This window comes from Pseudoclavibacter sp. AY1F1 (assembly GCF_002931075.1).
Classification (GTDB): Bacteria; Actinomycetota; Actinomycetes; order Actinomycetales; family Microbacteriaceae; genus Pseudoclavibacter.
On the sequence record NZ_PSTQ01000008.1, the window covers coordinates 57,672 to 115,342 of the forward strand.

At 64.2% G+C, this 57,671-nt stretch carries 49 protein-coding genes (2 of these 49 cut by a window edge); 12 read left to right on the forward strand and 37 right to left on the reverse strand.

The genetic code is table 11. The features are described from left to right. The 3 genes from C5B85_RS12735 to C5B85_RS12745 all read right to left on the reverse strand — a co-directional run. On the reverse strand, positions 1–116 hold the start of the coding sequence (locus C5B85_RS12735; RefSeq protein WP_104286390.1) for a hypothetical protein. It extends 1,129 nt beyond the left edge of the window; the window shows 116 of its 1,245 coding nt (coding positions 1–116); its start codon is at positions 114–116; its stop codon lies beyond the left edge, outside the window. A 128-nt stretch (positions 117–244) separates the two neighbouring features. Beyond that, the gene (locus C5B85_RS12740) at positions 245–1,525 is read right to left on the reverse strand and encodes an MFS transporter (protein WP_104286391.1); all 1,281 of its coding nucleotides are present in this window, start codon (positions 1,523–1,525) and stop codon (positions 245–247) included. Positions 1,526–1,601: 76 nt separating this feature from the next. Continuing rightward, the gene (locus C5B85_RS12745; RefSeq protein ID WP_068477200.1) at positions 1,602–1,781 is read right to left on the reverse strand and encodes a hypothetical protein; all 180 of its coding nucleotides are present in this window, start codon (positions 1,779–1,781) and stop codon (positions 1,602–1,604) included. Positions 1,782–1,881: 100 nt separating this feature from the next. On the opposite strand from C5B85_RS12745, the gene C5B85_RS12750 reads away from it, so the two are divergent. The 5 genes from C5B85_RS12750 to C5B85_RS19220 all read left to right on the forward strand — a co-directional run bounded on the left by C5B85_RS12750 (position 1,882) and on the right by C5B85_RS19220 (position 8,458). Beyond that, positions 1,882–2,670 carry an HAD-IIA family hydrolase gene (locus tag C5B85_RS12750; RefSeq protein WP_068477198.1) on the forward strand — a complete coding sequence of 263 codons (789 nt, stop codon included), beginning with the start codon at positions 1,882–1,884 and terminating at the stop codon, positions 2,668–2,670. A 72-nt stretch (positions 2,671–2,742) separates the two neighbouring features. Then, the gene (locus C5B85_RS12755) at positions 2,743–4,521 is read left to right on the forward strand and encodes a BCCT family transporter (RefSeq protein WP_104286392.1); all 1,779 of its coding nucleotides are present in this window, start codon (positions 2,743–2,745) and stop codon (positions 4,519–4,521) included. Positions 4,522–4,819: 298 nt separating this feature from the next. Next, a complete protein-coding gene (locus tag C5B85_RS12760) occupies positions 4,820–6,421 on the forward strand; it encodes a hypothetical protein (protein WP_104286393.1) in 1,602 nt (533 codons plus the stop codon). Positions 6,422–6,601: 180 nt separating this feature from the next. Further along, positions 6,602–7,684 carry a hypothetical protein gene (locus C5B85_RS12765; RefSeq protein WP_104286394.1) on the forward strand — a complete coding sequence of 361 codons (1,083 nt, stop codon included), beginning with the start codon at positions 6,602–6,604 and terminating at the stop codon, positions 7,682–7,684. Between the two features lie 135 nt (positions 7,685–7,819). Beyond that, positions 7,820–8,458 (forward strand): hypothetical protein, encoded by a 639-nt coding sequence (locus C5B85_RS19220; protein WP_181064421.1) that lies wholly within the window; start codon positions 7,820–7,822, stop codon positions 8,456–8,458. Positions 8,459–8,538: 80 nt separating this feature from the next. On the opposite strand, the gene lysS is transcribed toward C5B85_RS19220, so the two are convergent. The 11 genes from lysS to C5B85_RS19225 form a co-directional block, all read right to left on the reverse strand. Further along, positions 8,539–10,038 (reverse strand): lysine--tRNA ligase, encoded by a 1,500-nt coding sequence (lysS, locus tag C5B85_RS12775; protein WP_104286395.1) that lies wholly within the window; start codon positions 10,036–10,038, stop codon positions 8,539–8,541. 173 nt (positions 10,039–10,211) lie between these two features. Continuing rightward, positions 10,212–10,793 (reverse strand): hypothetical protein, encoded by a 582-nt coding sequence (locus C5B85_RS12780; RefSeq protein WP_104286396.1) that lies wholly within the window; start codon positions 10,791–10,793, stop codon positions 10,212–10,214. A gap of 366 nt (positions 10,794–11,159) precedes the next feature. Beyond that, entirely contained in the window at positions 11,160–11,855 is a 696-nt protein-coding gene (locus tag C5B85_RS12785; protein WP_104286397.1) for a low molecular weight phosphatase family protein, read from the reverse strand. 62 nt (positions 11,856–11,917) lie between these two features. Beyond that, positions 11,918–12,706: a hypothetical protein gene (locus C5B85_RS12790; RefSeq protein WP_146077955.1), complete on the reverse strand. Its 789-nt coding sequence runs from the start codon at positions 12,704–12,706 to the stop codon at positions 11,918–11,920. Between the two features lie 265 nt (positions 12,707–12,971). Continuing rightward, positions 12,972–13,817: a helix-turn-helix domain-containing protein gene (locus C5B85_RS12795; protein ID WP_104286399.1), complete on the reverse strand. Its 846-nt coding sequence runs from the start codon at positions 13,815–13,817 to the stop codon at positions 12,972–12,974. Positions 13,818–13,825: 8 nt separating this feature from the next. Continuing rightward, positions 13,826–14,680, reverse strand: coding sequence for a pantoate--beta-alanine ligase (gene panC / locus C5B85_RS12800; protein ID WP_104286400.1), 855 nt, complete (start codon positions 14,678–14,680; stop codon positions 13,826–13,828). 28 nt (positions 14,681–14,708) lie between these two features. After that, the gene (locus tag C5B85_RS12805) at positions 14,709–15,446 is read right to left on the reverse strand and encodes a DUF2520 domain-containing protein (protein ID WP_104286401.1); all 738 of its coding nucleotides are present in this window, start codon (positions 15,444–15,446) and stop codon (positions 14,709–14,711) included. Next, complete coding sequence (locus tag C5B85_RS19710) at positions 15,443–18,064, reverse strand: PH domain-containing protein (RefSeq protein WP_104286402.1); 2,622 nt, start codon at positions 18,062–18,064, stop codon at positions 15,443–15,445. The genes C5B85_RS12805 and C5B85_RS19710 overlap by 4 nt, the downstream gene beginning before the upstream one ends. Continuing rightward, on the reverse strand, positions 18,064–18,549 hold the full coding sequence (locus C5B85_RS12815; RefSeq protein ID WP_068483143.1) for a PH domain-containing protein: 486 nt from the start codon (positions 18,547–18,549) through the stop codon (positions 18,064–18,066). The genes C5B85_RS19710 and C5B85_RS12815 overlap by 1 nt, the downstream gene beginning before the upstream one ends. A gap of 106 nt (positions 18,550–18,655) precedes the next feature. Then, on the reverse strand, positions 18,656–19,234 hold the full coding sequence (locus C5B85_RS12820; protein WP_181064422.1) for a YdcF family protein: 579 nt from the start codon (positions 19,232–19,234) through the stop codon (positions 18,656–18,658). A gap of 65 nt (positions 19,235–19,299) precedes the next feature. Then, on the reverse strand, positions 19,300–19,443 hold the full coding sequence (locus tag C5B85_RS19225; protein WP_181064423.1) for a hypothetical protein: 144 nt from the start codon (positions 19,441–19,443) through the stop codon (positions 19,300–19,302). A gap of 346 nt (positions 19,444–19,789) precedes the next feature. On the opposite strand from C5B85_RS19225, the gene C5B85_RS12825 reads away from it, so the two are divergent. Further along, positions 19,790–20,482, forward strand: a complete 693-nt coding sequence (locus tag C5B85_RS12825) for a hypothetical protein (protein WP_104286404.1) — start codon at positions 19,790–19,792, stop codon at positions 20,480–20,482. A 31-nt stretch (positions 20,483–20,513) separates the two neighbouring features. Here the strand turns inward: C5B85_RS12825 and C5B85_RS12830 are convergent, their stop codons facing one another. After that, on the reverse strand, positions 20,514–21,587 hold the full coding sequence (locus C5B85_RS12830; protein ID WP_181064424.1) for an acyltransferase: 1,074 nt from the start codon (positions 21,585–21,587) through the stop codon (positions 20,514–20,516). 45 nt (positions 21,588–21,632) lie between these two features. On the opposite strand from C5B85_RS12830, the gene C5B85_RS12835 reads away from it, so the two are divergent. Continuing rightward, positions 21,633–23,762, forward strand: coding sequence for an acyltransferase family protein (locus C5B85_RS12835; protein ID WP_104286406.1), 2,130 nt, complete (start codon positions 21,633–21,635; stop codon positions 23,760–23,762). On the opposite strand, the gene C5B85_RS12840 is transcribed toward C5B85_RS12835, so the two are convergent. The 5 genes from C5B85_RS12840 to C5B85_RS12860 are packed head-to-tail and all read right to left on the reverse strand — an operon-like array spanning position 23,735 to position 29,636. Next, positions 23,735–24,862: an acyltransferase gene (locus tag C5B85_RS12840; RefSeq protein ID WP_104286407.1), complete on the reverse strand. Its 1,128-nt coding sequence runs from the start codon at positions 24,860–24,862 to the stop codon at positions 23,735–23,737. The genes C5B85_RS12835 and C5B85_RS12840 overlap by 28 nt on opposite strands. Beyond that, a complete protein-coding gene (locus C5B85_RS12845; protein WP_104286408.1) occupies positions 24,859–25,953 on the reverse strand; it encodes a glycosyltransferase family 4 protein in 1,095 nt (364 codons plus the stop codon). The genes C5B85_RS12840 and C5B85_RS12845 overlap by 4 nt, the downstream gene beginning before the upstream one ends. 36 nt (positions 25,954–25,989) lie before the next feature. After that, a complete protein-coding gene (locus C5B85_RS12850) occupies positions 25,990–26,847 on the reverse strand; it encodes a glycosyltransferase family 2 protein (protein ID WP_104286409.1) in 858 nt (285 codons plus the stop codon). After that, on the reverse strand, positions 26,844–28,655 hold the full coding sequence (locus C5B85_RS12855; RefSeq protein WP_104286410.1) for an ABC transporter ATP-binding protein: 1,812 nt from the start codon (positions 28,653–28,655) through the stop codon (positions 26,844–26,846). The genes C5B85_RS12850 and C5B85_RS12855 overlap by 4 nt, the downstream gene beginning before the upstream one ends. Beyond that, positions 28,656–29,636 (reverse strand): glycosyltransferase, encoded by a 981-nt coding sequence (locus C5B85_RS12860; protein ID WP_104286411.1) that lies wholly within the window; start codon positions 29,634–29,636, stop codon positions 28,656–28,658. Between the two features lie 215 nt (positions 29,637–29,851). Between C5B85_RS12860 and C5B85_RS12865 the strand changes: the two genes are divergently transcribed. Together C5B85_RS12865 and C5B85_RS12870 are read left to right on the forward strand one after the other, a co-directional pair. Next, a complete protein-coding gene (locus C5B85_RS12865; protein ID WP_181064425.1) occupies positions 29,852–31,096 on the forward strand; it encodes a glycosyltransferase family 4 protein in 1,245 nt (414 codons plus the stop codon). Further along, positions 31,086–32,255, forward strand: a complete 1,170-nt coding sequence (locus tag C5B85_RS12870; RefSeq protein WP_181064426.1) for a glycosyltransferase — start codon at positions 31,086–31,088, stop codon at positions 32,253–32,255. The genes C5B85_RS12865 and C5B85_RS12870 overlap by 11 nt, the downstream gene beginning before the upstream one ends. Positions 32,256–32,268: 13 nt before the next feature. Here C5B85_RS12870 and C5B85_RS12875 read toward each other — a convergent pair whose 3' ends face one another. Beyond that, positions 32,269–33,204: a glycosyltransferase family 2 protein gene (locus tag C5B85_RS12875; RefSeq protein ID WP_104286414.1), complete on the reverse strand. Its 936-nt coding sequence runs from the start codon at positions 33,202–33,204 to the stop codon at positions 32,269–32,271. A 227-nt stretch (positions 33,205–33,431) separates the two neighbouring features. Here C5B85_RS12875 and C5B85_RS12880 point away from each other — a divergent pair, with 227 nt between their 5' ends. Beyond that, positions 33,432–34,343 carry a glycosyltransferase family 2 protein gene (locus C5B85_RS12880; protein ID WP_104286415.1) on the forward strand — a complete coding sequence of 304 codons (912 nt, stop codon included), beginning with the start codon at positions 33,432–33,434 and terminating at the stop codon, positions 34,341–34,343. Here C5B85_RS12880 and C5B85_RS12885 read toward each other — a convergent pair. From C5B85_RS12885 to C5B85_RS12925, 9 genes are all read right to left on the reverse strand, one after another. After that, on the reverse strand, positions 34,340–35,482 hold the full coding sequence (locus C5B85_RS12885) for a glycosyltransferase family 4 protein (protein ID WP_181064427.1): 1,143 nt from the start codon (positions 35,480–35,482) through the stop codon (positions 34,340–34,342). The two genes, C5B85_RS12880 and C5B85_RS12885, sit on opposite strands and share 4 nt — an antisense overlap. Positions 35,483–35,552: 70 nt before the next feature. Beyond that, positions 35,553–37,679 carry a glycosyltransferase family 4 protein gene (locus C5B85_RS12890; RefSeq protein ID WP_104286417.1) on the reverse strand — a complete coding sequence of 709 codons (2,127 nt, stop codon included), beginning with the start codon at positions 37,677–37,679 and terminating at the stop codon, positions 35,553–35,555. Further along, positions 37,670–39,916: an N-acetylneuraminate synthase family protein gene (locus C5B85_RS12895; protein ID WP_104286418.1), complete on the reverse strand. Its 2,247-nt coding sequence runs from the start codon at positions 39,914–39,916 to the stop codon at positions 37,670–37,672. The genes C5B85_RS12890 and C5B85_RS12895 overlap by 10 nt, the downstream gene beginning before the upstream one ends. Further along, the gene (locus tag C5B85_RS12900; RefSeq protein WP_104286419.1) at positions 39,913–40,668 is read right to left on the reverse strand and encodes a cytidylyltransferase domain-containing protein; all 756 of its coding nucleotides are present in this window, start codon (positions 40,666–40,668) and stop codon (positions 39,913–39,915) included. Before C5B85_RS12900 ends, C5B85_RS12895 begins: the two co-directional genes overlap by 4 nt. Beyond that, a complete protein-coding gene (locus C5B85_RS12905; protein WP_104286420.1) occupies positions 40,665–41,696 on the reverse strand; it encodes a hypothetical protein in 1,032 nt (343 codons plus the stop codon). The genes C5B85_RS12900 and C5B85_RS12905 overlap by 4 nt, the downstream gene beginning before the upstream one ends. After that, complete coding sequence (locus tag C5B85_RS12910; protein ID WP_258070773.1) at positions 41,687–42,715, reverse strand: glycosyltransferase; 1,029 nt, start codon at positions 42,713–42,715, stop codon at positions 41,687–41,689. Before C5B85_RS12910 ends, C5B85_RS12905 begins: the two co-directional genes overlap by 10 nt. Next, positions 42,708–43,259, reverse strand: a complete 552-nt coding sequence (locus C5B85_RS12915; protein ID WP_104286422.1) for a hypothetical protein — start codon at positions 43,257–43,259, stop codon at positions 42,708–42,710. The genes C5B85_RS12910 and C5B85_RS12915 overlap by 8 nt, the downstream gene beginning before the upstream one ends. Beyond that, positions 43,259–44,860: a polysaccharide biosynthesis tyrosine autokinase gene (locus C5B85_RS12920; protein WP_104286423.1), complete on the reverse strand. Its 1,602-nt coding sequence runs from the start codon at positions 44,858–44,860 to the stop codon at positions 43,259–43,261. The genes C5B85_RS12915 and C5B85_RS12920 overlap by 1 nt, the downstream gene beginning before the upstream one ends. Positions 44,861–44,962: 102 nt before the next feature. After that, entirely contained in the window at positions 44,963–46,132 is a 1,170-nt protein-coding gene (locus C5B85_RS12925) for a glycosyltransferase (protein ID WP_104286424.1), read from the reverse strand. A 190-nt stretch (positions 46,133–46,322) separates the two neighbouring features. Between C5B85_RS12925 and C5B85_RS12930 the strand changes: the two genes are divergently transcribed. Further along, positions 46,323–47,558 (forward strand): O-antigen ligase, encoded by a 1,236-nt coding sequence (locus C5B85_RS12930; protein ID WP_104286425.1) that lies wholly within the window; start codon positions 46,323–46,325, stop codon positions 47,556–47,558. A gap of 98 nt (positions 47,559–47,656) precedes the next feature. Here C5B85_RS12930 and C5B85_RS12935 read toward each other — a convergent pair whose 3' ends face one another. The 3 genes from C5B85_RS12935 to C5B85_RS12950 form a co-directional block, all read right to left on the reverse strand. Then, the gene (locus C5B85_RS12935; RefSeq protein ID WP_146077956.1) at positions 47,657–48,097 is read right to left on the reverse strand and encodes a hypothetical protein; all 441 of its coding nucleotides are present in this window, start codon (positions 48,095–48,097) and stop codon (positions 47,657–47,659) included. 2,761 nt (positions 48,098–50,858) lie between these two features. Continuing rightward, positions 50,859–51,068, reverse strand: coding sequence for a hypothetical protein (locus C5B85_RS19585; protein WP_258070774.1), 210 nt, complete (start codon positions 51,066–51,068; stop codon positions 50,859–50,861). Between the two features lie 1,002 nt (positions 51,069–52,070). Continuing rightward, positions 52,071–52,982 (reverse strand): helix-turn-helix domain-containing protein, encoded by a 912-nt coding sequence (locus C5B85_RS12950; protein WP_104286429.1) that lies wholly within the window; start codon positions 52,980–52,982, stop codon positions 52,071–52,073. A 1,157-nt stretch (positions 52,983–54,139) separates the two neighbouring features. On the opposite strand from C5B85_RS12950, the gene C5B85_RS12955 reads away from it, so the two are divergent. Then, positions 54,140–54,778, forward strand: coding sequence for a helix-turn-helix domain-containing protein (locus C5B85_RS12955; RefSeq protein WP_146077957.1), 639 nt, complete (start codon positions 54,140–54,142; stop codon positions 54,776–54,778). On the opposite strand, the gene C5B85_RS12960 is transcribed toward C5B85_RS12955, so the two are convergent. The 4 genes from C5B85_RS12960 to C5B85_RS12975 form a co-directional block, all read right to left on the reverse strand. Further along, positions 54,775–55,407, reverse strand: coding sequence for a hypothetical protein (locus tag C5B85_RS12960; protein ID WP_104286431.1), 633 nt, complete (start codon positions 55,405–55,407; stop codon positions 54,775–54,777). The genes C5B85_RS12955 and C5B85_RS12960 overlap by 4 nt on opposite strands. A gap of 180 nt (positions 55,408–55,587) precedes the next feature. Beyond that, positions 55,588–56,322, reverse strand: coding sequence for a signal peptidase I (gene lepB / locus C5B85_RS12965; protein WP_104286432.1), 735 nt, complete (start codon positions 56,320–56,322; stop codon positions 55,588–55,590). Next, positions 56,319–57,467: a hypothetical protein gene (locus C5B85_RS12970; RefSeq protein ID WP_104286433.1), complete on the reverse strand. Its 1,149-nt coding sequence runs from the start codon at positions 57,465–57,467 to the stop codon at positions 56,319–56,321. Before C5B85_RS12970 ends, lepB begins: the two co-directional genes overlap by 4 nt. Before the next feature lie 62 nt (positions 57,468–57,529). Continuing rightward, on the reverse strand, positions 57,530–57,671 hold the 3' portion of the coding sequence (locus C5B85_RS12975) for a hypothetical protein (protein ID WP_146077958.1). It continues 506 nt past the right edge of the window; the window shows 142 of its 648 coding nt (coding positions 507–648); the start codon falls outside the window, past its right edge — the gene reads right to left on this strand; its stop codon occupies positions 57,530–57,532.

Sequence of the window (57,671 nt, forward strand, 5' to 3'; positions counted from 1 at the left end):
GTCTGGTTGAAGGAGTCGAGAGCTGACTGCACCGAAGGGAAGGGGCCGGATGCGCATCCCGCGAGCATGGTCATCATGACGGCCGCAATGAGGACGGGCATGGCAGAACGCGGCATGTCAGCACCCTCCTCCGCGTCCTTGATCCAGCACGATGCCGATCAGGTTACGCCGCGCTCCCCGGAGCAATCTGGGTGCCCCCTCCGAGCGCCGCGTGATGTGAACCGATCGGGCCGTCGGCAGGCCATCAGCTGGCGGCCGCAGACCCCGATTCTTCAACGATCTCGCCAGCGCGCCCCACGTTGACGAGGGAACGCCAGACGAGGGCCAGGATGAGGACGCTCAGGCCGAACGCCACCCAGATCGTCGTGACGATGCCGAACCCCTGACCTATGAGGCCGCCGATGAACGACCCCATGGCCATGCCGCCGATCATCCCGAGGAAGTAGACGCTCGAGACTCGACCGCGCATCCGGCTCGGCACGGCCCGACCGCGGATCGTGCTCGCGAGTGTGGCCCAGATGACCGTGTACATGCCGAAGACGAACATCGTGATGCCAGCGACAATGACGTTCGCCGTGGCGGCGAGCACGAGGTGCAGCACTGTTTCGAGCGCGAGGCAGGCGCGCATGAGGCTCGTGTACGAGAAGCGACGCTCGAGGCGTGCGTAGAGCGCCGTCCCGACGAGCCCTCCGAGCGCGGACACCGCGAGCAGGAGCCCATAGCCGACGTCGTCCAGCCCCAACCGCTGCTTGGCGTAGAGGACAAGCACGCCGTAGGTCATGCCATACGTGATGTTGAAGGCGAAGAGGATGATCGCGAGCGTGCGCACTGGAGGGTTCTGCCAAAGCCAGGCGAACCCCTTGGCGATGTCTCGGCGAACGCGCGCGATCGATCGCACCGTCTCGATCGGGCCCGTCGTCGCGGTTGAGACGGGTGGGGACGTGATGCGCGACACCAGCACGACGGCGAACAGCAGCGAGACGACGGTCACGCCGTACGGCAGTGCGTGCCCGATGGCGAAGATCGCGCCGCCGATCGCGGGGCCGGCGAGCTGGTTCATGACGGTCTGGCTCGCGATCAGGCGAGAGTTGCCGATGCCGAGTTCCTTCGACGGCACGAGGTCGGGAACAATCGACGTCCACGCGTTGTCCGTGAAGACCTCAGCAGACCCCACGAGAAACAGGGCGACGTAGAGGATGGGCAGGTTGATGGTGTCGGTCAGCACCAGCGCACCGATGACGGCGAGCATCAGCACACGACTGAGCGCACCCGTCACGATGATCGCAACGCGCGGGAGCCGGTCAGCGACGACCCCGGCGAAGAGGCCGAACACGAGCCAAGGCAGCTGCTGGACCACAAGCGCGAGCGAGACGAGCAGCGGGTCCTGCGTGAGGCTTGCCACGAGCAGGGGCCCGGCCGCGATGAGGATGCCGTCCGCGAGGTTCGAGAAGAGGGAGGACGAGAGGAGGAAGCGGAACGGCGTGCCGAGCGGCTTTGGCGATGCCCAGTTGAGCAGGAATGACATGAGTCGAGTCCAGACGACGAGAAGTGACCCCCTCTGCGGCGAGGAGGTCGAGTTGGAGCGGGGAAGAAGAGGAGTGCTAGCTGTTCGCGTCGAGCTGCGGAAGGCCGAGGCGAGCGCGTTCTTCGCGCTCGATCTTGTCGGCCATGGCACGCTCGCGGCGATCGCCGGAGAGGATCGACGTGAGGATCCAGAAGAACGCGGCCCCGATGATCACAGTCGGGATGAGCGACCAGAGTGCATTGAGGAAGAAGTCCATGATGGAGGGAGTCTACGCGATGCCCACCATCCTCCGGCGAGTCTGCGCGCATCCTTTCCTGAAGCGGCGAAGTGTCGGTGCATCCGCCTAGGCTGGGGCCATGGTCGATCGCTCGAACGTCGAATGCTGGCTCACTGACATGGACGGCGTGCTGGTGCACGAGCAGGCGGCGCTCCCCGGCGCCGTCGAACTGCTCGCGCAGTGGCAGCGCGACGACACCCCCTACCTGGTGCTCACGAACAACTCCATCTTCACGGCCCGAGACCTCGCGGCACGCCTGCGTGCTGGCGGTATCAACGTGCCGGAGGACCGCCTCTGGACCTCGGCGCTCGCGACGGCCGACTTCCTCAAGCAGCAGCTGCCAGGCGGCTCGGCCTTTGTCATCGGCGAGGCGGGGCTTCTCACGGCCCTCCACGAGGCCGGTTACATCATGACCGAGACCGACCCGGACTTCGTTGTCGTCGGGGAGACCCGCAACTACTCGTTCGACGCCATCACGAAAGCCATTCGCCTCATCGGCAACGGCGCACGATTCATCGTCACGAACCCCGACGCCACCGGCCCGAGCGCCGACGGCCCGTTGCCCGCGACCGGCGCGATCGCGGCGCTCATCACGAAGGCAACCGGACGAGAGCCGTATGTCGTCGGCAAGCCGAACCCCATGATGTTCCGCTCTGCGCTCAACAAGATCGGCGCACACTCGCACAACACGGCCATGATCGGCGACCGGATGGACACCGACATCGTCGCGGGTATGGAGGCGGGCCTGCACACCGTACTTGTGCTCACGGGCATCAGCGACCAGCGGGAGATCGAGCGCTATCCGTTCCGCCCCGACGAGATTATTTCTGGAGTGCACGAGCTCGTGCGCAGCGGCGACGAAGGCTGACCCAAGCCGCTCACATCCGCGAGATTGCTAGGCCAACTAGCGATTATTCGGCTCTCGCGTACCATTGGCTCAGTGACTTCCAGCTCCCTCAGACCCGATTCCCCTGGCCAAACAGCTGAATCCACCCCCGCGAAGCAGACGCCGCCCGCGATCAAGCGCTGGGTATTCTGGCCGGCCGCGATCATCATTCTCGCCTTTGCCGGATTCTCGATTCTCGCGCCAAGCGCCGCCGACACCGCCTTCAGCGCGGTCCAGTCCTGGATTGTCCGCAACTTCAGCTGGTACTACGTTCTGATCGCCGCGTTCTTCGTTGTCTTCAGCCTCTGGATGGGCTTCGGCAAGTACGGCGACATCAAGCTCGGCAAGGACGACGACCGACCAGAGTTCTCGAATCTCAGCTGGCTTTCGTTGCTCTTCGCCGCCGGGATGGGCATCGGGCTCGTTTTCTACGGCGTGAGCGAGCCGCTCAGCCACTTCATCGACCCGAAGCCGGGCGTCACCGGCACGGACAATCAGCTCGCACAGCAGGCGCTGTCGCAGACGTACCTCCACTGGGGAGTGCACGCCTGGTCGATCTACATCGTGCTCGGCCTTGCACTGGCGTACGCCATCCACCGCCGCGGCCGCCCTGTCAGCGTGCGCTGGGCGCTCGAGCCACTGCTCGGCCGTCGAGTTCGTGGCGGCTGGGGCAACCTCATCGACATCGTCGCGCTCGTCGGAACGGTGTTCGGCGTGGCCACCTCCCTCGGCCTCGGGGTGCTGCAGATCGGCTCCGGTCTGCAGGCCGCGGGGATTCTCGAGCCCTCGACCACCGCATCCATCGGCATCATCGTGGTCATCACAGGGTTCGTACTGTTCTCAGTGCTGTCGGGCGTCGGCAAGGGCATGAAGTGGCTTTCGAACACCAACCTCATCCTGGCGGCCGGCCTCCTGCTCTTCATTCTCATTGTTGGCCCGAGCCAGTTCCTCCTGCGCGACTTCGTGCAGTCGCTCGGCAATTACCTGCAAAACTTCGTCAGCCTCACGTTCTCGACCAGCGCGTTCGCTGGCGAAGACGGCATCGACTGGCAGTCGTCGTGGAGCACTTTCTACTGGGGCTGGTGGATGTCGTGGGCGCCGTTCGTCGGCGTCTTCATCGCCCGTATCTCTCGTGGCCGCACAGTCCGCGAGTTTGTGACGGGCGTCATGCTCGTGCCGACGCTTGTGACGTTCCTCTGGTTCGCGGTTCTCGGTGGCACAGCCCTGTGGATGCAGTTGAATGGAGTCACCGACTTCGTGCAATCTGATGGTTCTGTCGATGTCGAAGGGGCGCTGTTCCAGATGCTCGCGCAGCTCCCCGGCGGTGCGGTGCTCACGATCGGTGCGATCATCCTGATCGCGATCTTCTTCATCACGTCCGCGGACTCCGGTGCGCTTGTGATGGGCATGCTCGCATCCGGTGGGCAGGCGGAGCCGAAGAACTGGGTACGCGCGTTCTTCGCCGTCATCACATCGATCCTCGCGACTGCGCTGCTCCTTGCGGGCGGTCTCAACGCCTTGCAGACGGCGGCGATCAGCATCGCGCTGCCGTTCTCGATCGTGCTTCTGCTCACCTGCTGGGCGACGGCGGTCGCGTTCGGTCGCGAGAAGCGGGCATACGAGCGCGCCCGGCGCGCGGCATTCGTCGATCACATCGGCGACTTCTACGGTCTCGAGGTCGACGAGCCCGTCGAGCGGGTGCCCGGGAAGATGTTCCCCTGGCTGCGCAAGACGAACGTCATGAACGTTCCTGTTGCCGGTCCGCAGACGAACCAGGTCCCGGTTGTCGGTTCTGATGCGGCGGAGACTGACGGCGAGCGTCCGGAGCGGTAGCCGGAGCTCGAGACTGCACGAAGAGGCGGGGCGGATGCACGTGCATCCACCCCGCCTCTTCGTCGTACCTGCGTCGTGTAGGCCACTGATTTAGTCCGTCTGAAAATTGTGGACGGCGTTCACTTCTGGCAGTCTGGAGCCACACCCAACCAAGTGGTAGGTGCCCCTTCCCTGGGCGCCAGTTCTCGCACGGTCGTTGCGTCCGCCCTCACCTTCAGAAGCTCTCTTCCTAGCGCAGAGGCATGCGGACCCGCCGTCGCGCGCACCCGCTTTGGACACCATCCACCCCAGGAGCCCCGTGACGAACGCAGCATCCAATCCCAAAAACCACCTCTCGCGCCGCACGGTCATCGCCACCGCCGCCTGGACCACGCCCGTCCTCGCCGCGGTCGCCAGCGCGCCGCTCGCCGCCGCGTCCAACGAGCCCCTCATCGTGGGGCTCACCGGTTTCGGTGCAACGCGCTGCGGCATCATCGACGCCGGCGCCGTCCGTTTCGAGGCCACTGTCGGCGAGAAGCCTGCACCGACGACTGGAACGGTCGCCATCCAGCTCCCCGTGGGGCTCGAGTTCACGACTGGCGGGCGCACAGCAACCGTCAACATCGGTCAGGGTGGCGTCGCCCAGGTCCCCGCCTTCACAGCGACTGGAGCGGCGGGCGCCTACACGATCACCGCCACCTACCAGGGCGTCGTCGCGTACGCCTTCGGGAATATCACTGCCTCACCCGGCCAGGTGGTGCAGATCACGCGCACCGTCGGAACCACCTCCAGCAACGCTCCGACGATCAACTGGTCGACAGTGCCCGGACTCACGACGGCGACAGTCGGAGCGATCTCAGGCGACCAAGCAAATGGCAGCGCCGGTTCGAACGCTGCCGTGCTCGTCGCAGGTGGGCTTGTCCGCTACTGGGGTCTCAACGTCGGATCGACGCAGAGCGCCCCCGGCACGCTGCAGCACGGCGGTGCCAACGTCGCGAACATGAAGTTCGTGGACGCCTGGACCTCACTTCAGGTGAACAACAACTCGACCGGCGGCGTCGCAGCTGGCAGCACCGGCGGCGAGGTCTACCAGTGGTACCGGACAGGGACAGGCACGGGGTCGCCGATTGTCGTGAAGGTCAACGGGATCACCGGCACCCTCGTCGCTGCCGAGTCGAACGACGGCTTCAGCTACGCCCTCACGTCCACGGGCCTCTACTACTGGGGCAACGCGACCAGCGGCACGACCGTCGACGCCACACTCATCCCGGGCACCGCTGGTGCCTCGGCCATCAGCACTTTCGGCGTACGCGAAACCAGCTTCGTGCACGGCGGGGCGGTTCTCTTCGCGAACGGCACCATCCGTCAGTGGAACAACGGGCACACACTTTCCACTGTCGCGGGGGCGCCAGCCGGCATCGCGCAGGTCGAGGCGAACTCCGGTGCCATCATCGTGCGCACCGCGAGCGGCGACCTGTGGACAAGCGGCGCCGCGTTGGGCTTCTCCTCGGGTGGGACTGCGTGGACGAGGCGCGCCCGAAACGTCGCCGCGTTCGCCTCATGGGCGATCCGCAACTACGTCGGCGGCCTGTACATCACATCGACGGGAACGATGATGCAGTTCCACGCTTCGACGCGCATCCCGGGCATCAGCGTCGACTACGCGTTCAGGGCTGAGGCCAAGACCGGGGACGCCACTGGCAAGGCCATCACGAAGGTCTTCGCGTCCGACGGCACCTACCTCGCCCTCGCCTCCGACGGCAGCGTGTACGCGTGGGGCGGCAACCTCGACAACGGAACCCGCGGCAACCCGAAGCTGGTTCCGAGCGACAATGTCATCGACCTCAACGTGTGGGGCTACCACCCCACCGCCGGTAGCTACTACGGGGGCGGCTACGTCATCGAGGGCACCGTCTGCTGACCAGCTCCAACGAGCGGACGGGGGTCGGATGCACGTGCTTCCGGCCCCTGGCCGTCTTGGCGTCTCCTGAGGACAGATCCGGGAGTGATCGGGAAGATCCGCGTTGCATCCCTCCTCATCACGGACGACCGGCTGTCAAGTCCCAGCACAAGGTGAGCACGAGGCATCATCCTGAGATGGATGCATAGAATCGCGAGCGCACTCGTCCCCGCCGTCACGCCTCCCCGCCTGCTGCACGTCGCCAAGACGGCTGCCGCAGCGACGCTTGCCTGGTACGCCGGACACCTCGTCCCCGGCGAGGCGAATGCGTACGCCTACTACGCGCCCCTCGGTGCGTTGGTCGCCAGTGTGCCGACCGTGGCCGGATCCGTGCGGTCGAGTGTGCAGGTCGTGGTTGGTGTTCTCCTCGGCGTACTCGCATCCGGTGCGCTTGTCACCATCGGAATCCCAGTGGCGCTCGCTGTTCCCGTGGCGGTCGGAGTCGGAACGCTGCTGGCGGGCATCCCCGCCTTCGGGGCAGGGCGCGACTACATCCCGATCGCGGCGCTGTTCGTGTTCGTCGTCGGCGGTGCGAACCCGGATGGCTTCTCCATCGGCTACGTCGTCCAGATGGCTGTCGGGGCGGCCATCGGCGTCGGGCTGAACCTGCTGGTCCCGCCCTCGACCGGGACCAAGCACGCGTTGGAGGCCCTCAGCACGGTCAAGAAATCGGCCGCTGACGCTATCAAACGCGCTACCGAGCTGCCCGGCGAAGAGCACCCTCGGGATGCACTCGATGAGTGGCGGGCCTCGCTTCGTCGCCTCGAGGCTCACCTCGCCGACACCAAGACGCTCGTCGGCGAGGCGCAAGACAATTTGCGAGGCAACGCGCGGCGCCTTCGGTCGAAGTTCGACACCAATTCGGCGCAGGGCGAGCTCGACAGCATCAGCCGCATCGTCCGGCATACCGAGGAGCTGCAGGAACCGTTCCTCGAGAGCTCGTGGAGCGAGGCGCGAACGGAGTCGCGCCGCGCTCTCGCTGCGGCCGGCGAGCAGATCGCGCAGCTCCTCCAAGCGTGGGATGAGTCCTACGACGAGCTGTCCCCGAGACTCGGCGCCGCATCCACCGCTCTCGAAGATCTGCAGCAACTCGAGTTCGAGCACCACACGGGATGGGACCCGGCCGCTCAACGCCGATCAGTCACGATCTACGCACTCCGGAAGGTCGTCGCCGAAATCGAGTACCGCGTCGATGGGGAGAAGCACGCAAGTTCCGAGAGTTGACTCGATCCGATGACGCTGGCCCCGCCGCATTGACGCCCGAGGGAGCATATTATGCGGAGACATAGCCAAAGGCTAGGCTCGTTCTGAGATTCGTGAGGCGCCCCACCCACGAACCGACCACAGAAGAGGAACCCTTTGCTGGAACGCACGTCCCCCTCGTCCGAGCCTCGTCTCTCCCGCCGCCACCTGGTTGCGGGAGCTGCGTGGGCAGCACCAGTCGTCGCCATCGCTGTGGCGGCACCCGCCCGCGCCGCCTCGACAGAGTGCACTCCGCAGGCAGCAGCACAGATCACCACCGCGTGGCGCTTCAACGGCAACATCACCAACTGGACCCTCGCACGCTCCCCGGCCAACGCCCCCAACGTCGGCTACTCCGCGAGCTACCAGGGGCAGGGCCCCAACAGCGTGAGCAATGCGGCCGTCCTGGATGCAGACCCGCTCGCGGTTGCATCCACGACGAGCCTTTCCAACACGGCCTGCTTCGGCCCCGGCACGTACACGTTCACGTACACGGGCCGCGCCTGGACCACGAACACCCGCACCCTCACCTTGACCGGCCGCGTCGTCAGCGATGCAGCTCCGGGAACAACCTTGGCGACCGACACCTTCACGACGGCGACGAACACGACGACGTTCACACGAACCCTCACCGTGACCATCCCAGTGCGCACTCGTCTTCGCTTCACGTACGCATGGGGGTTCACTGCCGGTTCGGCGAGCCAGACCGGTGACGACATCGGTGTGGGCGCCCCGGCAGTCGCGAAAACGGCGTAACGGGCGCGCCCCACACGCTTCGCGAGCCGCAAGAAGCCGCCGCCCGGTTCGGGCGGCGGCTTCTTGCGTGTGGCTGCGCGCTACTTCACGAGCGGGAACAGTACCGTCTCGCGGATGCCCAGGCCCGTGATGGCCATGAGGAGACGGTCGATGCCCATCCCCATGCCTCCTGACGGTGGCATGGCGTGCTCGAGTGCGGCGAGGAACTCCTCGTCGACGCGCATGGCCTCGACGTCACCCTTGGCGCCGAGTGCCGCTTGTTCGACGAAGCGGGCACGCTGCTCGACGGGGTCGATGAGCTCGGAGTAGCCCGTGGCGAGCTCGAAGCCGCGAACGTAGAGGTCCCACTTCTCGACGACACCCGGGATGGAGCGGTGGGATGCGGTGAGCGGGGACGTCTCGACGGGGAAGTCCATGACGAACGTGGGGCGCGTGAGGCCGTCCTTCACGAAGTGCTCCCAGAGCTCTTCAACGAGCTTGCCGTGCGTGGGGTGGCTGACCTCGACTTCGACCTTCTCGGCGAGCGCGAGGAGCTCGGCAAGCGGAGTCTCTGGCGTGATCTCAACGCCGGCTGCTTCGGAAAGCGACGGGTACATCGACAGGCGGTCCCAGTCGCCGCCGAGGTCGAACTCGGTGCCGTCTGTCCAGGTGACGACGTGCGAGCCGGACACGGCAAGCGCCGCGTTCTGCACGAGCTCCTGCGTGAGGTCGGCGATCGAGTTGTAGTCGCCGTACGCCTGGTAGGCCTCGAGCATCGCGAACTCGGGACTGTGCGTCGAGTCTGCGCCCTCGTTGCGGAAGTTGCGGTTGATCTCGAAGACCCGGTCGAGGCCGCCGACGACGGCTCGCTTCAGGTACAGCTCTGGCGCGATGCGCAGGAACAGTTCGGTGTCGAACGCGTTCGAGTGCGTGACGAACGGGCGGGCCGCGGCGCCGCCGTGCATCGTCTGCAGCATGGGCGTCTCGACCTCGAGGAACTCGTGGTTCGCGAACGTCTGGCGCAGCGACGCGTTAGTCTTCGCGCGTGCCACCACAACCTCGCGGGCGACGGGGCGCTGGATGAGGTCGAGGTACCGCTGACGAACGCGCGTCTCCTCGCTGAGCTCCGAGTGCAGGTTCGGCAGCGGACGGACAGCTTTGGAGGCCATCTTCCATTCGTCGGCCATGATGCTCAGCTCACCGCGGCGCGAGGAGATGATCTCGCCGGCGGCGAAGACGTGGTCGCCGAGGTCGACGAACTCCTTCCACAGGTCAAGCTGCTCTTGGCCGACAACGGCGAGCGAGAGCATGATCTGGATGCGCGCACCGTCGCCGGCCTGCAAGCTCGCGAAGCAGAGCTTGCCGGTGTTGCGGAGGTGCACGATGCGGCCTGCGACGCCGGCGCGCTCACCGGTCGAGGCGCCGTCTTCGAGCTCGACGTGCGCGGCACGCACTTCGGAGATCGTGTGCGTAATGGGGAGCGTCAGTGGGTAGGGCGCGATACCCGACTCGAGCATCCGCGCACGCTTGTCGAGACGCACCTGCTTCTGCTCGGAGGCTTCCGCCTCGGAGAGTGCATCTTGGATGGGCGCGTCGGCCATTCGGGCTCCTTGCGTGTCGTGCGTTCGGGCGTGGATGCGCATCCTGGGCACGACGAAGGCCGCGCAGAATCGCACTCCCCCAGTTTGAGGCACATCGCGCCCGCGCGCGAACTGGCGGCGCCCTACGGACTACCCCTCTGGGATTCGATGTGCGCTTCCGCGCGTCCGCCGCGTCACCAGGTTGGGTTCGCTCCGGAGTGAGTGAGCACGGTCGACGCTTGCGGTGAGGTGACGGAGGCTGTGAAGTTCACGGCTTGCGCCGTGGGGACGCCGGGCTTTGCCGTGGCAATCCAGGTGAGGTTCGATGACGAGGCTGAGTTCCCTATGGACTCCGTGAGGCGGATCGTGAACGTGATGGTCCCGCCTGAGACGACTCTGCTGAGTTCGGTGAGCCCGCTGCTGAGGCTCGTGAGTGGAACGTCTGCGATATAGGCGGCCGGGTAGGAAATGACGATGTCGGTGGTGATGATGGTCACCGCGTTGAGCTGGTAGATGTTCTCGAACTTCGTCTCGAAGCGGTATCCCTGGGCAACGTTTGCGTTGATCGCCGGGTTCCAGGTTGAGCCTTGAATGAACATCTGCGGGGGCGTGTTGAAGCGGGTTGTGGTTTTCATGCCCGATGCGGCAGCTGCGGGGGCGGCGACGGCGAGCGCGATAGTGGGTGCCGCCCACAGCCCGCCGCGGAGGAGTTCTCGTCGATGCAGGTTTCGGTGCTCGCCGGAAAGCGGGGTTGGTGTGTGAGGTGATGACGTCATGGGTCCTTCACGGGGGGTGATGCGAGCGCAGAACGAAAGAATGGAGCGGTTCGAAACTCTTCAAGACCAGTTTCGGCGTTAACCATAGAGTCCGATATGCAGGAAATAGCAGTTAAGTGACCATTTGGTTGGCCGGAATGCGCGATTCGTCGCGAAACAGTCGCTTCATGTCGCCAAACGTTTCGTCAGACCCCGAACATCTGGCTCGAGGACACCGCGCAGAACAGCGCAGGACAACGCAGAACGCCGCGCGCGCGCGAAAAAACCGCACCGCGCAGAGTGCGCGTTGCGGTCAGTTCAGTTGGACGAGTGCCAGATCGTCAGGACGATCGCAGCCCCGTCATGAGCGTCGTGGGCTGATGTTCGTCACGCGCTGCGCGCCTTCGCCCAGTCGACGACCCCTTCGAGGTAGGCGACGATCGTCTCGGCGGCGGGCACGAGCTCGCGGCCAGAGCGCTGGTAGGTCTCTTCTGAGCGTCGGAACGGGTCGACGACGTCGTAGTCGCTGGCGTTCTCGAGCGGGGCGATAACGCCTCGAAGTGGGGCCGCCGCGCTGACGGCGGCGGCGAGTGCCGCGGCGACGATGTCCTGTTCGGATGCTCCCGACGCGGGTGCGTCGGCTCCACCGTCAAGCGATTCGCGGCGCGAGCGACGAGAACCGGATGCCGCACCCGGGGCCTCATAAGACTCCTCGAGGTCTTCAGCCGTGACCTGGCTGGCGATGTGCGCGAACTCGCGCAGGGTGAAGGTGCGGCGTACGACTGAGGGCGCGAGTTCGACGATGCGCTGGCGGTGATCACGCGACAGGGCCAGAACAAGGCCGGCACCGCGAGCGATGTCCTCGGTGAGCTGTCTGGAGATGTGGGCTTCCGCATCCGTCACCCCGTACTGGGCGGCGAGGGCCAGCGCGGGCTGCGGCATGCCGCTCCCGACGAGGGCACCCGTGCCGCCGCTTTCGACGGTCACGCCCGGGAGGCCCTTGAGGCCGTCGCGCAGGAGTTGCTCGGCGAGGGGTGACCGGCAGATGTTGCCCGTGCAGACCGTCAGGATGCGAAAGCTCATGCGTGTGTTCCCCCAGGGGTCGTGGAACGTTCAGCGTAGCAACGCCACGACCCCTGGTTGGACTACGACGTGCTGGTCGGGCAGTTCGCGACCTGCGGGGTCTGGACCCAGATGTCGGCGTTCTGGCGGGCACCGCCGGTGACCTTGGGCATGACGAACGTGTACGTGAGGGTGATCGGCCCGGTGGACGTGGGCGTCAGGCTCGCCTTGAACACCTGCACGCTGCTCAGGGCTGGGTAGCCAGCGTAGGCGGCGGGGACCGCGGTAATGGATGCGGTGCCTGCGGCACCCTGTGCGATGGTCTCCGAGACGCCCGGGCCAGCGGCGTCGATGGTGAGGTACTGCTGGCCGAGGTACGGAGCTCCGACGTAGACGGGGAGGTCGAGTTCGTAGGTAAAGCCCGAGATGCCCTGCAGGACAAACGTGGTCACGACCTGCAACGGCTCGTCGCTCGCCTCGGCGCGGTTGTCTCGGTCGTCCATCGACATGAAGCCGACCGGCGACGAGCCGCCCGGTCGTGAGGAGCCGTTCCACCAGTCGGTGGTCGCGTGGCCCGAGTCCTGAACGGTGGAGCTGCCGTTCCAGATGCCTGGCTTGGTCGGCGTCCAACCGGTGGTGTAGTTGCCGCCGTTGCCAGCCGGGATGCCCTGCGAACCGTCGGCGTAGAGGTTTCCTCCCGGAACCGTCCAGCTGCCGTTGGCGACTTCGCAGTCGACGGTGACGGCGGTGGATGCGGCACGCGCCGGGGTGGCGACGGCGGCGGCGATCACGGGGATGCTCCAGGCGGCGGTTGTCAAGAGCGTGCGGCGTGCGGGGGTGGAGCGGACGGCTGGGGTGGCGTCGAGAGTCATGCTGGAACTGTCCTGACGTGGCTGGGCGCGCGACGTGCGGCCCTCAGGGAACGTGCGCGTCTCGCGCGCCGGGGGAACGGGGGTATGGCGCGTGCGGGTGGCAGCGCTGCCTAGGAGAGCCTGGCATCGAGGTCGGCAGTCCCCGCGTCTTCAAGGAAATTGTGACGTTTCAAGTATGGGAACTGTCGCTTCAAGGAGCGAATTGGACCAGTACAAAATTGACCCACCGCCCCGGATATTTCCGGGAGGACGGAACGCATTCGAGTTAGGGGCGATAGCTCCTGGGGCTGGCATGCCCAACCGCCGACATGGCGCGGGCGAGGGCGGACCCACCGCTGAAACCCGTGAGAGCGGCGATCTGGGAGATGGTGAGACCGGCACGTGAAGGGTCCCGCAACAGGTCTAGGGCGTGCAGGACCCGAGCATCCCGGACCGCGCGACGCACCGTCTGCCCGCGCTGCTGGAACTCGCGTTCGAGGTTCCTGAGCGAGACGTTGAGCTCGTTAGCGATGCTCCCTGCTGAGCAGTTGGGTTGCGTCGCATCGCGTCGGATCACCTGAAGGGCAAGCTCGTACGTGGATGGTCGCTCGGGGAACCGGATCTCGCCTTCGGAGTAGGCAAGCAGTTCACGAACCATGACTCGCGCCATGCGCTCGAGCGCTCTGGCGTCGAGGCTCGTCCCCGGATGCTTGTCGGCGAGCAGGGCAACGCCGAATCCGGTGATGCCGGAGATCAGCGGTGAGGGTCTCAGGGAGAGCAGACCGTTGATCGCAACGTCGCTTTCGTCGCGGTTGCCTTCGCCGGCGGAGCCGATGAGGGAGAGCACTGTCGTCGGTGTCGTGACGTTGATCTCGAGCTTCGTCTCCTCGAGGTGCAGGAACCCGGCCCCCGCCTCGACCTGCAATTCGCGCTGTTCTTGGTTCGTGATGGTGACTGGCCCACCGTCGAGAACCACGGTGAGGCGGGAGGTGAGCGGTCGCTCGTGCATTCGCTGCACGACGGCTCGGCCTTCGCCGAGCGTGAGCTGCTGGACGGCGACGTGCGCGAACTGGAGAGAGCGGGTCGTTGTGACTCGGTGTGCTCCTTCTTGGAGCGGGAGCTGAGCCCACACGGTCGCGTCTAGCGGTACTCGCCGACGTAGGCGCTCATGTTGTCGATGAGGCGGGTCGTGCCGACTCGTGCCGCGACGAGCACAAGCGCCTTGCCTCGGTACGCCTCGTTGACCAGCGCGAAGGTCTCGGGGTCGACGATGGAGACGTAGTCCATCTTGACGAGCTTCTCGTCCATGAGCGCACCCTGGGCGCCGGAGATCATCTCTCGGATTCCGCGGTCGCCGTTGGATGCGGCTGCGGAGAGGGCGCGCACGAGGCTGAGCGCGGCGGCGCGTTCCTCGGTGGAGAGGTAGCGGTTGCGGCTGGAGAGCGCGAGGCCGTCGTCTTCGCGGATGATCGGTGCGCCGATGACGTTGATGTCGAGGTTGAGGTCGCGCACGAGTCGACGCACGAGGAACAGCTGCTGTGCGTCTTTCTCGCCGAAGACTGCGACGTTGGGGCGGACGATGTTGAAGAGCTTGGTGACGACGGTGAGGACGCCGTCGAAGTGCGCGAGGCGGTGGGCGGCTTCGAGGAGGCCCGCCGCGTAGCCGCCGACGACGCGCGTCTGCTTGACACCTTCGGGGTACATGTCGCTGACGGCGGGCGCGAACACGTAGTCGACTCCGGCTGCGTCGAGTTTCGCGAGGTCGTCGTCGAAGGTGCGCGGGTAGCGTTCGAAGTCTTCCCCAGGCGCGAACTGCATGGGGTTCACGAACACGGAGACGACGGTCTTGGTGGCGTTTCGCTTGGCGATGTCGACGAGCGAGAGGTGTCCGTCGTGGAGGGCGCCCATCGTGGGCACTAGCGCGATCGTGTCGGTTTTGCCGACCTCACGGAGCACTTCTTTTGCTTCGGCGATCGTGGTCAGAACGTGTGGCAAGACCCCTCCTTGGAACCTGCGGCTGCCGCTACGAGCGCGGGTCCGCCTCAGGAAGCGTACCGTCGAGCGGGTCGAGCCGCTGCGGGTTGGCGTCGGCGAGGGCGTTGTCGGCGGCGGAGCGGACGAGGCTGGAGAGCATGAAGCCCGGGTTTTCGACGCCGATTCCGGTGAGCAGCTCGGTCGCCTGTTTGACGATGGAGCGAGTGAATTCGGTTGCTGTGTTCAGGGCTTCTGCGTAGGTCGGCCTGTCCTGTTCGGCGATGACGACGGGTTCTGCGCCGAGTTCGACGACGAGGGCCTGCGCGATGGGGAGCACCGGGCGTGGTGCGGTCACCGCGCACCAGGCTTCCTTGAGCCGGTGCAGGTCGAGGCTTGTGCCGGTGATCTCGATCGCGGGATGCACGGCGAGCGGGATCACGCCCCGGTCGAGGGCTGTGCCCAGGACTGCGGTACCCCGGCCGGCGATGGTGTGCAGGACGAGTTGCCCGGCCACCCACGCCTTGGTTTCGGAGAGCTCGAGCACGCGCGCTTCGATCTCGTGGTCCTCGTAGGCGAGGATCACGAGTTCGCTGCGCTCGATCGCCTGGCGCTGCGTGAGCTGGGGCGCGCCGGGGAGCATCGCGGATGCACGCTCGGTGGCTTCGTCAGAGTCGGTTGCGACGCCCACCAGGGCGTGGCCGGCCCCGGCGAGGGCGGTCGCGACGATCAGTCCCGTGGGCGAGTCACCCACGAGTCCGATCCCAAGGCGTCCTTCGCGGCCGCTCATGCGTCACCCTCTGGCAGCTGCTGCTCGCGCGGCAGATCGGCGGTGGCTGGCGGCAGGATGCCATTCTGGCGCTGTTCGCGGAGCTGACGCCGAGTGAGCGGTTGCGGAGCTCCGTCTGCGGCAGGAGTGACCGGAGCTGGCGCAGCGGGCGATGCTGGTGCAGCAGACGGAGCCGGCGCAGCAGACGGAGCCGGCGCAGCAGACGGAGCCGGCGCAGCAGACGGAGCCGGCGGCGTTTCAACGACCGGCGGCGGGCCCTGGACTGCCGGGGCGGCCTGCACCGGGGCGGGCCCGATTGTGGCCGGAGCCTGGATCGGCGTCGGCGTGGTGTCGATCGCCGAGTCTGGTGTGGCCGGTGGTGCGGCGACTGGTTCCCAGGAGACTGGCGCCCAGGCGCCAGTTGCGGGCGCTCCCGGCACTGGCCCGATGGGTGACGACGAGGCGGCACCGTCCCGCGCAGGCGGGACCGGAGCAGAGACAGAGGACGGCGCCGTCGACCACGCCGGGGTGCTCGGAGCGGTAGGAGCTGGTGCGCTCGTGGTGGTTTCAGCGACAGCTGCTGGCGCAGAAGCTACTGGCGCACCGGCTGCTGCCGGAGCTCCTGGCGCCGACCCGAATTGGGCGGGGATCCGCGACAGGTCCGGCTCGGACGTTGCCTGCTGCGTGGCGTGCGGTTGGGCGACGGGTGGCGTCGACGTTGCTTGCACCCCGCTCTGGGCGAGCGCGTGCTGGTACTCGCGTTCTGCCTGCAGGACGGCGATCGTCTGGCTGTCGACGGGGATGCCACGTGACTGGGCGTCGGCGACGCGCATCCGTGCGGTTGCGATGGCACTGAGCGTCGCGGCTTCGCGCCAGCGGTGGGACGAGTCGAGACTCGCCGCACGGATGGCGACGGCGGACACGTCGTCGAAGAGGCGGATGCCGATGTTGCCGTCGACCATGCCGATGCGCGTTGTCACACCGATTCCGAGCACGGTGTGGGCGTGGAGGTTGACGACGTTGGCGAAGTAGCCGATTGGTCCGCGGTCGAGGCCGATGGACTGCATCCGCTCGGCCGGGATGATCGTGAGTTTGCGCGACCAGGCGCCGAAGCGCAGGTAGAGCGCCCGGTTGTCGAGGCGGAAGCCGTGACGCTTCCAGGAGAAGGGGCGCATCCAGGCGGCTCGCTTGGGCGCGGTGACGAAGTAGTCGTCGTTGCCCTTGCTGTACATGCCGAGTTCGATGAGGCGACGTACTTCGTCGTCGACGAGCATCGGCAGAAGGAGCGCGAGCACACGCTCGGTCTCGGCGCGCGTACCGACGGGGAGGACGAGGTTGCGGGTGAGCGCGGCCTGGTTCTGCGAGCCGTCGGATGACACCTGCTCGGTGCCGGCGCGGGTGATGCGGACCATCCACCAGTCGAAGGGACGCCAGAAGAGCGGCTGCGAGACCTGCACGGCGTGGATACGGCCGGGTGGGACCGTGTCGTTGCTCGTGGTGAGGAGGCCTCGGCCGACGCGGACGCCGTCTGGTGTGGCCGCGATGCTGTAGTTGAGCGAGGGCAGGATCTGGCCGACGGTGACGGCGAAGAACACGGCGCCGAGGGGCAAGATCGAGAAGAGCAGCCACCAGAAACCGAACGTGAAGGTCACGATGAGTCCGGCGACGAGCGCGACGATGATCACGATGAGCCACGGGTTGACGAGGTTGGCGACGACGAGGCGCCACGGTGGGAGGCGAACAACCGACTGCGGCGCTGCCTCCCCGGGCGCGAGTTCCGGGCTCGTGAGCTCTTCCACCCGCTGGGCGAAGAACTCGGATGCCCGCGTGCGGAGCTGCTCGGCGGTCGGCGGCTTCTGCTCGACCGGTGTACCACCGCTCGAGCGGGCGTCGGCGAACTGGCCGACGCCGTCGGCCGAGGCCAAGCCCTGCCCCTGCCCCTGCCCCTGCCCGGCGGGCGTGTGAGCCTGCGCCTGGCGCTCGTTGCGCTTGGCTCCGGATGCGCGCTGCAGGATGCCGGCACGGATGCCGTCGGCGTCGCGGGTGCGCACGTAGATGAGTTGGATGTTCGCGTTCTCGCCGGCGACGCCGATCTCGATCTTCGAGGCACCGACGATGCGGGCGATGAGCGGGCGTTGAATGTTGATGTCCTGCACGCGGTCGAGCCGCGCCTGGCGGCTCTTGCGGAAGAGCACTCCGCTCTGCAGCTCGATGGTGGTGTCGCTGACTCTGAACTGCGCGAAGCGCCAGGAGAGGTAGCTGAAGAGGCCGATCAGGATGATGACGAGCAGGGTGCCGATGGCGGCCCAGAGCAGCCAGGTCTGGTTCTGGAAGACCATCGAGGTCGGGTCGTACTCGTTGTAGTTGTACTCGTCGAGCTGCGGGAAGAGGAAGCTCGTGATGGTCTGCCAGGACTGGTTGATGAGGAACGCGCCGATGGCGATGACGAACACGCCGACGCGAAGGAGCGGCGTGAGCGGGTGGAGCCTGTGCCACTCGCCGTCGATGAGGTCGGAGCCCTGACCGAGCGCGGGTCCGGGAGGCGGGCCGCCAATCGGTGCCCCGAAGGGCGCCTGTGGTGCTGGCGGGGGCGTTCCTGGCTGTTGGTTCCAGTTCCCTGGAGGGGTTGGCGCGCTCATCAGAGCCCAGCTCGGCGAGTCTCAGCGAGTGCGACGAGGTCGTCTCGGAGCTTTTCCGCGTCCTGCCAGCCGAGGCCGGGGATCGTCACGTTGGTGACGGCGGCCGCGGTCACCACCTTGAGTGAGGAGAGCCCGAAGATTCGCGTGAGCGGACCGCGCTGGATGTCGACGAGCTGCAGGCGACCGTACGGGATTGCGACCATGCGGCTCCAGAAGAGGCCGCGGCGGAAGACGAGGTCGTCCTGACGTAGCTGGTAGCCGATGGCGCGCACGCGTCGCCATTCGAACGGGATGGAGATGAGGATCGCGAGGAGCCCGACGCCGGGGAACACGACAACCCATTTGGGCACTTCGGGAATCACGAGGATGGCGATGACGCCCGCGAGCGCGACCAGGCCCCAGAAGAAGGCGGAGATCAGTTCCGACCAGATGTACTTGGGCGACACCCTGCGCCATTGCACGGTGGTGTGGTCTAGCGCGGTCATGCTGCCCCCTCATTGCGACGACTCGTCATGCAACTACCGTAGCGAGTACCGCCGACATCACGGGTGGGCGTGGCGGGCGTCGACAGAACTGACCAGTGCTTGGGGGTCAGCAGGTCGGCGCGACGAGTGCTTTGACGAACGCTGCCGACTGGTAGGCGTACATCCACGCCCAGTTGGAGTCTTCGATGCCCGCGCCGTCGTCGGTGGCGAGTACTCCCCCGCCGAGGCAGTCGGTGAAGATCATGCGTGCGCGGGAGATGTGGGTGACGTTTGTCACGATCATGACGCTCTCCCACCCTTCGGCTGCCGCGAGTCGTTTCACCATGAGCGCCTCGCCTGCTGTGGTGAAGGGTTCGGGGATGAGGCAGCGCGTGACTGAGCTGTCCGGCCCTGTCGTCGCATCCGGCGCGCAGGCTCCGATGTTGATGGCCGAGTCGATGCCGTAGTCGTCGACCGCGATGACGATCGTGTCGCTGTAGCCGTCGGCGACCAGCTGCTGAGCGGCCTGGATGCGCGCCTCGCGTGGGGGCCCGAGCACGATGATGGCGTCGACTTCTCGCGGTTCGTCTGTTGATGGAAAGACGAACAGCGGGAGTCCGGCCACCACGACGGCGACAACGAGGGCCAGCGCGATGCATGCGATCGTGATCGCGCGTCGCGCTGGCCCTCGTCTGTGTTCCTTCACCAGCACAGGCTACGGGAGCGGCACGAATTCACTGCGGCGCGCTCCCGTCCCTGTTCGTGAACGGATCAGCCGGGTGCCTCGTTGGACGCGGCCTGCGCCGGCGCCGCGATGGATACCGCGATGATCGGTGCGACCCAGGCTGCTGCGCCGAGAACTCGGCGACGATCGGCCCACGTTTCAGGCCGCTTCTCGTTTTCGTCAGCTGACATGTCTGTTCCCCCTTGCTTCCGAAGCGAAGAAGTAGATTCCCCCGCTTCGTTCCGGTCGGCGACTGACCCCCGTCGTGAGCCGACCTCGTGAGCTTTCACGCTAACCCGACAGGTGCGGTCTGTGCGGGGGCAGAACTTCCCTGTGGATGCTTTGGGCCGCAAGTCTGCGGAAACGGACAAGCGGGGCGGGTGGAGAACACGCTCCGCCCGCCCGGTCAGTGCACGACAGCCGTCGAGACGCTGCCGGTCACCTTCTCGCGGTGGAAGGAACGCACGAAGATGGCCGCGTCCGAAAACAGGCATTCGGGCTTCTGGTGGCGTGCGCCGAGGCGAATACGATGGGCGCATGAATAGCCCGCGGTTCCCCGCCGCTCGCAGCCGACTGCTCGACACCCTCGACCGGCGGCTCCCTGCCACGCTGGTCGCGCATCCGCTGCTCTGGAATTGGGCTTGGTTTGTTGTCTTCGGGACGCTGACCGTCGTTGGCTGGCTCGCCGACTGGCCGATGGCGGTGTGGGTGGCCGTCATGGTTGTGGGGTCGTTGCCAGCGCTCACCACCACCGTCGCCCTCCTGCTGCACACCCCACGCAGCCACCTCGATGCGCACGATTCGGTCTTCGGTCACTTCTTCGTGCGCTTCGTGACGCTCATCGTCGGTTTTGTTGCCTGGACCGTCTCGGTCGTGATGAGCGCGAGCCTCTCCTCGATGCTGCAGCTCATCGCGGAGAACCGTGAGGACGAGATCACCTTCTCCGGGGTTCAGCTGTTCGCCGGCCTCATGCTCCCCGTGGTGCTGGCCATCTGGCTGGCTTTCCTCTTGCGGTGCGCGTGGTTCCTGGCGAAGCTGCGGGGCTGGCGGGAACACCCCTCTCCTGAGCGGTCGCGGGTTCCGGATGCGTTCCTCGCGAACCGGCCGGGGTTGCGTTCCGTGGTGGTCGGGTTGGCGCATCCTGGCGCGCTGATCGCGACGGCCGGCCTGTCGTCCGCCGCAGTGCTGACGGAAGAAGCAATGCGCCTGACGCTCGACATCTTCTTCTGACGGCAAGGCCGACCCGATGGCCGGGGCTTGCCTAGTCCTGGTCGCGGGGCGGGCGGTGTAGCGCGGACCGCGCCTTCCGCGGAGAGGCCCTGGCCGGAACGAGGTGCCGCAGTCGCATAGCCGGCTCTTCGACGCCCTTCCAGGACAGCCAGGCGAGCGGGAGCGTGCAGGCGAGTGCGAGCAGGGCGCTCAGCCACGGCCCGAGCGCCTGGGCGCCGGCGAGGACCAGCAGCTGCTGCACGGGCCACGCCCAGATGTAGAGGCCGTAGGAGATGTCGTTGTCTCGCCCGATTGGGATGCGCATCCGCGCCCCAAGCCAGAGCAGCGCGAATCCGTATGGCAGCTGCCCGTAGTGCTCGGCCAGACCGAGCGCGGCGAGGCCACCGAGCAACACCAGGGCAGCCATGAACGGCCACCAGGTGAGGCGGATGCGGTCGGACAGGAAGTAGAGCAGCATCCCTGCGAGGAAGAAGACGCCAAGGCGTAGCACGTTGACCACGACGAGTTGCGTGACGGCGAGGGGGCCGAGCGCGATGGGTTGGAGCGCGATCACAACGATGAGCAGGGCCGCCAGGACCCAGACCGCGTGCTTCCGTAGCAACGGAACTGTAAGTATGAGCGCCGCGAAGACGTAGGCGGCGAACTCGTAGACCAAGGTCCAGAGGGAGCCGTTCCAGATGTCGGCGAGGGGCACATTCTGCAGCGTGGCATCGATGCCGGTCTGCTGGATCGAGAGTGCGAAGTTGGAGAGGACGTAGCTCAGGGCACTGCCGAACTCGTACCGCTCCCCTGCCCAGGCCGCCGCGATCGGAACCACGATGAAGGCTGTGACGAACAGGCAGGCCCAGAACGCAGGCAGGATGCGCAGCGCTCGTCGCCAGAGGAAGCCGGGCAGCACGGTGCGCATCCGGGATCCTGCGATCAGGTATCCCGAGACCGCGAAGAACCCGTTGACCGCCCAAGTGCCGAGCTCCGGGAACGGACTGTTCTCGAACCCCCCGATCGTCCACGCATGGCCGAGGATCACTGCAGCCGCGAGGCACAGGCGCAGAAAGTTCAGTGAGTTGTCGCGCGTGGAGAGCGCTTCGCGGAGCGTGGGTGGCACGGGCGCGAGCCTAGCGGGCGCGCACCTGAGCAAGGCGACGCGGCTATGATCCGGTTTGTGACGCGGCCGAATTCTCAAGTGAACAGCATCCCATCGCCGACGACGCATCCCCGTAAACGGCGACTCGACATACAGGGGCTACGCGCTCTCGCCGTCCTCGGCGTCTTCGCCGACCACTTGCTGCACTGGCCTTCGGGTGGCTTCGTGGGTGTGGATATCTTCTTCGTGCTTTCTGGCTTTCTCATCACAGGAATTCTCCTGAGAGAAATCGAGGATAAAGGGCGTGTCCCACTCGTCCGCTTCTACCTTCGACGATTCAAGAGACTCGTACCGGCCGCACTGCTGGTCACGCTCGTCTCCATCGCGCTGAGCCGCGCGATCTTCTACGCTGACGGCGCTGCCAGCGTCTTGCAAGACGGCATCTGGGCGACGTTGTTTATCGCCAATTGGCGTTTCATTCGCAACGGCACCGACTACTTCGCGATGGACGGCCCTACATCGCCGCTGCAGCACTATTGGTCTCTTTCCGTGGAAGAACAGTTCTACCTCGCGTGGCCGCTCCTCCTCATTGCAGCTTCCCTCATCGCCGTTCGCGCACTTCGTAGGACTGAGTCACTGCGTCTCGTCGCGCTGGTCATCATCGGCGGCCTGACAGCTGTGTCCTTCGCCTGGTCTCTGCTCGAGTCGCAGACCGAGCCAGTCGTGGCCTACTTCTCGACGTTCACTCGCGCCTGGGAGCTCGGAGCGGGCGCGATATTAGCTATCGTTGCGCCCCACTTCATGGGGATGGCAATTCGGAACCGAGTCGCACTCGCCTACCTCGGTGTAGCCTGCATGCTCGGTTCGATGCTCTTCATCACTTCAAACCTTCCATTTCCCGGCCCATGGGCAATCGTTCCGGTCGTCGGCGCGGGCCTGTTCATAGCGTCCGGCATCGGACAGGAAGCCCCCAACCTGCGGGCGTTCACGAACCCTGTCGCGACATACGTCGGCAACATCTCCTACAGCCTGTACCTGTGGCATTTTCCGGCAATTGTCTTTGGCTCGATCGCCTTCGCCGGACTCGGCGACTGGGCGCCGCTAGCAATCGCGGCTGTAGCGTTCGGCGCGGCGGCTTCGGCCTATCACCTCATCGAGCAACCGATCCTGCGCTCTCCACTCTTCGAACGCACACCTCGCGGCCGTTTCTTGAGCGATTGGGCCAAGTGGTTGCGCAGATGGCGGGCACAAGGTTTGCGCGGGACCGTCGGCGCCCTCGTTGTGATAGCAGTGGCCGCCCTCGCGACGAACGTCACGGTCCAAGCGATTCCTGCTGGTGCCACCTTTGCGGTCCCCGCCGACCAGCCGATAGCGGATCTGCTCGCAGCCTCCGTTTCCGCGCCCACCCTTCCCCCAGAGATCAGCGCGCAGATCGACGCTGTGGCAACGGACGCGCCTGCCACTTACTTTCCGGCGTCCGGTTGCCACAATCCAGTTGCGCCAGAAGACACAGATCGGTGCCGCTTCGGAAATGGTGACCTGCATGCTCTGGTGCTAGGAGACTCGATTGCCGCAGCGACCCTCCCGTCCATCGCAAGCGCTCTCGAACCGCTCGGATACCGGACGACCGGCATGGCCTTCAGCTCCTGCGCAGTCTCGACCGCTCCCCTCGTCTGGGTCAGTAGCCCCGAGCGAGAACAGGGCTGCGCAGAATTTCAGACCAACCTCGCCAGCATCCTCGAGTCCGAGTCCCCAGACCTCGTGATCATCCTCGACTCCGAGATCGCGTACGAGGGAATCGCCACTCAGGGGAAGACCCGCCAGGAAGCCTGGCAGAACGGTCGCAAGGACGCGTTCTCCGAGATCTTGGCCGCGACGCCCGAGGTCATGCTCGTCCAACCAAACCCTCGGGGAACTTCCCTCGGAGAATGCGCCAACCGACTCACCAGCTCGGCCGCTTCCTGCCTGTCACCGATTACAACGTCTTGGCAAGAGAAAACGTCGATAGACGAACGCGTCACCGCGGAATTCGGCATCCCCGTGGTCAATACGGTGGATCTCTTCTGCAGCGATGAGCGCTGCCCAATCTACGCAGGCACCACTGTCCAACGCTTCGACAAAGGCCACCCGACGCAGTCTTACCTCGATCTGATTCAGGCCGACTTCAGTCAGCGCGTCGCAGATGCACTCGGCTGAGGCAACGTACCCTTCAGTAGCCTGCCCACCAACAGCGCCAACCGGTGGCTCGGTCGCTCCACGAAGCGAAGAAACACTGAAGCGAGAAGCAGAGACGAGAAGCAGGACACCACACCGGCCAGTATCAAATTCTCAGCGCCGAACCAGAAGGCCGACGCGATCACGATCGGCTCGTGGATGAGATACAGGCTGAAGGAAATCGCTCCGAGCCACTGGAAGGGCCTCGCTTTGAGCAAGTTCCCGAACGAGGGAACACAGATCGCACACCAGACCGTGAGCATTGCACCCGCTGCGACGGCCACTCTGAGGTGACCGACAAGTCCGCCCGGTACTGAGACGAGTTGCGCGAGCCAGGGTGATACGAGCAGGAGTGCGGCACAGATGAGGAGCAGTCCCCGCCAGCGCGGCTTGAGGGCTTCACCGGAACGCCGAATGTCGTCGAGTCCCGCCGCTGATGCCACGCCGAGCATGAACATGGGAAGGATCGACAGATACTCGTTGTCAAGGCGGAAGCCGACGCCGATCAAGATCAGGCTTGCGAGCGCGAGAGCCCACCATTGTCGGCGGAACTTCGTTGCCAGAAACATGTAGACCGGTAGCAGAAGCGAGAAGAGCACCTCCCAACGGAGGGTCCAGAGCGGCGACACCACGCCGCCTACGCCGGCTACCAGTGTCAGGTCGAGCGCAATCTGTGTCGCGCCAAACGTGTCAGGTGCGGACTCCAGCCAGATGGACCCCATCTCAGCTCCGCGAGGGACTAGCGCAATCAGAGCGACGCCAAGAGCGACGGCGGCCCACACCGGAAGGTACAAGCGGATGAGGCGTTGCGGGTAGTACGCGAGCCAAGGATAAGCCCGTCCTCTCGCCAGGACCGGGAGCGCAAGCACAAGACCGCTCAGCACGAAGAAGATGTAGACCGCCATCCGCCCGTCCCGCAGCAGGTGTAGCGGCGTGTAGGTGAGAGCGAACGCCAGCGGACCCTCAACTGGCTGCGCATAGTAGGGAGCTGCGAGGCTGGGGTATGTCAGTGAGATGTGGTAGATGAGTACGATCAAAGCGGCAAGCCCGCGGAGCCCATCCAGCTCGCGAAGACGGTTCATTCCGTGGCTCTTACGGCCGGCCGGAGGCCGCGTTTGAGATGACGGGCGATCTCATGCCACATGCGTTCGAAGGTGTAGTTCGCTTCGACTGTGGCCCGCGCTCGAGCCCCCACCAGTTCGAGGCGATCTTGGTCGGAGAGCAGTCTCGAGATGGTGGAGGCGACGCCCACTGGGTCGTGGAGTGGCATCGAGAAGTTCGACTGGCCCTCATCGATGTACTCGGTCATCGCAGGTGTTTTGGTCACAACAACCGGTCGGCCAGAGGCCATTCCCTCCAGGAGGACACTCTGCCCAGTTGGGTAGGCCAGATCGTGTGTCGGAATGACGATCAAGTCGGCGGCCAGAAGGTTCTTTCGATGTTCCTCACCGTTGGTCGGAGCATGCACAGTCACATTCGCGGGCGGGACTACACCCTTGAGGATGTCCATCTGGGTGACGATGTCGAACCGCACCTCAGGCAGCAGTCTCGCGGCCGAGACAAGGGTCGCGAAATCGCGTCCGCGGTCGAAGCCAGCGCTGAAGACCTGGAACCTACGCTCGTGCCCTGTTTCCGGCCGGAAGTTATGGTGGTCGACGCCGAAGCTGACCGGGATGACTCGTCCGCCAGCGCCGGCCTTCTCAAAGATCGGAACCTGGTTTCGTGAGAAAACGAAGATCTGGTCGAGGCCCTGGATCGCTCGCTGGATCTCAGCTCGGGTCTGCCGGTCCCCATTCAGGAGCTCCTCGCCCCACCAGCAGGAAACGACGGAGAGTCGACGATGGGAGTACGGCGGAAGGCTGCGCTGTCGCATGAGCGAGGGCAGCACCGACTTGTCCTCAAGGATTGCCAGGATCACGTCGCTCTTGTGAGCAGCCGGGATACCGCGGATCGCTAGGTCCGTGCGCACACCCGTCCGGTGCTCGACGAAGTCGCGGATCTTCTTGTGCAGCGGATGGGTGACCATCCGCATCGTGCGCATGTCGACGCCCTGGTCCATGAGGAGGTCGACGCGGTACGGACCGGGGACGCGGTCACCTGCGGCGAGCGACCTCTGTGATCGCTCTACGCCGTTGTGGTCGAAGAGACCCAGGACTTTCAGGAGCTCAGACATGGCGGGCGTCCTTGAGGGTTGTTCCGTAGGCGAGGGTCACCACATCGGTGTCCGGACTCTGTTCTGCGCTGAACCGAGTATCCGACCCGCTTGGAACGCCAACGCAGGATATGTGACTCGCCAGCTCTTGATGGGGTGGCGCAGGGCGCGCCGGATAAAGGACAGCCACCACCGAGCGCGCCACTTGGTGCTCTGGACCGGGATGGGCTCGGCTCGGTACCGCGCGCACAAGTCAGCGAAAGCCCGTCCGTACTTGAACTGCTGCCGCATCTTGGCACGGAGGCCAACGCGCTGCTCGTAGTCGACGATGGCCCCGGGCGCATGCGCGATCGAGAATCCATGTTTCGTGAGACGCCAACCGAAGTCGACGTCCTCCTGACCTCTCCAGAGCCCGGCGTCAAAGCCAGTCAGCATCTCGAATGCCTGTCGGCGAAAGGACATGTTGCACCCCGGCATGTACGGCAGATAGCCGGCTGCGATCGGGACTCCGTCGGTAGCCCACTCACCGAAGCCACGCTCCCCGCACTCCGTGAGGAGCAACGGGCCGGTGACAGCGTCGGCGGAAGCTAGAGCCGTGACGTGGGCCTGCACCCAGTCGGGCCCAACGACATCGTCGCTGTCGCACACCAGGATCAGAGGCGCGGCGCTGTGTTCGATTCCACGGTTCCTCGCGTGTGCAACCCCGGGCCGGTCCCCCGAATCGACGCAGGACAACGACGCGAACGTCGCTGGCCACGCCTCGACTACTGCGCGAGTTCCATCGCTCGAGCCGTTGTCGCTGACAATGACGTCGAAATCGAGCATCGTCTGCGCGTTGAGTGCACGAAGCTGGGTCTCGATGACGCCCTCAACGTTCTTAGCAGGGATAACAACGACAACCCCGGACGCTGTCACGAAAGGCGCCCCAGTTCTACGAGCGAACGGAACTCGTCGTTGCGCTCAACCAGCTGCGCCATTGTCCCGCGAGAGGCAATTTTACCTTCGGAGAAGAAGAGAATCTCGTCAGCGTTCCTGACCGTGGAAAGACGGTGGGCGACGACGACGATGGTCATCTTGCCGCGTAGAGCATCGATCGTGCGGGTGATCTTCGCCTCGGTCTCGTTGTCCAGCGCAGACGTCGCCTCGTCGAGAATGAGCAGTTTCGGCTCACGGTAGAGCGCTCGGGCAATACCGATGCGTTGCTTCTGCCCGCCCGAGATACGTGCTCCTTGGTAGCCCACGACTGTCTCGATTCCGTCGGGAAGCGCAGCGATGAAGTCGGTGAGCTGTGCCATCTCAACAGCCTTCGTGAGACGTTCCGGATCGATCCGGGAGGCTTCCGTCTCGAAAGCGATGTTCTCGCGGATCGACGCGTCGAGCAGGTAGACATCCTGCGTTACGACGCCGAGCTGCCGACGCCACGCGTATGGATCCGAGTGGATCGACTTACCGTCGACCTCGACAGACCCTCCGGTGGGGGTGAGGAGGCCAAGGAGGATGTCGACGAACGTGGTTTTGCCTGCACCACTCGACCCGACGAGTGCAATCGTGGCCCCTTCAGGCAGCTTCACAGAGACTTCATCGAGCACGGATCGCTCGCCGTCAGCGAAGCGGAATGACAACTGTGACACGTCGATGTCGCCGAAGCCGAAGGTCGCTTGGTCCGTGTTGGGACGGTAGCGTCCCGGCTCAGCCTCAAGCAAGTCGATCTGTTCGGCTAGGCCGAAGGCATTGGCCTGCGCCGCCCGGATGCCGGTCGCGCTCGCGAGTGCCCGGTTCAGGGTCGGAATGATACGAACGGACGCGACTGCGAAGACACCCAGGACTGCCACGGCGGTCTGCTCATCTGACGTGGCGAAAAGAACCACCGCGATGAGCGCTATCCCGAGAATCATCGTGACTTCGAGAACGTACTTGGGCAGTTCCGCGAGCATCGTCGACTTGCGGCCGAGCATGTTTCCCTCGCGGCGGCTCTTCGAGTACCCCGTGACGAAGTCGCTCTCCATCTCCGCGAGCCTAACCTGCGTGAATCCCTCGACTGCGGGGCTGAGGTATCGCCATCCTGCGAGACCGACGTCCCGCATGTCCATGCCAATTCGGACGGTGCGCTTGCGAAGCAGCGCCTGCATGAGGAACGCTGTTCCGCCGAAGACGAGAAGGGCGAGCAACGTCGCCATGGGCGACACGGCAGCCAGCGCGACCACGATGAGGAAAGCAGAGAGCCCGTCAACGAAGAGTTGGATGAACCCGAGCATCACGATGCCGAACGAGCCAGGGATGTAGACATTCAGAGTCTGATAAATGTCAGACGTATCTCGCTTGCGGTGACTCTCGTATGACGCCGAGAGGTAGAGCGCAAAAACTTCATGGACGACCGCCGACTGTGCTTCGGCCATGACACCGAGGCTCCACCAACGGAAGACCGCGCTCAGGATGTTCTTCATGATCATGAGAGCGATAACGACGCCGAGAGTGAAGACCAGCATGGTCTGCACGTCCTCCGTACCGACGATGTTCGCGATGATCTGCAGGTAGACGCTGCTTTGGACGCTTTGTCCTGAGACCAGTTCCATGACGGGCAGCATGAGCGCCACCGAAGCCATGTCCATCAGAGCAACTCCGACCGAGCCGAGAAGGATCGCGATGAGCTTCGAGCGCATCCGCCACGGGACGATTCTGAGGCAGGTGCGGATGGCCGTGAAGAGGCCTCTGTTGTTGTCCATCTAAACCTCGCGACGTGTTTGACCGAAGGCGGTCATCGAGCGGATCGTGCGTCCGGAGATACCGATGCCAGACGCCATCGAGATCAGTCGGAGCTTCAGATCGGGGTTGGGAAGTGCCCGGATGAGAAGTTTTGCGTTGGTGTGGATCCAGGCTGGTGACTCCCCCTCCCAGTAGAGCTGGGAGATTCGCACGCGCAGCTTGTCTTGGATCCCAGCGGGCACGGCCTCGTCGGCGGCCGCGTGCTTGATGAGGAGGCTCACTTGCGCCTTCTGGAAATCGCGCTGGCCCTCGGTCGTGAAAAACATTCGATGGCCGTACGAGTCATCGAGTTCCCTATGGGTGGCCAACGGCTCGGCGAGCCAGGTGACTCCGAATCGCTGCGCCAAGCGCAGGTACATGTCGTGGTCCTCGAAGAAGATGTCCTCGTCGTAGCCGCCGATGGCCCTCACGGCATCCGTCCGCAGCATCACCGAGGGCGCTGGGATCCAATTCCCGACAAGCAGCTGCGAATACGCGTCAGGGTCCTCGGCAGCGAGCCACTGCTCGTGATGAATCTGGGCGTAGCTCTCTTCGAAGCGCCGACCGCTCTCATCAGCGCGATATACGTCGCTGTAGATGAGTGCGCACTCGGGCCCCGCTTGCAGTGCGGCCTGGAGCTGGAGCTCCACGCGGCGGGGCTCCATCCAGTCGTCGGCCGCAATATAGGCGAAGTAGGGGGTCTCGATCTTCAGCAGCGCCTCGTTGAGCGTGCGAACCAATCCGCGGTTTTCCGCGTGGTAGATGCGCTCGGCCTGGACCTCAGGGTGCACGGCGAACCAGGCCTCTGCGACACGCTCCGTATCGTCACCCGAAGCGTCATCGATCACGATGCAGCGGGGCTGAACCGTCTGCGCCGCTACACTTTCGAGACACTGTTCGATAAATGCTGCGTGCTTGTAGCCGATAACGACGACCGTCACCGCTGGTGAGCTGTTGTCCACCGATCCGCCAAACTCATAGAAGTTCTCTCGTCGTCGCCGATCTTAGACGGGCGCCGTCTCTCGTCAACGCTACAGACTAACCAGCAACGGGCCACTCCCCGCGGCACATCATGTGAATGATACCCGGACCGAGCCCGAGGCTGAGCACGGTCAGTGGTATCTTCCTTGCGGATGAAAGTCGCTGGGTCTTCCAGCGTCGGACGAAGAGGATTATGGTGCCCGCTTCTCGCACGCAGATCTGCTCCATCACCCCGGTCCTGCCACATGCACGCGTTCAGCACGCGGGGGGCACGTACGTTTGGCAACTGCACACGGCCCTGGAGAGCGAACTCGGCGCCGACGTCCACTACCTCGTTCCCGATCTGCCGAGCAACGTTCTCGCCAGTGAGGATCCGACCCACGCGCGCAGCTTCAACCTCGTGGCGCGAGCGGGCAGCACGCGCCATTCGCTCGCCTTGAAGGTCTACAACTTCGTGAGACGTGTCGACCCGGACGTGCCGTACCTTCCTGCGTTGCTCGACCTCTGGTGCAATCGTCGATGGCGGGCAGCGATCCGTGAAGCAGATGTCCTCGACTTCCAATGGTCATCTTGGGCTCGGCTTATAGGGCTCCGCCGCCTCGGTCGCGGTGCGACTACGGTGGTCACCCTGCACGATGTGACGTCGCAACGCGGGCTGAGAGAGCGGAACAACGCAATTTCGCGTGCGCAGCGCCTGAAGTGGCATCTCGCCTACAGGACAGCGCTCGCTTCCGAGCAGAGTCTGCTGAGAAGGGCGGATCATGTCATCGTGTTCAGTGAGAAGGACCGCGCGCTGCTCGACCCGCGAGCCATTCACTCACACATCCGCGTGATCCCTCCGCCGCTCGCCGATAGTGGCGCAGCGGGGGCTGCTGTCTCTAGCTCGGCAACTGTGCTCTTTCTTGGCTATTTCGCGCGAGCCGAGAACCGCGACGGGCTGATCTGGTTCATCGAAAGCTGCTGGCCGAGCATCCGAAGCGCTGTGCCGGAGGCTCGCCTGCGCGTCGCCGGCGCTGGCATGTCCGATGAGCTACGCTCCCGACTCGAAGCTGACCGCAGCATCGACCTGCTCGGATTCGTCGACGATCTCAACGAGGTCTACGAGGACGTGTGCGTCGCCGTCATCCCACTCCTCTCGGGGGCTGGAGTGAAATTCAAGACCGTCGAGCCCGTCGTCAGAGGTATCCCTGTGGTCGCCACCGCTGTCGGAGCTGAAGGAGTCGGGGAACCAGACTGGTATGCGGGCGTCTCAGACGACCCGAAACAGTTCTCCGCTGCCGTCGCCGATGCCCTGCTCGAACCTGGGGCGGCCTTTGAGCGTGCAGCTCGCTCTCGCGAGCATGCCAGGACCGTCTTCGGGCGCGAGTCGTTCCTCGGACATCTCAGAAGCGTCTATCTGCACGAACAATCGAATCATGAGGAACCCGCCCATGGCATCTGACGTCTCGCCGCCGACGCGCCCTGCGACGATGCTCGCCATCGTTATGCCCGGTCATCACCCCTGGGACGGCCGTGGACGGATCCGCATCTCGGACAAGACGCTCACCGGCATGATCGCCTACCAGGAGCGGTGGCCGGGAACGGTGACCATGGTCACGCGCGGCAAGCTCGAAAGCAGCGACAGCAATCTCGGTCTCAATTGGATCGACATAGATGACCTCCCCTTCAATGTGGAAGTCGTCGAGGGATTCGCTGACTCAACATCGCTACGAACAGCGAGTGTCGTCATGGCGCCGCACACAAAAGAATACGAGTGGCTGCTCGACCTCGATAGCAAGACCGTGTTCTACACGGAAAATCTCTCGGCCGATTGGGCAGCGAGCGAGCTCCGCGAGGCGACGGGGTTCATCCTGCGCCTGCGCCTGCGCCTCGGATGGATGCGCCACGAACGGATTCGTCAGCGAATGGCTCGCCGCGCGGACGGATTGCAGTGCAACGGCCGAGCGGTCTGGGCCGCGTACGGACGCTCCTCGAGAAACGCCTTGGTCTACTACGACACGCGTCTCGAGCTCGCGCATGTGCAAGCGTCCGAGCCACGTGGCTCAGAGACATCAACAAACGGGCCCAGTCCCCTGCGTATCGCGTTCTCGGGTCGGTACCTTCCCATCAAGGGACCCGGTTACGTCATCAAGGTCCATGAGCGACTCGTCGACCTTGGCGTCGCCCACCACGTCTCCCTGATCGGAGCAGGACCCCTCGAGGATGAACTACGAGCTCGTGCGGGTGCGGGCGTGGAGTTCCTCGAACCTATGGAGTTCGCCTCGCAGTGGACATCGCACGTCCGGGAAAACGTCGATGTGATGCTGCTGCCGCATGTGCTCGGCGACCCATCAGGAACCTACCTCGAGGCCGCTGGCCTAGGCGTACCGGTCGTCGGCTTTGAGAACGCTGCACTCTCGGCGCTCGTGCAGGAGTTCGGCCTCGGCTGGACGGCACCGATGGGCGATGTCGACGGCCTCGCGTCGATCATCAAGAGGCTTTCAGAGGACCGCGCGGAGCTCGCCGCAAAGGCGTCCGCCGGTCGCAAGGCCATGCTGTCGCATCACGCCGCAGCCGAGTTCGATCGCAGGGTCGCACACCTGGCGGCCCTTGCAGGCTGAGCCTCGGGGAGTCCTAGAAGTTCGTATCGAGGGTCCGAGTGTTCCGGTATCCCGCGACGGCCGCGGCCTCCACAAGAAAAGCGACAAGCTTTTCCCCGGCGAACTCCGGAACGCGCCCCAGTAGCACATCGACGCGTCGCCCACGGCGCATGAGCACGTCCAGAGATGAGCTCCGGCCCGTTCTCACCACGGCTTTGCCCCACAGTCCGGTTGGCGACGCCCCGGCGGACAAGGAGTGCTTGGCATCGAAGTCGGCTCGCGCTGACCCCGAGTAGAAGGCACGCTTAACACGGATCTCTGTCGTCGTGGCGGCAACGAAGTGCGGCGTCTCCAGCTCCGGCACGAGCCGGACGGCCACGCCAGCTTGCGCCAGCCGGTAGCCCATATCGACATCCTCGTAGCCGTACGCCCGGAATGCCGTGTCGTACTCCCCGACGAGTTCGTACGTCGTACGACTGACAGATACATTCCCGGCCCAGTACTTCCAGTGCCTGTCTGCAGGGCTGGAGTACGCGTCCTTGCGGAACTTCACATCGTGCGGCCGCCCGTACGCTTCGGCGTAGGCCGTGTCGGGGTAGACGTTCTGGTACAGGCCGACGAGACCAACTTGCTGGCCCCGGGCGCTGGCGTCTTCATGCGCGCGGAAGTGCGTCGCCACGTAATCAACGCCTGGCACGAGGTCGTCGTCGCAGCGCACGATGATGTCGCCGACCGACGCGCGGAACCCAGCGTTCAGAGCTTCGGAGCGTCCGCGATTTTCAGGAAACACCTCAGCTCGCACTCTCGGATCCGCGCTGGCCGCCGCGGCGCAGACTGCGGCGGAATCGTCAGTGTCGCCGTCGATGACCACGACCACTTCCCAGCGGTCATCCGTCTGCCGGGCCAACGCATCAAACAGCTTGGGGAGGCGCCCTGCGCCACCCCTGGTTGGCACGACGATGGAGACCATTTGCGGCGCCACAGGCCCTCTTTTCCGCACGCGAGTGAGTACTGCTAACGCTCGGGACGGTCAAACCAGCGGCGAACGTCGTCACCGAGCACGCTTCGACACTAACGCACTGCTTGCCCTGGCGCGTGCATCGGCAGCACGCTGACTGTAGCGTTGTACAAACAGGTCCCCCAGGCTCCAGCGCCGCCAAGTTCGGCCCATCTCGACAAGCAGGAAGACCAGACGAAATGAACATCACCACGCCCGGAGTCTCCGTCGTCATACCGCACTATGGCGACCCCGCACCGACGCAGGAGCTCGTCAGAGCACTCGCCGAGCAGGTGGATGCCCCGGAGTTGCAGATCATCGTGGTCGATGACGCGTCGCCGGAACCATATGTTCCCATCGGTGGCGAGTCGACGATACGTCGGACCGGCAACGGGGGCTTCGGCAGCACGGTGAATGTCGGGGCCGCTGCAGCGAGCCGCGAATACCTGCTCATCCTCAACAGCGACCTCACCATTGGCCCGGTATTCATCTCCAAACTCGTCCGCACCGCGGCTCCGCTCATGCCGGCCGTCGCTTCCCCGGAGGTCATAGGGCACAACGGCTCGACGCAGTGGACGGGTCGCCACTTTCCGCGCGTCAAGCACACGTTCGTGAATGCCTTCAGCGGTCTGGCACGATTCCGCCACACGCGATGGTGGCACGAGTCCGTAGGCCACGACACATCGACCGTGACGCCCGGAGTCCACCGAACTGACTGGGTCGTCGGTGCGGTGCTGTTCCTGCGGACACAGTCCTTCCGCGACGTCGACGGATTCGATGAGCGGTTCTACATGAACTCCGAGGAGATCGACCTGCAGCGCCGCCTCGGTCAGCGCGGGGTGCCCTCCTATGTGCTCGGGGATCTGCAGGTCGAGCACGAAGGCGGCGGTTCCTCGAACCCTGACCTCCGACGTACCTGGGTCGTGACCTCAGCGCTGCGCTTCGCTGACAAGTGGAACGAGCGCCCCGGACTCCATAGGGTGGCGCTGGGCTCCGCTGCCGCCTTGAACTTGGTCATCAACGCTGTCAGACAGGTCGCGGGTCGCGACATCAAGGCGCTTGGCACGTTCCGCCGTGAGTTCCGCTACGCTCAGCTCCCCATCAAGCCTTAGCGAGACCGCGCTGAAGCCGCCTCGGCGCAAAGCGCAACCACCGCGTCCGCCCAGGAATCCCAGTTCAGGATGGCTTCGTGTCGTTCTCTTGCGCCCACTGCGTAGCGGGATCGGACTTGGCGGTCAGCCATACGCTTGAGCGCTTCCACAGCTGCGCTGAATGTATCCGCGCCACCCGGCACGAGAATCCCTGTCGTCTCGTCATCGACGATCGAAGAGACGCCGCCCGTGTCCGTAGCGATGGCGGGCAGGCCGAATGCGGCGGCGTCGGTCAGTGTTACACCGCCGGCGTTGGCGGTAGCGAGTTCGAGCAGCACATCCGCGCGCTCATACTGCTCGGCAAGCTGCTGCCGAGGCAGGCGACCCAGGTTCTCGACCCAGCCTGGCAGATCGTCCGGCGTGTTGCCGACTACGGTGAGGGTGACTTCTGGATGTTGTGCTCGCACCTCCTGCACAACCCGAACGGCGAGATCCCCACCTTTTCTGGCCCAGTCGCTCGTTACCAGCAGCGCCTGAACTGTACCGTCGGCGGGCAAGGAGAGCGAGGTGGAGTGCGCAGGTGTTAGCGCAGGCCCGAAGGGCGCAAGTATGCATGAGCCTTCCGCCACCCCGTAGTCATCAACCAACGAGTCGATCGACCACTGTGTAGCCATCGCGAATCGATCCGTCGCACGGCTGGAGCGCTGAGCGACCGACTCCTGCTGCACGACCGAAAGGGGATGAAGGTTCGTGAACATCGGGTAGTAGTCCCTGATGGCCTTGAAGGTCGCGTCTCCGACCTGGACGATTGGTGTACCGCCCGAACGCAGGAAGGCCACGTCCTGCGACGCTGCTACGGCCAGGATCACGTCGACATCGGCAGCTCGAACGACCTCGCTCGCGTTTCTGCCACGTGCCCTGGACGTGGCTATGGCCTGGTCCCACAGGTACTTCTTCGACGAGACAGCACCGAGTAGGCGAGCAAGCGCACGGTCTAGAAGTGCCGTGGGTACTCCCGCGGTCGAGAGTGTGACCAAAGTGGCGCGATCCGCGAGCGACGCCATCATGGGAGTCAGAACGCCGGACCACGCGTTCGGATCCGACGTGTTCCACGGCGTGAGGAGTCCGATTCTGAGGCGCGTACTGTTTGCGGTGTTCATGTGGACGCAGGACTCCGTTGCTCCGTGTGTGATGTTGCTCGGCGAAAGTGCGTTGCCGTGGCTCTGAACGTCAGCCTCGAACTCGAAGGGCGGCCAGCATGCTGGCGACTCTCTCAGTTCCGGCCTCCGGGCTGAATTTCGTCCGCCACCTGACGAACTGGTCCTCGACATGCCGCGAGGGAACGTCGTCGAAGTGTTTGCTGATCGCCTCGGCAAGCGCCGAGGCATCGCCTGCTTTGAAGACCAACGACTGGTCGCCGATGACTTCCGGAAGGGCTCCAGCATCACTCACGATCACGGGGATACGAGCAGACATGGCCTCGCTAACAACGAGACCGAAAGGCTCCGCCCAGATTGAGGGGACGACGAGGAGATCGATACTCGCGAGAAAGTCGTCTCGGAGTGTCCATCCAGTGAACTCAACAATGTCGCTGATCGGTGCGAGGGCGGCCTCGACGGTCGCCCTTGCGGATTCGGACACGAACCTCGGTTCGCCTGCCATGCGCAGTCTGAAACGGCCAGGGTTCGATTTCTCGAGCTGCGCCATGGCATCCGCGAGTACTGGAACGCCCTTGTCGACCGAAAACCGTCCGAGGAACCCGACGATGGCTGGCTCCCCTTCTCTGCGCTCACGAGCCGCAGGGAGCTCTACCATCTCGGCCCAGTTCGGGAGCACCGTCGATCTCGAGATCGCACCCCGCATCGACTCGGACGGTACCAAGGTGCGGAGACTCCCGATCCGCGCGATCGACGACAAGAGTCTCTGGACGCCCGTCGGCCGCTGGTGCAAATGCACGATGCGCCGCGGGTGAAAGGACGTCGCGAAAGCTGGGACCAGCCCGTTGCACCAGAGCAGTCCCTCGCGTTGGCTCCCATCCCATGCGCGAAGCTGCGCTATCCACTGGCGTCGACCATTGGCTGGCAATTCGACGACCTTACAACCCTGCTCGCGAGCAGCCTCGACGAGCGCGGCCGGTTCGGATGGGCCCACGACGGTGACCTCAACGCCGAGCGTTCGAAGCGCCTTCGCGATGCTCAGAAGCATGACTTCCCCGCCGCCGATGTCGCCGTTGTTCGTCGCGAGCGTGATGTGAGCCGGAAGCCCACCGCGTGCGTCCGCAGGCAGCGCCTCGCCGTAGACCTCGGCGACGGCCTTAGTCATGTCGCTCACAGAAAGCCAACCATCAAGGTGCGTCTCGGCTCTCTCGTCCAAGAGCGCCGCTGCCACTGCGTCGATATCGTCAGCATCGACAAGTCCGCGCGGGTCCACGATCTCGGGATTGCCGCCGACCCGTGACGCGATGACCCTCATCCCTCGGTTGGCAGCGTCGAGGAGGGAGTAAGAGCAGTTCTCCCAGACGGAGAGCTGCGCTAAGACATCCGCTTCCTCCATAGCGCGGTCTGCATCCACGAACCCGGGGAAAGTCACTGATTCAGTCATACCCAGATCGGAGGCGAGTTGTTTGAGCTCGCTTTCCAGCTCGCCCACACCGGCAACTGTGAGGTGGGCGTCTGGCTTTCGTTCGAGGACAACCGAAAACGCTTTGAGGAGCTGCGGGATTCGCTTCTCCGGTGAGAGTCGAGCGAGGGCGAGGATGCGCAGGGATGAGTTCCGTGAGACTGGTAGCGAAGTCTGCCTGATCGGGTCGACTCCGTTGAGGATCACGCGAATATCCTGAGACGGAGCCCACTTCTCCGTCATAGCGCGTTTTGTTGCCTCGGCGACTGCTATCACCCCATCAAAACGGCGAAGGCGCAGTTGATGGACTTTCGCCATCAATCTCGACTTCAGTGCTGTGCGGTGATAAACCTGATCATCGCCCGCGATACCGTGCTCTGTGGTCACGCGAACAGTGCCCGCAGGGAGTGGTGTCGCGGCCACGATCACGTCCGCGTACGCGAGGTGTGAGTGGACGACGGCGGGACGCAACCGTGCGGCAGCCGTGCGCAAAGTTCGGATCGACGAGAGGGTTCCCGCATCGGGGCCGAAACTGCCGACCGCGACGCGAGCTCCACGCTTACGCAGCTCCGCGGGGAGCGGCCCCTCGGGCGAGAGCACGATAAGTTCGTAGCCCGGTATGCCGGCTGAAGCGACATCAAGGATGTGGCGGGCCACGCCGCCCAGCCCGGAGACGGGAACCACCCACAGTGCGATGGGCAGTGGGCTCCCCGTCCTCGGAATGTCGCCTACAGCCATTGCTCGAGTCTGTCGAGTGCCGTCCAGAAACCTTGACCGTTGTCGATGTGCCCCTGCCAGATTTCAGGGATGAACGGAGCTCCCGGGGCTAGCTCGTCGAGCTGTCCGGCGAGGAGGGGCCAGTCGACCTCGCCGTCACCGACCTGTACTCCCTCACCGTCGACACCGGTGGCATCCACGAGGTGGAGGTGGATGCTGTGCGGGGCGATCAGTTCGGTGTAGTCCGAGAACTGCATGCCGAGGAAATTGGCGGCAAGTTTCGAGTGCGAAACGTCGAAACACAGTTTCGTTCCCGTCGTGCTTGAGAACTCGGCCGTGTCGTGCGGGTCGAGGAACAGGTTGTGGAACTGCTGACCGCCCATGAGCCAGGGGAAAGGCGGGAGCGTCTGGGCGGCGATCCGAACCCCGTCGGTATCTAGGCGCTTGACGGCTTCAGCGATGCGCGCGTACATGGCCGTACGAGCCTCAGCGGGCACGTGCTTGTCCTTCGTGAAACCACCCATGGTGACGACCATGATCGGTTCGCTTGACCGCGTGAACCACTTCTTCAAGCTGCGCGTCGTGTCGATAGTTCGCTGCACTTCGCGGATCGAACGTTCCCAGTGCTCGTCATCGGTCGAAGCCAGATCGACGAGGAAGTCGCCCGAGAAGAGATCCGGGAGGTGTGTCGTGAAGTCCATATCGAGCGGCTCGGTGAAGAAGCTGTCGATGTCGACTTCGAGGTCCTTGTAGGAGAAGTGGAACTCCAGGAAGTCTGGCGTGGAATTCTCGATGAGCTTCTTGTAGTCGTGATAACGGACCGGGAGCCCCCATGGGCGCCGGAACTCAAACTCGCGCCCCACGGACGCGGTGTCAGTGAGGTCGCTTTCGAAGAAGAACTCGCCCTCCGCCATATCGTGGTTTACAGTCCGGCCCACGAGCTCGTCGAGACGGTTCGGTTGGAGACCACGGCCCGGGCTCTTGACTGAGATGTCCTCAGCGCGCAGCACTTCGCCCTCTCGTAGCTCACGAGCGGCCACCAAGGACTTAGCGAGCGTCGTGCGGTTCATGAGCTCGCCGGTCGAGACCTCGCGGGGCGCTGCGTCGCCGAGCGAGAGCTCGATGTCGCGGATCTGCTCGACCATCTGGGCGAACTCCTCCGGGAGGAGCGACACGGTGTGGTCGTTGCCTTCCATCCCTCGGTCAACTGTGAAGTGCTTCTCGATGATGCGGGCTCCGCGGGCGACTGCGGCGACCGGCACATGCCAGCCGCGCTCATGTCCCGAATAGCCGACGATGCTGTCGCCGATCTCCCCGAGGCGATCGAGGTAGGCGAGGTTGATGTCCTTGAACGGCGCTGGGTATGTGGACTGGCAGTGCAGCAAGGCGAAGCTGGAACCCAAGGACCGCATGAGGCCAACTGTTTCGAGGATCTCTGACTCGCGCGACATACCCGTCGAGAGGATGAGGGGCAGACCACGCGAGCCAGCATCGCGAAGGAGCTCGTGGTTGGTGAGATCGGCTGAGGCGATCTTCAGCCCCTCGATGCCGTAGTCGACGAGGGCTTGGACGCTCGGCCCATCCCATGGAGTGCACATGAGATCGACTCCACGCGCCCTGGCATGGTCAAAGACCGTGAACAGCTCCTCCGCCGGTAGCGACACACGAGAAAGCAGATCGAGGGTGTACTGCGCGCCTAGGTCTTCGCCCGCGGTTGATGCCCCGGCCTGCCGGTAGAGCGCGTCCATGTCTCGGAGCTGGAACTTGACGGCATCGGCACCTGCATCAGCGGCCAGATCGACCAGGCGCTTCGCGAGATCGACGTCCCCGTTGTGGTTGTTGCCGATCTCCGCGATCACGAAGGCGGGATGTCCAGCCCCGATCTCGTGGCTACCGATCCGGAGCACATCGTTGCGATCGATCGCAACCGCGATCAGATGCCCGGTCTCATCGACCAGCGGCAGATGCGTGATCCCCCCGTGGCCCAGCATCGGGGCGAGGTCAGCTGGTGTGGAGGTGGCTGATGCGGTCCGAGTGTTCCTATTCGCGACTTCCAGGCAGGTCACGTCGAGCGAAGCAGTCGGGTTGGCGACAATCCAGCGACGGAAGTCGCCATCTGACAGCGAACCACGCAAGCGGCCGTGCTCGTCGACGCAGAATACGATTCGCTGCTGGTTCGCGCTGATCTTCTGCAGACCGACCACGATCGGGTCCTCCGCGAAGACGATGTACGGGGTGAGGTTGCGCTCGAAAATCACAGAGCGGTGTCCTTGTCTGTCGATGCTGCTGGTTGTGACGATGCGGCGTCCGCCGCATCACGCTGAATCTGCACGAGCTGGTGGTCGGCGATCGAGAGGTCGAGCTCTGTGTCTATATCGACGCCCTCTACATCGTCCATCTCGAAGATGCCGATCCTTCCGCCGAGGCGGTTGTGCTCGTGTTCGTAGGTTTCGGTTCTTGTGACGTAGAGCGAGCCGGTTTCACGGTAGAACATCTGCGCACGCTCGAGGTCTTGGCGGCGCGGACGAGCGCCGACCGTGAAATGCGCGTGCGGCTGATCGTGCATATCTGCGCCGTACTGCCAAAGGAAAGGAGTCTGCGGAACGGCCCCAACCATGGAGTCAACACCGCTCTCGGTGAACTGACCAATAGCCCGATCGAGTGTGCCAGGAAGTCGCACCGGAGAAGTGGCTTGCAGCAGCATGACCGCATCTGGCCGGTGCCCTGCCTTGGTGTACTCGGCGATGGCGTGCTCGACGACAGGTTCGGTGGCCGTCGTGTCCTCAGCGAGATGAGCCGGGCGGAGCCATGGCACCTGCGCCCCGGCGGCCCTCGCGATCGCAGCGAGCTGTTCATCGTCGGTCGAGACCAGGACGTCCATCGCGGGGCGTGCTGCGAGTGCTTGTTCGATCGTCCAGACCACCAGAGGCTTGCCAGCTACTAGACGCCGGTTCTTACCGGGGATTCCCTTGGATCCCCCACGAACCGGGATGACGCAGAGCATTTTCATGCCGTTCCTTCCAGAATGTGCGCGAGGCTCGCGGCAATGGCTTTGGCTGGTTCTACTGGGGGAACAACGGGAGCGGGCGTCGGGTCGCCGCCCCATTCAGACAAAGAGTAGCGTGCCCAGAATTCCCGAATCCACTCAGGCCCGCCAACGCACGTGACCCAGGCCGGGCGGCCGGAGGCCGCGGCTTCCAGAACGCCAGTGGAGAAGATGGACACTACGGGGCGGGTCAAAGTGCGCAGCGGTGCACGAGAATCGTCGATCACGATTCCGGACCGACGCCACCGGTCGTGCTGGAGTCGCGAGAGCTTGTCGATTTCCGCCGGGTGCGGCCGATAGCTGGCTCCCGTCGAGGCGCAGAACTGGCTGGCCGTCCTGGCCGCGATCCGACGCGCAAGTTCCGCCCCGTGCAATTGTCCGAGAAAGACTGGCGGCCCAGTGACTTCGGTGGGTTCGGCCTGCTGCGTTGAAGCATTCCACAGCATCTGCGAACCTACGACGTCAAACGTCACGTCGGAACGTCCGGATTTCCAGAACAAAGCATCATCCGTGGAGAAGGCGAGCGCGTGCGCTCCTGGCGGCAGCGGCGGCTGGAACGGTGTCAGCAGGCCGTGCTGGGCCACAACGAACCGAGCATTGAGTGCCTGAGCCCACGTGTGGGCAAGTGCGCTCGCTGGGAGGAAGTGACCGGACGCGAAGACGACGCTGACTTCAGCCAGCAGGTCAGGAGCTGAGTTCCCTGCAACCTCGTGCTCTGACCAGTCCGCCGGAAGGAGGTGACGAAGCTCACCTTGAGCCAGCACGGCGATCTGTGCGCCGTCGACCAGGAGCGCTGGCTCGAGATAGGCAGCAATCTGCGATGGAGTCGGAGCGTCGACGACGACCAGAATAGACGGAGACGCCCCCGACGAATAGAGCTTGAATGTTGGCGGCGTTGCGCGAGCCAGCTTGGATTTGATGCGCCGCAGCGCATGCCGAGATTCCTGCCAATGCCGCCAGGCATCCAGGTCCTGGGGATGCTCTAGCCCCACAGTCGTTCGACCTCCGCGACCCGGTGTACAAAGGTGTGTTTTGCGAGCGTCTTGCGCCGGCCGGCGTCGCGGATGGACCGCGACCAGCTGCTGTCGGCCTCGGCTCTGCGCATGATGTCGACGATGTCGTCCGCACCTGAGTAGACGAGCGTCTCCTTGCCGACGTCGTAGTAACGCTCGACCTCGGGCTTGTCGATGAGCGAGAGCCCTCCGACACCTGGCGCCTCGAAGGTGCGCATGCTGAAGTCATGACCGTCGCCGTGCATGTTGAGAGTTGCCGTCGAGCCGGCCATGATGCCGTAGTACTTGGCCCGTGGGACATCGCCGCCGCTGGGGAATCCAGCCCCGCGGAAGCGGCGGGTCCTGGCGACGTCCCAGAGCGAACGCGACCATTCCCGTCCGAAAGCTACTACGTCGATACCCTCAGCAGCGACGGAGCGGAGAAGGTCCTCGCGCCGAGGGTAGCGAGCGCCGACAAAGCTGAGCCCTGTGACCGGCACTGGAGTGTATTCGAGCAGGGAATCGTGAGCATCGGGCACGTGCTCGGCACTGGCGCCTGAGCGGCGCAGCACTTCGACGTCGCTTTCGCTGTAGCTGACCACTGGGCCCAGCCCTCGGAGTCGTTCGGGTGTGTAGGACATCCGCTCGAGTTCGTCGTAGAGCCAAACGACACGTGCCGCACCGGACTTCTCAACTGCCGACCACCAAGTGTCGGTCAGCTGATCCCCCTTGATGACGAGGACGACATCGGGCTGGACCCGATCCATGACGCGCACAGCGCGGACGCTCGCCGCTTCCCTGAGCCCAGGCCACTGGAGTGCCTGAGGCAGCTCGTGCACGAGCTTGTTCTGCATTTTGCCTTGCAGGCCACTCGACGCGTCATAGCAGTGCGGATAGACCTCGTGTCCCCGGAACCTCAGAGCATCGGCGATCGCGTTCCAGTACCCGTGAAAGGCTGGGCTGACAAGGAGCACTCGTCTCTGGCGAGACGCGGGTGCCGGGTACTCCGCCTCAACCACGAGTCTCCTCGCCGTTGCCGACCGCAATCCTGGGCAGAGCATCGATGCCGGGGAGAATCCGACCGAGCAAAGCGTCAATTTCCTGAATCGCCTGACGCGCGACCTCTGGCCCGCGTCCGTATGGATCCGCGAAGTCCTCGTCTGTCCCGGATGTCTTCACATTCGAAAGATACGCGAGAGGGGCAGCCCTACGCGGAATGTTGTCCAGCAACGCAGCTGCTCCCCGAATCGTGAAGGTCTTGCGAACAGACTTGGGCGACTCACGCAACATCCACATGCGATGTGTCGACTCGAAGGCAAGCACAATGTCCGCGGAATCGAGCATCGAGTTGGTCACCTGCTGAGCGCTGTGCTGCCCCGGGGTGAGTCCTCGCTCCCTCAGCGCACCTGCGATCACCTCGTCGATATCCTCTCCAACCAAGGCGCGGACCCCCGCGCTCTCGACGGTCCACGTGCTTGAATCGCCCAGCTTGGACTGCGCCAGAACTTCCGCGGCAGCCGACCGCGCGATATTCGCGTGGCAGACGAAGAGCAGTTTGGGCACTACGCGCCTCGGCGCGAGCGCCGAGTCGGGGCACCCTGAACCTCGGGGGTCGAGGACAGGTCAGAGGGAGTTTCAGACGCGGGTGCTTGTTGTTGAGCAACCACGGCCTGAGGGGGCTGCTCGGAGGACTGCGAGTTTGGTCGGGGGGCAAGGCTAATCGCCGCCGAAGCGTTTTTCTCAGGCTGGGGCTCGAGCAGGTCCACGTGCCCCTTCGAGGACTTGAAGACGGGCATGCCCTTCTTGTCCGCCGTGACGTAGTAGCTGCGGTTGCGGCGGTACTCGTAGCCGTCCGCGGTGTCACGCGGGGGCACCATGTTGAGGACTGTGCCGAGCAGTCGACCGTGGACCTGCGACAGCATGTCGCGTGCTGCGCCAACGTCTTCTCGCCGAGTCCGACCCGCCGTAGCGACGAGAACGACCCCATCGACGCGCGTGGAAAGGATCGCGGCGTCGGTGACCGGGAGGAGAGGTGGCGCATCGATGACGACGATGTAGTCCTGCGACAGCAGGCGGATGATGGAGCGCATCGCCTCAGACCCGAGCATCTCCGACGGGTTCGGGGGGATACGACCTGACGGGAGCGCATAGAGTCCAGGCGTCTTGGTGGCAGTGAGCGCGTCCTCGAGCGAAACCTGCCCGCTGAGCACTTCGCTGAGCCCGACGCTGCCGTCGATCCCTAGTACGGATGCGACCGTGGGCCTACGAAGGTCAGCATCGATGAGGATCGTCGGCGTGTTTGACTGCGCGAGGACTTGAGCGAGTGACGTCGCGATAGTCGATTTGCCCTCACCCGCATTTGAGCTGGTGATGACCATCGAACGAATCTCTTCGTCGACGCTCGCGAACCGCAGGTTAGTACGCAGACGACGGAAGGATTCGGCGGCAATCGCGTCAGCGTCGTTCGAGGCTCGGTTCTTGCCCATGAGCTGAGGAGATTTCGGGATACGACCCAACGAGCCGACGCCAGCCGCGCTGGCGAGGTCCTTAGAGTTCCGAACCTTGACGTCGAGAGCCTTCCTCAAAAAGACGAAGACATACGCGAGCACGAGGCCGAGACCCGCACCGATCAGGAGATTGTTTCGGAGGTTGGGGCTCTCGGGCGACGTCGGCTCGACGGCATCCTGGAGCGGCAGAACGGTAACGCTTGAGACACCACCGCCTGCTTGTGACTCAAGATCGGTGATCACATCGGCAAGGGCTTGGAGGGCACCGTTGGCGAGGGCGACGGCGCTAGACGGGGAGTCGGCGCTCGCCTGTACTTGGATGAGGTTGCTCCCGGGTGCCACAGACGCGCTCAGACGGCCCGTAAGAGCCTGGCCCTCGGCGAGACCCAAGGCTGGGTTCTCGGCAATCTTCGCGTACACCGGCTGGCTCGTGATGAGCGGGATGTACGACTGAGCCTTGGCGATCGCGGCTTCAGAGCCGCCGATGTAACCGCCCTCAGCTGCTGGACCGGCCATAACAAAGCCGGATGAGTTCGCTGTGAATACGTGCGGCTGCACCTGCGTGTACCCGAATGCGGCGAGAAGGCCGATTGCGACACCGATGAGCAGCGTCCTCCAACTGCGGCCCGTAAGCCTCAGAAAATCAAGTACCGTCACAGGGCGACCCTCTCTTTGACACAAAAATGCGCGCTCGTAGAGCTTTCCCCTCGTGCGCGACCGAACTCAAGAGTAACAACATCGGCGAACCTGACAAGATCGTCATCGGCTTCCGCCCGGGCCAGCCACGGCATCATCTACGAGATGCCTAAGCCGACGCGCGAAAGACTCCTCGGAGAAGAGCCGCGCGTGGGCCTTGATTTTCTGGATATCCCAGACGTCGAACCTGGAAGCAGCAATGGCCGCGGCGATGTCTGTCGCCTCGGGGCGCGGAAAGAAGCGTCCAGTGGTGCCCTCGTCAACGGTGTCGAGGTAGCCGCCTGAACGCAACGCGATGCTGGGCTTGCCCCACGCAGCCGCTTCGACGACCGTTAAACCGAAGTCCTCATGCGAAGGCGCCAGCAGAGCCCTGCTTCGCGCGTAAAGCCACCTGAGCGACGCATCGGAGATTCCGGAGACCATTCTGACGTTATCCGGAAGCGATGCCCTCAGCGCCTCCCGCTCGGGGCCATCACCGACGATGACGAGCCGCTCCAGCGGCAAGTTCCCCACTGCCCTGATCGCCTTGTCGACGTTCTTGTATGGAAGCAGTCGCGACACCAACAGCACGTGCCCGCCAAGGCCGACAAACTCCTCGAGTTCCGGGAGCGGGGAGCGAGGACCACTGACGTCGACGCTGTGCGGAGGGAAGATCAACTGCGACTCGCGTCCGTATATTTCGCGCACGCGATCCCGGACGACCGTGGAGTTGCTCACGTAGGTGTCGACAGTTCCGGCAGCGCGCTGATCCCAGCGACGCAGGTAGGGCGTCAGCGCCTTTACCCCGAGTGAAGCGGGCGACAGAGGGCTGGAGTCGCCGAGGTACTGGTCTTGGAGGTACAGGTACCGCGCCGGGCTGTGGCAGTACGCGATCTTCTTACCCGTCGCTTCAAATCCATGCGCCCACCCAGTCGTCGATGCGATCACGACATCCGCGTCGATGTGTATCCGCGAACTGGCCGGGGCAAGTAGGGGCAAGGCCTTGCGGTGGTCGCGTCGCAGGACGCCGACGTGGTTGAGAGGGGAAGCGATGATGTCAAGCTCGCTGAACTCGGGAAAAGTCGTCTCGGGTGCGTAAAGCGTCGTGAAGACCGACGCCTCCGGGAACGCCCGGTGCAGCGCGAGGACCACTCGCTCAGCTCCCCCACGCTGCGTGATGTAGTCGTGAGCGATCGCCACACGAGGGCGAGAACCGCTTGATCCATCCACCTGCTTACCGCGGCTCTTCGTCATACGTACACCGTCGTCGCCATGGCAACGACACGCCTCTCGCTAGTGGATGTAGATATTGAGCGCAAGCATACGGACTCCAGGCACAAGAGCACCGAACGCGACGCGGTATGGCAGAGCCAGTCCCCCCGAACAGCCCAGCCGCGCCTCACACAGTTGGTCGGCGACTGGGAAACAACGTACCATCGTCGGCGTGGCAGAACAGGTGAATGACGCTTACTCGCAGAAGTCGGCGACGCGAGCGTTCCAGGATTCCGTACTTGCGCTCGGCGAGACTCGGATCATCGATGCGGTGATCATGGCTGCGTTCATCATTCGCCTCCCGGTACCTGGACTGGGCTTCCTCATCAACGACCTGGCGGGGCTCATACTGATCGGCATCGCCACCTTCCGCAGGCCTTCACGAAGCCTCGCTGGTGCCTACTGGTATCCGGCAATCTGCGCCGTCATTCTGGCCTACATCGGCCTGAACGCGCTCGCTGCGGGCATTGCGCAGGAAGACATAAACCGCGGCGCGCGAATCGTGATGATGATGGTCATGGGAGCCTTCATCGCCACTGGCCGAATCGACATCGCGTCTGCTCTCAAAGGATTCGCGATCGCGCTCCTCGCCAACGTGCCCCTCTTCTACGCCGGGATCGCGCCTGACTCATACGGTGGTTTGCTGACGGGTTACCTGGGCGATAAGAACGTCGCCGGCCTCACCTACGCCGTCGTCACCATCTTGCTCCTGCTCGTAGCGAAGCGGCTGTGGGTTCGAATGGCGATCATCCTGGTGGGTGGGGCGTGTGTGGTCCTCACTGATTCACGCACGTCGATGGCTGCTCTCGCCGCCGCGCTCATCTGGCTCGTCGTGGCGCGATACCTGGGTCCGTTCTGGCGAATTTGCCTAGCTGCGATCCTCTACGCAGGATTTATATTCGCGGAGACGAACTTGTCGACAGCAGGCACCTACGCAACCACCCGCGAGGGGTCTGACGCACTGCGGGAACGAATCGACGCGGCTTCTCTCGCGAAGACGCTCGACGCCCCCTGGAACGGGTACGGCTTGGGCGAAGCAGTTACGCAGATTGCCGGAGATAACTGGCTCTACCACAACGCATACTGGGGCCTCATCACCGAGGGCGGCTACTTCCTGCTCATCGCGTTCCTCGCACTGGTTGCGCTGGCCGGGTTCCAGTTCTTGGCTAAGGGACCGACATCGCTTGATGCACGCATCATCGAAGCCGCATCTATCGTCATGCTTCTGTGCGCGTTCCGTCTTGGCGAGGTCTTCATCACCCAGTCGGCCTTCATCATTATCGGAATCGGTGTGGCGATTGCCGCTCGGCGAAACCAGGAGTGGGCTCGCGATCGCGAGGCAGAACGTGTCGCAGAGGCAGTTCGTCTGGGCTCACTCATGCCGGTCGCAAAGCACACGAGCTTCTAGCCGTGCCTCGCGGCCACAGACTTTGTGACCGCTGGCGAGATCAAGGTTCCAGCTTGGAAGATCCGCGCTTCGCTCAGTCACCTCGACGTAGTCGACTTTCACCACGACATGACGCCCTCTTCAACGCACTTTCTGGAAGGTCTCACGTTGGCATCCTCAACCCGTCTCATTTCGGCGCGCGTGACGAGGCGCCCAACCTGCTCGCGCAGTTCGGGCGTTCCGCTTCCAGCACAAGCGCCAGGCCGGAAGTTGCCGCGTCCTAGGGGGAGATTGGCGCCAAGACGCCACAATCCACCGAACCTCGGCAGGGGCCACACGATCGAGAAGACTTCACCGACGACGTCGTCGTCGCGCTCCGTGCGCAGGCAGGATGCGTCGACTCCCCCGTTGCGGCAGGCCGCGAGCGAGTCGGAAGAGTCCGTGCGGTTGTCGCCGGGCGCCTCGATCTGCCCCTCGGGCACCGTGAATTCGTCAAGGCAACGTAGCAAAGCCGGTGACGTCGAGCAATCGAGGGCGCCGGGCATGAACTCGACGCCCACGGACGAGACACTCTGCTGAACGCAACACTCCGACGAAGCGACCCGATGGAGCGACCACGGCATCCGTCGACCTCGACCCCGGCCAGCGTCTAGAACGCCCCGCCTGACAGTCGCAAGCGGGGCGTTCCGCTTCCAGCCCAGGGGGGCCAAGCTGGAAGTTTTTCGGCGGCCGAGTCCATCTCCCCAGACAGGACTCGGCTAACGCTTCGCGGTCGGACTCGATTCATCCCCAGGAGTGACCGCATCAGCAAGACGATGCTCACCTATGGCGTCTCCAGACCAAAGTGAGGGTGGGTCGCGCGCGGCTTCGAACGCGAATCCGGCGGATTCTGGCAAGCACCGGGGCAACACAGGTCCTGGTTATCGAGCGAGCACAGCGCCCGATCAAAGCGAAGAAAGGGTTGCGTTGCGATTCCCCAGCGCAACGCAACCCATGCCAACCGTCTGCTCTCGCTCCGTGGAGCAGCACACCCCGTGTCCGGTTGGCATGCTCGAATGTAGACAGTCTCGTTTCACGACGCGACCGCGGGTCCCCATCTCTCCGCGTATATGCGAATTCCGGCCTGAAACGTGCGCGATGAACCCCGACCAGAATCCGCACACTCTCGGCCCTCCGCCGAAATCGTTCCTCTCCAGCTACCTACCGGTCGCTTGGCTCTCTACGTTGTCGTATCGAGAAGAGTTCTCACCCGAGCCGACAGAGAGCAGCAACACGAGTGAACACCACACCTACAAACACCGGTGCCGTTGGGACTGAGATCCAAGACTTCGAAACCGCTACCGCCAGCAAGCGCAGAACGATTCTCAAGACAGCAGTTTGGAGCGTCCCCATCATCGCGACGGCAATCGCGGTCCCGGCCCACGCCGCGAGCCGATGCACGCCCGTCCCAAACAACGTCACGCAGACGTTTACCAACGTGACGCGTCCCTCCGGGCCCTGGACAAATCCGACCTCAACCAGTTTCGGCGGCCGGGTCGATCTGGCAGCCTCGACAGCAAACGTCACCAGCACCGTCACCTTCACAAATTCAGCCCCCGTTGCCATCCCGGCGGGAACGCTCAGCGTACGAGTTGCACTTTGGTCCAACCCCGGGCTCGCGACGCCGGGTACTTCGACGCCATCATCAGCGCTTGGGCTACCGTCACCGCTTCCCACCGGATGGATACTGGACAGCAGCTACATCGCACAGGGCACCGCAAGCAACGGGAGCGTTGAGATACGGCAGTACAACCACGTACTCCGATACACGCTTGCGCTGCCCGCCGGGGCCGCAGCCCCATCCTTGGCGCTGACCGCAGTAGCGACCGTACCTCGACCGTCTGCAACCAGTTACGGAAGCAACCTCAGCCAAGCTCCGCTGCCAGCGACCTCCGACTATGGTTCGAACTTTTTTGCAACGGCCAGCATCGCTACCTGCAGCGCTGTCAATGGAGCGCCGACCACCGTCACAAATACAGCAGTCGCTTCTCAGCTCTGGGGTGTTTACATCGTGCGCCCCAGCGCGACAGCGCGAACGGGCGAACAAGCGTCGGTGGCGATCGAGCCAGTGAACTGAGCTGCTGGCCCCGCCGTAAGAGCTAGGCGTGGGCTGGAGCTTTCCGTCGCCCTGCGTCCTGGCTGGCGCGCAACTTCTCGACGGCCGCAGCAAACCACAGAACCCGCTGTTCCGCGCTCGGCGCCGGAACAGCGGGTTCCTGGGACCAGCTTTACCGGCCGGACCTTGACGCTCACCGAATACTGAGCAACCTAGCTGTAGCGAATCCGAATCGAGCCGTTCCCGCCCGCGGAAATGGCTGTGTTCAATGGACTTACCGGAGTGGTCAACGAGACTCCCCTAGCCGCGAACGAAGAGCCAGAGCCGCCAACACCTGTCGTGGTCGCCGTGGAGTCCACGCCGTTCGTTCCAACGGCCTGTCCGAGGCTTGCGAACTCGGACGTCGGATACTGAGCGTAGGCCAACCGCCCGCCGGGTCTCGCGAAGTACCCCACTACCTCCGTAACCAAAGCCGACGCCGCCAGCCTCCGTCGTCGCCGAAGCGCCCGAACCGACGATGATCCTTAGCGTCCGAGCTGCTGTCCCGCTTGCGGACACCGCGAATGAGCTTTCCAAGTTGGTGCCCGCACCCCAGGTCCGGTACTTCCGCAACCGTTTCCCCGACAACGGTGAACTTCACCGCTCGCGCGCACTCAGGCATCACGACCATGTATTCACCTGGCCCGTAGGTCTGGCCAAAGGAGGCTCCGCAAGATGGGCTGGCTAGCGGCGCAGCCGCTGCTGCTGCTGCAATCACGGGCACGGTCCAAGCCACCCCCTGGACGATGGCGCGACGACGTAGCAATCCCGCAGACAGTTTGCAAACGGTAAGGGCGATTTGTCATGACTGGACCGATTGACGTCGCAAAGAGCCACTCACTTTGCACGCGGGGTCATCAAGCGCCCCGGGTCCCCCGACTCGACCAACCGATCCCCTCGCGTAACGCGAGTAAGAAACCGACGAAACGCTCAGAACGCTCCGGCAGGGCTCCCACCAACGGCGCCAACACCTGCCGTCCATTCGGCGGCTGAGGCGACACGTGACGCACGCAGCGTCAATCTAATGAGAAGCGCACGTTCACTTACCTTCTGCGCATCGGCCTCGTTTCGCTGCAGTTCTGTTCGAATACTGGATCCAGACCAGACCGCAACTCGCGCAGAGCTCGCGCGTTCAGTGTGCGCGTCTGCACGAAGAGAGTTCCAGAAGACATGTCAGAAGAACAGCATCAAAAGCTCAACTTGCCTCGGCGAACCGTCGTCGCCGGAGCAGCGTGGTCGATACCGACCATTCTCGTCGCCACAACCGCGCCACTGGCCGCGGCTTCACCCTGCCGAACGACGGTCACGTTCCAGGCCACGGCGCCAGCCGCTGCCGGAATCGACTCGTTTACTACGCCCTTCACGGTGCCAGCTGGCGTCACGAAGGTGAACTTCACCGTTGTCGGTGCCCCCGGCGGCGGTGACGTACCCAACCGCCTCACAGGAGGTCTCGGCGGCATCGTCACCGGCGAACTCTCGGTGGCGCCCGGAACGATACTCCAACTTCAAGTCGGACAGGGAGGAACCGGCGGGCCCGGACCCTCACCGTACGTAGCCTCCACCACCGGAGGGCGTGGTTTCGGCAACGGCGGTGACTCAATCCCGGTTGTGGCTGGCGAGAGAGCGCACGCAGGCTCCAGTGGCGGCGGCGGTTCCGCGATCCTCGTCGGCACTAATCCCCTCGTTGTCGCGGGTGGAGGCGGTGGGTCTCCCACTTACAACATTTCGCCGATCATCGCCTTGACTGGCCCGCCCCAGTCATACGGCCAAGGTGGCTCACCCGGCGATCCCGCTGACGATCTGCTGGTGCAGACGACACTCGCGGCGAACGGACATACAGATCAGCTTTCCGGACCCGCGGGGGGTAATGCCAGCGGCAGCACGCCAGGTGCAGGCGGAATTGCGACCTCGGTACCCACAGAAGGGCCAATCACCTACTTCGGCACCAACAATGGACTCCCTGGTTCCGGCAGGAACGGGGGCAATGGTGTTTCGGTCGCAGGCGCACTGCCGAGCACTTCGTGGAGGAAGTCAAGTCCAGGCGGCGGCGGTGGCTACGCAGGCGGCGGCAGCGGTTCCGCGCAGAGGGCAGAATGGGGCATTGCCCCAGGGAACCACGCGAGCACGAGGCTGATCATCGACACCGCCGGTGCCGGCGGTGCCGGTTCCAACTTCGTATCCAGCGTTCCCGTTGGCACGTCAGCCGTGACATCTTCCCTCGAGGAGATTCCCACGGGTGTTGGTCCTGCGGGGCCAGTCCGTGTCCCGGGCTCGATCACGCTAACCTACTGCGCCTAATCCTCACCCCCAGAGGACTTGCAGGGCAGGTCGGGGTGCCTCTGCAGGTGCTGTCGGTCCCTTCGAACTGACTACACCTTCAGAGGCACCCTTGCACATATTCACTCTTGCGGTTCGTCCGAACCAAATTCGAACTCTCGAATCGCGGCGCGCAATCGTTTGGCAGACGTGAAGCCAGAGCGGGCAGCGACTATCGCGAGGTCGAGCGTCGCGTCATCATCGATCAGCACCGTCGCGATCTCGAAACGCGCACGACGGATCGCGCGAATCACCGTCTCCCCGTGCGCTTGGAATGCCGACTGCAGTTTCCGCTCAGAGACTCCAAACTTCGTCGCGACCCTCAGTGGAGTCAACCCGTGTTCGATCGCGTGCACTCGGATGAACCTACTCGCTCCGGCGTAGACATCGATGTCGTGATCGCTGGGGAAAACCCATTGCATGAGCAACGTGCGTGCGACCGCACCAGCGGCGCTCTGCAGTTCTCTGCCAGCCTGCTGGGTCTTCGGCGCCCCTGCTTGCGCCAGGCCGAAGCAAGCGCCGAACGCGAAAGAATTAATCGCGCCTTCCGTGAGCAACTGGATCGGCGGTTCATCGGCTCGTCGCATCATCTGGCCCAGCGCCGTATCGACGCTGAAGACCAGGGCTTCGTTGTGCGTGGATGTGGATCGGAATTTGACGGGTTCCGCTCCAGGTCGCAGGGCAGCAACCCCGCCCTTATCCAAAACAGCAAACGTCTCACCAGATCGTAATTCCGCCTGTCCCTGGCTGACGAAGACGAAGATTGTGCGGCTACGTCGAGCAGGAGTATCCCGACGGAACTCAGCTTCAATTCGCGAGCATTCAAGCCAGGCGGAAATGAAGTGTGGGCCTCTGAGCGCGATGAAGTTGACTTCCGCAGGAGCACTGGGCATGCCGAAGCGCACCCCCATGCTCGCCGTGGCTGACACGAACGTAGGCGGCTGCGTGGCACCTCTCCAGGAGGCCTGGATCCGCTCGAAGTTGGGAAGCTCCATGGTGGTCTTTCTCTAACGAGTCAACGAACGGAGCTTCGATCCAGTCGCCAACGTGTCGGCTCGGCCCGCGCGTCCTCTCGTCGTCACTGACGAGTGAGGGCCGGCGGATCTGAAGGCGCAAGCCTTCAGGCACCGGACAGAATCAGCGTCGCGAGTCGGGCGCAGCGCGGCCATCGGTGTTGGGGGTGTCAATCGCGCAGTTCTGCGCAGGGGTGGGTACTTTTTACGACACCGAGGCCTTCCAGTCAAGTCCTTGAATCCACTACGGCGACGACGATGGCCGAGCCTTGTGCAGACTAATTCGCGCGTCCCCCGGCGCGCGCTTCCGAACGGAAAATCCGCTCTGGCGCACGGAAAACAAACGCAGGGCCTCAGCATCGTGCGATCAGCGAGCTGATGAAGCGAACGCTGAAGTACCCACCGGGAGGCAGGGAACCGGATGCGCATCAAAGTCGCCCACTTGCGCACTTTGAGGCGAGGAAGCCGCAAATCGTCACAGTATGACCTCAGAGGCCGAACGCGCCCCTGAGCAAAGGACACTATGACCTCAGATCAAGAGTAATCCCGATTCCCTTCGGACCCGCTCGCCCGAACCCCAGATCTGTAAAGCAAGCCGCAGGCCCCTAGGGCAGTCGAAAACCACTCAACCGTTCCGGGATTGTCGCTTCGGCGCGTTCCGTGAGGCAGGGGGTGCCTCGACGCTCCTTGAGGACCGTCAGCACGCAGCTCGCTCTGCGCCGTCGCTTCATAGATTCGGTCTGCAGCGCTTCGACGCGATTTTGATATCCCTACGCCGGCATCGGCGTTGCACTTCTGCCCGTTCCTGCGGGACAGAAAGGTTCTTCGTGCAATCTGACGAATCCACATCCGCACTCCACAACTTCGAACATGTTGCGATCAGTTCGCATGCAACGCTCCTCCCGCGTGAGCTGGAGCGCTTTCTCCTCAGCACCGGCATGGCGATCGATTGGGGTCCGCAGACCTCTCCCTTCACTGTCCACGCAACGCGTACTTCGACATTCATCTCCGCAGTCGTGAGCACAGGGCAGACCACCGTCAGCTGGCCCAGGATGCACGGGCGTCCTCCGCGACGCGTACTGTTCCTCTTCAGCAAGCACGGCTCGAACACCGTCCGAGTTGCATCCGAGACCGTTGAAATGTCAGCAGGCTCCGCCGTGGTGGTCTCACCCGGCCGGGAGCTCGTCGAGTTCACGGCGGCGGCAAGGCGACAGACGCTGCTTCTGTTCAGCGTCGACTTTCGGGCGCTCGGCGTACCTTTTCTCTCCGCAGACCGGAAGATTCACTTGCTGAATGAAGCCACCATGACCTCCATGGCCTACGGTGCCTGGCATGCGCTCGCGAACTCCGCGAATCCCAGTTCTCTGCACGCTGAGACGATCACGCAGGCTCAGGCGATCTCCGTCGCCCGGGCGCTTCTGGCTCAGTGGAAGGGACCTGAAGAGTCAGGCGGAGACCTCTACGCGCGCGCGAAACACTACATTCGAGTGCACGCCAGCGACCCTGACCTCGACCCGACCCGAGTCGCGGACGCACTTGGCACTGCTCCGCGCACGCTGCAGGTGGCTTTCAAGAAGCACGGCACAACGATCAACCGCGAGTTGCGGCGTAAGCGCTACGAAAACGTGCAGCTGCTCCTCCAGGGACGCCCGACTGCTCCGCGTCTCGAGATCGCCCGCCAGGCCGGCTTCCGCAGCCTCAAGCAACTCCGCGACGCCGGCCGCGACTTCTCAACGGAAGTACTGCCGAACTCGACAACGAAGCGCAACTCGGATTAGGAGGCGTTTTCGTTGTTGAAGTATGCGTAGTTCGAGTATCCGGGGTTGTTGGCTGGATCTGTTTCGATTGCCCCGGTGGCACCAACTCCGATGTTCGTGTAGGACCGAACTCGGTAGAAGTTTGTTGCCGTATTCGAGACACCGTTCAGCTCCACTCGGAAGACAAGATCGAACGATGCGCCAGCGGCTAGCGGCGTTGGCAATTGAAAGCTCCAGATGCGTCGAAGCGCGGCCGGGCTTCCGGGGATACTGATATCCGCAGTGGAGGTACCCGTGAATGCGGGATTTCTGCCGCTCGTGTCCTCGATGATCGTTAGCGAGTCTGTAACCCAGATGGCAGCGAATGGAAGCCCGAACTGGATGATTCCGCCAGCGGGAAGGGCATCCGGACCGTTGTTTCTGTACGTTGCCCGGAAAGTCAGCACCCTTGGGCCCTGATAGTAGGGATCGGCTAGATACGAACCGTTGCTGGCCTCGATCGGGAGCCTCGCGGTCGAGGCGAGATCCACGAGGATCGACCCCGACGCTGCAGCGAATGGCGTCGCCACCGAGACAGCGATCACGGGTGCGGCCCACGCCGCCGTCCGAATCACACTTCGTCGACTCGATTTCTGGTCGAGGGCATCCATGTGGAGTTCCTAACTTCTCGCGCAATCAATGATCGCGACGGGTTCCGTTGTAGACGGTGCCGGGAATCGTCACCGACGTCATCGTCCTTCACGCTTGGCGAATGCGCGCGGGCGGAAACGACCGGTGCGGAAGAAGTACAGAAACCTGCGGAAGATGGACGAAGGTAGCCAGAGGTTCCCCTACACCCCGCCGAACCTCGGGAGGGGCCACACGATCGAGAAGACTTCACCGACGACGTCGTCGTCGCGCACCGTGCGCAGGCAGGATGCGTCCACTCCCCCGCCGCGGCAAGCCGCGAGCGAGTCGGACGAGTTCGTGCGGTTGTCGCCGAGCACCACGATCTGCCCCTCGGGCACCGTGAACTCGTCAAAGCAACGCAGCGAAGCCGGCGACGTCGAGCAGTCGATGGTGCCCGGCACGAACTCGAAGTCGAGATCGACGTAGGCGCTCTCGTCGAGCGCAACACCGTCGACGACGATGCCGCCGGTCGCCGGGTCGACGGCCATGCTCTGCCCACCCGTAGCGATGACTCGCTTCACGAGGATGTGCGAGAAGCCCTGGCCGATGCCGAAGACCTCGCCGACCACGCGAGCGGCGAACCGCAGCGGGTCGCTCGGCGGCTCGGGAGGCGCCTCATCCCACGTGTCGGAAGCCGCGAAAACGACGATGTCACCTGTCGTCGGTTCGGCATCACCGAGGTACGCGAGGCGGTTCACCAGGATGCGGTCGCCAACGGCGAGCGTGTCATCCATCGACGCCGACGGAATCGCGTACACCTTCACGAAGAAAGCTTGCACAAGCGCGAGCACGGCAAACGCGGCGACCAGATGAAAGAGCGGATGCGAGGTGACGCGTCGGAGGCGAGTCCGTGGGGCTCGCTTCGCCGGAGCGCTCGCGAGCTCTGCGTCGCTCACCGAACCGCCGAATTGCCGACAACTGCCGCCTGAACGCGATCGACGAGATTCGCCTCGACAAGACCATCGAGGGCCACCTGCACGAGCTCGTGAGCATCCGCGACCTCACCGTACTGCTCCATCAGTTCCGCCGTGAGCTGGGTGAGGGTCGTCCACTCGCCGAGGAGCTCCCAGAGGCCAGGAGCGATACCCGCAAGCTGACGGACCATGCGCGACTCGAGCGTGACCGCCTCGTTCGCGAACAGCAGCCAGTGCACGCCCGCGGCGCGGCGGTAGGAATCCTCACCCACCGTCGCCGACGGCGTCGTCGAATCGGGCTCGCTGTGCCCGGAAGTCCACGGCTGCGTGTCGCCGTGCGAACTCAGGATCTCAGGAACAAGGTCAACAACCTGTGACGCCTCGGAGTACGTGACGCGACGGACACCATCCGTCGAGTCGATGAGCTCCGCGAGCTGAACAAGCGGGTCGGGAAGCGCGGGAAGGTAGCTGAGCTCCGGCACCATCCAGCCGATAGCGCTGCCCGTCGCGACGGGAGACAGCTGCGGTCCACCATCGAGCTCGTGCTCTTCCACGCGGTGCAGCAGCACGATGGCGGCGATCCTCAACGGCACATCCGGCAGCGGACGCAAGCCGAGCGTCGCGGGAGACAACTGCGCCTTCGGCTCGCTCGGGTCGACAATGACCGAGAGCGGCTTGCGGTACGGCAGAACGTTGCCATCGAAGTCGACAGCAAGCGTCTCATCGGTGACATACCCGTACTCACGCCCGAGCGTCTTCGCGAGCGTCGTCTTGCCACGACCCGACGGCCCGACAAAGGCAATGACACGACCGTCATCGAGGGCGATACCCGCCGCGTGGATCATGACGAGCCGGCCCCCGTTGTGCTCGATCGCATCGAGCGTCACAATCGTCGACAGCTGCGAGGCCAGATCAGCAGCCGAACCGCCGACAACATCGCTGACTTCGGGCTCGTCGAGCGGCGCGAGCGAGAGACGATGAGTCTCGTCTGGCTCTGCCTCCCCCGGCTGGCCAGACACATCCGCCCACGATTCCCGCAGATCTGCCTCGAACTCAGCCGAGATGCTCTCCTCAAACCTGAGTTCGACGTCTACGCCAAGGGGATTCAGGCGCAGTGTTCTCGTCATAGTTGCAACTGTACCAAGCACGCAAGCGTCGGAACGGAACCGGGCAGAGCTCCCCTACGCCACTAAACCGTGTAGACGAGGTTGGACGTGGTGGCGTCGAACTCGACGCCGTTCGAGAACAACCGAACCGTGACGAGGAACGTCACCGTGCCACTCCCGATCGCGAGCCCGGATGCGGGGACCGACCCCCACGTGATGTCTCGC

What these genes read in the sequence shown, in the direction of transcription:
- C5B85_RS12740 (WP_104286391.1), bottom strand. Translation starts at nt 1,525, where the DNA reads ATGTCATTCCTGCTCAACTGGGCATCGCCAAAGCCGCTCGGCACGCCG.
- C5B85_RS12745 (WP_068477200.1), bottom strand. Translation starts at nt 1,781, where the DNA reads ATGGACTTCTTCCTCAATGCACTCTGGTCGCTCATCCCGACTGTGATC.
- C5B85_RS12750 (WP_068477198.1), top strand. Translation starts at nt 1,882, where the DNA reads ATGGTCGATCGCTCGAACGTCGAATGCTGGCTCACTGACATGGACGGC.
- C5B85_RS12765 (WP_104286394.1), top strand. Translation starts at nt 6,602, where the DNA reads ATGCATAGAATCGCGAGCGCACTCGTCCCCGCCGTCACGCCTCCCCGC.
- lysS (WP_104286395.1), bottom strand. Translation starts at nt 10,038, where the DNA reads ATGGCCGACGCGCCCATCCAAGATGCACTCTCCGAGGCGGAAGCCTCC.
- C5B85_RS12780 (WP_104286396.1), bottom strand. Translation starts at nt 10,793, where the DNA reads ATGACGTCATCACCTCACACACCAACCCCGCTTTCCGGCGAGCACCGA.
- C5B85_RS12785 (WP_104286397.1), bottom strand. Translation starts at nt 11,855, where the DNA reads ATGAGCTTTCGCATCCTGACGGTCTGCACGGGCAACATCTGCCGGTCA.
- C5B85_RS12790 (WP_146077955.1), bottom strand. Translation starts at nt 12,706, where the DNA reads ATGACTCTCGACGCCACCCCAGCCGTCCGCTCCACCCCCGCACGCCGC.
- C5B85_RS12805 (WP_104286401.1), bottom strand. Translation starts at nt 15,446, where the DNA reads ATGAGCGGCCGCGAAGGACGCCTTGGGATCGGACTCGTGGGTGACTCG.
- C5B85_RS19710 (WP_104286402.1), bottom strand. Translation starts at nt 18,064, where the DNA reads ATGAGCGCGCCAACCCCTCCAGGGAACTGGAACCAACAGCCAGGAACG.
- C5B85_RS12815 (WP_068483143.1), bottom strand. Translation starts at nt 18,549, where the DNA reads ATGACCGCGCTAGACCACACCACCGTGCAATGGCGCAGGGTGTCGCCC.
- C5B85_RS19225 (WP_181064423.1), bottom strand. Translation starts at nt 19,443, where the DNA reads ATGTCAGCTGACGAAAACGAGAAGCGGCCTGAAACGTGGGCCGATCGT.
- C5B85_RS12825 (WP_104286404.1), top strand. Translation starts at nt 19,790, where the DNA reads ATGAATAGCCCGCGGTTCCCCGCCGCTCGCAGCCGACTGCTCGACACC.
- C5B85_RS12835 (WP_104286406.1), top strand. Translation starts at nt 21,633, where the DNA reads ATGATCCGGTTTGTGACGCGGCCGAATTCTCAAGTGAACAGCATCCCA.
- C5B85_RS12840 (WP_104286407.1), bottom strand. Translation starts at nt 24,862, where the DNA reads ATGAACCGTCTTCGCGAGCTGGATGGGCTCCGCGGGCTTGCCGCTTTG.
- C5B85_RS12845 (WP_104286408.1), bottom strand. Translation starts at nt 25,953, where the DNA reads ATGTCTGAGCTCCTGAAAGTCCTGGGTCTCTTCGACCACAACGGCGTA.
- C5B85_RS12855 (WP_104286410.1), bottom strand. Translation starts at nt 28,655, where the DNA reads ATGGACAACAACAGAGGCCTCTTCACGGCCATCCGCACCTGCCTCAGA.
- C5B85_RS12870 (WP_181064426.1), top strand. Translation starts at nt 31,086, where the DNA reads ATGGCATCTGACGTCTCGCCGCCGACGCGCCCTGCGACGATGCTCGCC.
- C5B85_RS12875 (WP_104286414.1), bottom strand. Translation starts at nt 33,204, where the DNA reads ATGGTCTCCATCGTCGTGCCAACCAGGGGTGGCGCAGGGCGCCTCCCC.
- C5B85_RS12880 (WP_104286415.1), top strand. Translation starts at nt 33,432, where the DNA reads ATGAACATCACCACGCCCGGAGTCTCCGTCGTCATACCGCACTATGGC.
- C5B85_RS12885 (WP_181064427.1), bottom strand. Translation starts at nt 35,482, where the DNA reads ATGAACACCGCAAACAGTACGCGCCTCAGAATCGGACTCCTCACGCCG.
- C5B85_RS12890 (WP_104286417.1), bottom strand. Translation starts at nt 37,679, where the DNA reads ATGGCTGTAGGCGACATTCCGAGGACGGGGAGCCCACTGCCCATCGCA.
- C5B85_RS12900 (WP_104286419.1), bottom strand. Translation starts at nt 40,668, where the DNA reads ATGAAAATGCTCTGCGTCATCCCGGTTCGTGGGGGATCCAAGGGAATC.
- C5B85_RS12925 (WP_104286424.1), bottom strand. Translation starts at nt 46,132, where the DNA reads ATGACGAAGAGCCGCGGTAAGCAGGTGGATGGATCAAGCGGTTCTCGC.
- C5B85_RS12950 (WP_104286429.1), bottom strand. Translation starts at nt 52,982, where the DNA reads ATGGAGCTTCCCAACTTCGAGCGGATCCAGGCCTCCTGGAGAGGTGCC.
- C5B85_RS12955 (WP_146077957.1), top strand. Translation starts at nt 54,140, where the DNA reads ATGTCAGCAGGCTCCGCCGTGGTGGTCTCACCCGGCCGGGAGCTCGTC.
- C5B85_RS12960 (WP_104286431.1), bottom strand. Translation starts at nt 55,407, where the DNA reads ATGGATGCCCTCGACCAGAAATCGAGTCGACGAAGTGTGATTCGGACG.
- C5B85_RS12970 (WP_104286433.1), bottom strand. Translation starts at nt 57,467, where the DNA reads ATGACGAGAACACTGCGCCTGAATCCCCTTGGCGTAGACGTCGAACTC.